Raw genomic sequence first — 40379 nt, forward strand, 5'->3', positions numbered from 1 at the left:
ATCAATTAGAGAATATTTTATATTTATCAACTGTTTGAAAAAGGGTAAGTCTTCACTTTTTATATATATCTGCTTCATCTTTTTGAATTTTATAAAACATAAAATTAGCTTTTATAAAGAATTTAGAAATTAATTTAAAGTCCAATCCATATTTATAATTTAAAGATCATTGTCCATATATCTTTCAAGTGAATTTATTAAAAAATGTAAATAACGGGTCTTTGTGCCAGCCCTATACTTCATTTGATAAAAAGCATGATGTATATCTCCTAAGTTTACTTTAAAAATATCTTCAAACATCTTAGATATATTAGTTAAGCCGGCTCTTCCATTAGAAATACTATTAGAAATATGAAGTGCATAAATTAGCTCAATAAGCGCATTTTTTGACTCAGTCCATGAAATTTCAATATCGTCATTGACTTTAAAGAAATTTTCGTCTTTGGGTTGTATTTTCGTTTTTTTTGATGATAAATATGAATGCAGCCAATTTAATGCGATTATTTTTGCAGTCTCATAGTCATAATACGTGGAGAAGTTACTATCAATTTCAAAAACGTAACTATTTACTCCTTCCAAAATGTCTATTTGACCTAATCTAAAGTATTTTTCATCAAGATCTGTGCGACCAGAACGATAATACTTGTAAAAGTTGGAGTATTGAAAATACTTTCGATTATCTTTATCAAGAATTTTTAATTGATCTTCATAAAAATTTTCAATTAAATAATCATTAATAGGACTACATGATTCAATTCTAAGAATTCTATTGTAGTATATGAGTTTTCCTAAAATTATAGGTTTAACATGCTTAAAAAAAAATATCTCATCTCGAGTATTATTAAACCCTTTCGCCAATATTTCAGACTTTAGCTTGATTAATAGTTTTTGTAGAAAGGAAATTAAATGACGCATTTCATTTATGACATTTTTTTCACTTCTAGCTATATTTTTTTCTTCATTTTCAATTGCTAACAAAGCAGTCTTGTATAGTTCTTTCATAATGGCTTATCTAGATTAATAATTAAATTTGTTTTTTTTAAATATTATATTAAATTATTATTAATACTATATTTGTATCATATAGTGGCCCGTTACCAAAAAAAGACGCTTTAAAAAGCAAGTTGAACATATTTTTAACAGCCTTAGCCACAAACGTTTAAAATATCTGATATAAGCTAATAATGATCCAATATAAAATACTTTCTAAAATGTCTTACCTATTTTCAAAATAGCAAAAAACACATACTTTCAAAATTAAAAATTCCTCATTTTTATTTTGTGTCTTTCTAGCTATGTTACTAAACAACTCGGATTGTTTCAGTTTAATCAATATTATAACATTCTAATCTATGAATATTTTATTTGATAGGGAACAGCAGGAAATTTTTGGTCCTCAAGGTCACCATCAGAATAACTACACATATTACTCTGGAAGTAATAGAGAAGAAATTATCCAAATAAGATTGCAACTGGAGAAATGGTTTGAAGCCTATCCAGATTCTGACAAAGATGATCTACGCAATAATTTTAAAAATGATTTTGATGCAGGTTTTTTTGAGCTTTTCCTTTTTACTCTATTTCAAAAGATAGGGTATTGCGTAAAGATACATCCAAAAGTACCAAATAGTACTAAGAAACCAGATTTTCTGGTTACTGGATTTGGACAAGAGTTTTACTTGGAAGCAAAAGTTTCATTTTATGATAGTCAAGAAGAAAAATCTGCAAAAAAAATGCTGGCTTCACTTTATTCTGTGTTAGACCAATCAGATATCTCAGATTTCTTTATATATATCAGGCGTATTGCGTTAAAAGGAAATCAGCAACCGAGAGCTAATATTATACGCAAAGCTATGGAAAAAACTATCAATTCCTATGATGTCAATGATTTATTTGAAAAGATGAATAATGGAAAAATTAATCAGCCTTTTATTCATATATATGAAGATGACAATATTTATATAGAATATGGACCAATTCCGAAAAGCAATAAAGGACGTGGCAAAAAAAATCATCGTGCAATTGGTGTCTATGGGATGGATGCAAAGATACTAAACAACGTAGAAAGTTTAAGGAAAGCTTTAAAGGTAAAATCTGGACGATACGGTATACTCGATAAACCGTATCTTATTGCAATAAATGCAGTGGATATGTTGGCTCTAGATAAGGATGATGTAATGGATTGTTTGATGGGTTCAACATGTATCGTACCGGAATTAATTACCAACCAAAATGCATTTCAGGAATTTCGGGAGCATGACGGATTTTTTACAGGTAGAAATGACAAAGGTCAGAATACGCGGGTAAGTGCAGCAATGATCACCAAAATACATCCGAGTAATTGGAGGGATTCAGATTATTGGATTTTTGAAAATGAAATGGCAATACTTCCTATAAATTTAAGGAATTCATCACTAATCATCAGATTTATTCAAGATGGTATAATTTATAGAACCAGCGGGAAATCCTTTGGTGATATCATTGTTTACTGAAATGGTCTTACTGACATTGAGATCGATTTGAAATGTCTTTTCAATTATTATCGAGTTATTTTTAGAATATCACTACCTTTGTAATAAATATTATTAGTTTGTGGGATTCTGTTACCCTATTGTCCCTCAGAAAGCATAAATATCTGTTTATCAGTTATTTTTACTTTTTGCATTGGTAAATAATTTATTAATTTTATTTCTTAATCCTGCTTGCTGTGCGAATTCGGTCCAATGCTTTTTGAGAATCACTATTTACCGGGTTTAAATGTAAGGATTTGACGTACATTTCCTCCGCTACCTTAGTTTGTCCGATTTGCTCTAATGCTTCGCCGTAACTGTTCCATGCGTTATCGCTGATCGGGAACAGTGTGCAGTTTAATTTAAAAACGGCAATTGCATTACTATAGAGCTTGTCTCCTAAAAAAGCATATCCGAGGTTGTTCATTTCATTCTCAGTAAGTGTGAAATTCGCGGTATCCTGTTTATTCGATTCCAACATTTCTGCAGCTATTTTTTCCCCCTTGCTAACCAGCCAGCGGCCATATAGCTTAGTCAGATTCCGTTTAGCAGGTGTTATTTGCTGCCGGTTGAGAATTCGCATTCCGTTTTGTGCATTTCTGTAAATGCCCTCACTTCCTGTATTATCCAAAATGATCACTGTTTGTTTTTTCTCTATGTCATACAGCAATATCGTCACTGCTCCGGCCATACCACCCGCATGAAATAACTGATCTTTATTTCCCGGATCCGTAAAAATAAACCATCCGAGTCCGTCTACTGTATTTCCCAGTCCGCCAATATTCATCCAAACTGCGTTTGGTTGTCCATTTTCAAGTTGCGTGCTTTTTATCGCCTTGTTCACTGTTCCTGGTTTTATCAACAATCCGTCGAAATAATGATTAGCCAGTTTCAGCAGATCTTCACAAGTACTCACAATATTGCTGTGTCCATAAGCCCGTTCCCTGTAATCAGCTGCAGTTTGGTCAATACGGATTCTGTCGGTTGCATAGATTTTGGGATAATCATAGTTCTTTGCCTGATATGTTTGCTGCACCTCTGGATAAGAAAGCAGATAGGTGTTTTTCATACCCGCCGGTTTGAAGATGTGCTGTGCGAGATATCGGTCAAATGATTCTCCGGACACTTTTTCGACCAGGCATGCCAGTAATTCATAGCCTAAATTGCTATACCACCACTTCTGACCCGGTGCAAGTTTGAAACTTACCGGATGCCCGGCAAAAAATTGTAATAACTCTGCATTGGTATGTGGATGCCCGTTTACTTTCTCAAATATCGCCAGTGCTTGCCCTAAATCCTGATCTGATACTCCTGAACTGTGTGAAAGCAGCTGACTGATGGTGATCCCTGGGTAAGGAAAATTTGGAAAATACTTTTTCAGTTCGTCTTCCGGATTTAGCTTTCTCTGATCTGCCAATTGCAAAACGGCAATCGCTGTAAAGGGTTTTGAAAGTGAGGCAAGCTGAAATGCAGTTCGGATGTTGTTGCTTTTCATTTCTTCAAAATCTGCATAGCCAAAAGATTTGTGATAAACTACACGTTCTCCTTCAGCTACCAGCACATTACCATTCAGCCTGCCTTCCTTTGCCAGGCTGGTATAAAAGCTGTCCAACTTTGACTTAACATCCTGTGCATTAGATTTAAAGGTCATTAACAGCAACAACAAACCAATTAGATGAGTCTTAATCATTCAACAAAATTAATGACATTCAGAATAAAAAAATAGAACAAGATTTGCCTTTACAATTTACGAAAAGCTTTCGGCAGTATGCCTGTCTCTGTTTTGAAGGTTCTGATAAAATGGCTTTGATCGGCAAACCCGCAAATGTAACTTATCTCAGAAATCGAAAATTTATCCCGCAACAAGGGTATCGCCCGTTCAATTTTAAGTTTTCTAAGGTATTGGCTTAGTGTACATCCGAAGTATTGGGAAAAATACTTGGAGATTGTGGTAGGATGTACATTTACTATCGTTGCAAGTGTATGCAGGCTGGGAGTTTCCTGCCAGTTGTCATTCAATAGCTGATGCAGCTCCCTTATCCATTTTGGCGGCACTTTATATTTTTTGTTTAGAGGAGAAATAAGCAACTCAGCAACATGGTCGGTCAGAGCATCTTCATTAAATTCTGCTTCTTTAAAAACGCGTAAAATAAGTGATGCATTGATATTATGAAATTTAATGGCTTCAGCAAACTGAACTTCGGTGAGTTCATATTTTGCGAAGAACTCCGGCCTGATCTCCAGGTTAATATTCCGTGAAGGGAACAGCGTGTGATCGTTTTTGTGTACCTCATCACTATGATAAAAAATAACCTGACCTGCAGTCAGCTGGTATTCAGCACCGCGCCGCTGCTCTCTGTTTCCACCATCCAGCACTAAAGTAAGGTGAGCGTGCTCATGAGAATGCCAATCGTTTGAAACAGCCTGATGATAGACTGTATCAACGAGTTGAATACCATTGCCTTCAAATCGGCTGGTGCTCTCCCCAAGGTATGTTCCACTGCTTAGTTTGATCATTTTGCTAAGGTATGATTTTAATCAAATTAAAAAAACGGACAAAAGATGTAGAAATTCCCAACATACAAGTAGTAAAATTACAAAGCGATTATCGGATCCATAAAAATTATTTCCAGGTAATTTGCATACAATAATCATTGTTTTGCATACATCCAATTTTTAATTTCTGCTGAATTTTGTACCATAAAAATCAACGATATGAAATTAAATCAGGTTAAATTAGGAAATCAGGGATTATTGGTTCCGAATATAGGTTTGGGATGTATGGGAATGACAGGTTTCGGTGATGCAGATATGTATGGAAAAACCGATGAAAAAGAAGCTATTGCTACTATTCACCGCTCTCTGGAATTGGGTGGGAATTTTCTGGACACTGCCGATTTATATGGTCCTTTTAAAAATGAGCAACTGATTGCAAAAGCCATTGAAGGTAATCGCGGTCAGTATATTATTGCAACAAAATTTGGTTGGGAGATTGATGACAACGAGCAGGTAACCTGGAAAATCAACGGAACAAAAGATTATGTGAAAAAATCTATCGAACGTTCTCTGAAAAATCTGAAAACAGATTACATCGACCTTTATTATATGCACCGGCTTGATAAGAATACCCCTGTTGAAGAAACTGTCGGAGCAATGAGTGATCTGGTAAAAGAAGGAAAAATAGGTTATATCGGTCTGTCTGAAGTATCTTCTGAAACAGTGAAAAGAGCGCATGCAGTTCATCCGATTTCTGCAGTACAAAGTGAATATTCTCTTTTTGAAAGAACGGTTGAAGAGAAAGGTGTTATCAAGACATTAAATGAATCGGGAATTGGGTTTGTGGCGTACTCACCTTTGGGAAGAGGATTTTTGTCAGGGAATATTAAAACTGTTGATGATTTGCCGGAAAATGATTTCCGAAGAGGAATCCCCCGTTTTCAGGGGCAGCATTTTCATAAAAACATTGAGCTGGTAGAAGCGATTGAAACTCTGGCCAGCGAAAAAAACATTACTTCATCCCAGTTGGCTTTAGCATGGATTATCAGCAAAGGAATTCTTCCTATCCCGGGAACGAAACGCAGAAAATATCTTGAACAGAATATTGAAGCGGCAAGCATTCAGCTGAATGAATCTGAGATCCGGAAACTGGAAAGTATTGTACCTCTGGGAACAGATACAGGAGCAACTTATGATGAATTCGGAATGGGATTGTTGGATTATTAATTTGTAATTTTAATTCTTAGAATAAATTCAACCTCATAGGTTTCAGAAACCTATGAGGTTGATCTCTGAAACACAGTATTGTTACAATCTGGTTTAACCGGAGGACAGACGCCATAAAAAATAAAAAAGTTTAAAAAATTATGAACACGATAAAATCTATTTCGGCATTTCACAGGCTGCTTTCTCTTCCCGAGCCAAAGCATCCAATGGTAAGTGTGATCAACCTTTCTGAAAGTATTTTCATTGAAGATGATATGTGGAAAGGTTTTGTGAGCAGGTATTATTGTATTGCCCTGAAACGTAATGCGAAAGGAAAAATAAAATATGGCCAGCAACATTATGATTATGACAAGGGGGTGTTGAGCTTTACGGCTCCCAACCAGGTCCAGTATCTGGATCTGAAGACGATGGATTGTCAAAATACGGGTTATCTGCTGATTTTTCATGAAGACTTCCTGCTGAAGCATCCTTTGGCGAAAACCATTTCATCTTATGGATTTTTCTCGTATGCAGTGAATGAAGCTTTGCATTTATCTGAAGACGAAGAAAATGATCTGCTTGAAATCCTGCAAAAAATAGATAAGGAATGTCAACATATCGACCACCATACCCAGGAAATTATCTTATCACAGATTGAATTACTGTTGAATTATTCTAAACGTTTCTATCAGAGGCAGTTCATTACCCGAAAAAACGGTAGCCATCAGCTTTTAACGAAATTTGAATTATTTTTAAATGATTATTTTGACAGGAAGTTTTCTAAAAAAGGCCTTTTAACCGTTCATCAAATTGCAGAAGCGATGAATTTATCTCCGAATTATTTAAGTGATCTTTTGAGAATTCATACCGGGCAAAATACACAGCAGCATATTCATGAAAAGCTTATCAGTAAAGCAAAAGAGAAACTATCCACCACAGAGCTTTCCATCAGCGAAATTGCATACGAACTGGGATTTGAGCATTCACAGTCTTTCAGCACACTGTTTAAAAAGAAAACAAATATGTCACCGTTGGAATTCAGGCACTCTTTCAATTAACATTCAATAATTCTCTCAGGTTTTAGTCTTCCGGGTGGGCCCCGAAATGATAAATGTGGGAAAGTCTTCACTAAAATAAAAATCTGTCTGTTAAATAATACGATGAATTCTATTATTTTGTTTATATGTATATATTATTAATAAATCAATAAATAAGGAAATAATTTTGGTTTATTTAATAAAATATTTATATTAGCTGTAAACTTATAACTATAGAATGAAAATCTTAGAGTATTAAAGCAAATAATTTAAGGTTTGGTAATTATTTGCATATTTAAACAAACCAATCATGATTATTAATAACCATATAAAAACAAATTAAACTTAAAAAAAATGAAAAAAGCATTTAGTATTTTAGCAATCGTATCCTTATCGCTATTTACATCTTGTTCAAATAATGATAATAATGTTGATGACAATAGTGTATCATCAAAAACCATCTTAAACAATCAATCATCAGTATTGGGTGATTTAACTGAAGAAGAATTAATAAAAGAATTATCTACAGACCAAAACTTTATCGAATATGGAAGTATAACATTTTCACTTTTTGAGAATATGCCTAATAAAAATAATTTCCGAACTAATTTTAATCAGGCTGATTTTGAACAAGGAAAAGAAGCATATTTTACACAATTGACAGGATATTCAAATGATGAAGTATCAATAGCTCTTGATAAAATGAATGAACTGTTGGCAACTCTTTATAATAAATACCCTCAATTGAAATATAACGGACAGAATCAAGAATTTATAGAAAGAGTAATCGAAAAAGCTGATTTTATTGTTGAAGAAAATCTTGCCATGGCTGCAAAAAGAAATCCTGCCTGCCAGGCTTGTGTAAACAAATGGAAACCACGAATGATTGCTGCTACTATAATTGGTGGAGTTGTTGGAGGTGCTACAGGAGGTTTCTTCGGAGCTTGGGGTGGCGCTGTGATAGGTTTTGTGGGTGCCGGATGGGGAGCTGTTGACTGTCTTGAAGCTGCAGGCTGCTAAATATATTATCTATGAAAACACTAAAATTTAAAGATATTGCCATATTAATTACATCTTTTATTGGTGTGATGTTTTTCGCCTATATTTGGTTAAGTCCAAATTATAATGATACTTTAAATTATAATTACTTAAAAAATAATTTTGGGCAATTTACTTTTTTTGGATTCCTGATGTTGTTTGTTTATAATTGTCTAAAGCTTATCGGGAAAGAAAAATTATTTTTAATATTCATTATTATATCTTTCATTGGTATTTTCATTTTATATCTCTCATCAAAGATATTTTTGTGGCCATTTACAATTGTTCTCATAATATCTTTTTTACTTTTCCTGTCAAGGAAATGGTTAAATTATAAGAAAATTTAAAATATTTTTTTAACTCTGGAATTACTTTTACTCTGTTTCAGAGACTAAAAAGTATTATTTAATCTGAATAATTTACAAAAATGATTGGCTCTACCACAATATCAAGGTAAAGCCAATCATTCTTATTTTACAGTGAAATGAAAACATTAATTATGATGAAAATGTACAATCGGCAACGGCTATCTTGACAATGGTGAATTTATCCCCGGTTTTGTCCATAAATCTTACAGTAAAAAGTTTAACACTTTATAGGTTTAATTTACTATACCACACTGTAAATAAATCAATTAGTATTTATTGAAACATATTTTTCAGGATTTTTTACTTACACTATAATCTTCCATTTTTAATATAAACAGTGATTAAACATTCTACACCTTTCTGAATTTATTTCTTAATAATAAATTGCCTTTTTAATCTAAAAAAATAAAAAATCACCCCATTTCTGGGATGATTCAAACTGCTTTTGTTTATGAAGAAATGATATGATGTCTGTTTTTGTTGATACAAAGATAACAGTCATTATTCCGGCATTCTTCAGGATAATCCCTAAAAATATATCCGTAAAAATACGGTTGTGTAATTCGGAATATGTTTTAATTAATCCTTCCTATCAGCGTCTACAGGGTTTTCCTCTGCATGAAACTTCCACAAAAACAAAGCCCTGCAAGGAACTCCTGCAGGGCTTTTGAAATTTATCTAACAATTCGAGAATGATTCTCAATATTTTTTAATCTTTGATTTAAAGCGGGCTTACCAATTGTAAGAACCATTCTTTAACTTCTCCTTCCAGGAATGGCGCAATTTTCTCTTCACAGGTTTTGTGATAAGTATTCAGCCATTCGATCTCTTCCCCGGAAAGGATTTCTTTTACAATGGTATCTTTAAAGAACGGACAGAAAGTTAAGGTCTCAAACTCATAGAAAGTCCCATGAATTGTTGTTTCTGCCTCTTTTACAGCAATCAGGTTTTCATGACGGATCCCGTAATCCCCTTCAAGATAGTATCCCGGTTCGTTTGAACAAACCATTCCCGGAAGAAGGTCTTGCGGATTCATATCTTTTCTGATATTCTGAGGGCCTTCGTGAACATTCATAAAGCTGCCTACCCCATGTCCCGTCCCGTGGTTAAAGTCTTTTCCTTCCATCCACAACGGGAGCCTGGCAATAGCATCTAAATGAACTCCTTTCGTTCCTTTTGGAAATTTAACCTTTGATAAACGGATCAATCCCTGAAGAACCAATGTAGAATTCCTCTTAAACTCGTCAGAAACTGTTCCCAGCGCCAATGTTCTTGTAATATCTGTTGTCCCTTCAAGATACTGCCCTCCTGAATCTACAAGAATGCTCGCATCATTTGTCACTTCTTTGCTCCCTTCACTTTTTGCGGAATAATGCATAATAGCACCGTTATCCTTATATCCTACAATGCTTCCGAAACTTTCGCCCACAAAATTTTCTCCCTTTTCACGGAAACTTCTTAGTTTTTCCCCGATAGAATATTCATTCATCGCTTCTTTTCCTGCATTATGGGTCAGCCAGTACAAAAATTTAACCATCGCAACGCCGTCCCGCACCATTACTTTCCTGAAACCTTCCAGCTCTGTTTCATTTTTCTGAGCTTTCATCAGATTTCCTGGAACAGCAGCTTTTACAAACTGATTATCAGATTTCAGGGTTTCAAATATCGATTGATTACTATTTGGAGAAATCAGGACCTTTTCATTTTTAAAAGTCTTCAAATGATTGAAGAATTCCCCGTAAGGCATCATTTTTACGAAAGAATCATCCATCTGCTTTCTTGCCTCCACTTCTAATTTTTCTAAATCGGTGAATAAGATCGCATCATTTTTAGTAATGATAATATATCCTAAAAATACAGGATTACTCTGTACATCACTTCCTCTAAGATTAAGGGTCCAGGCTACATCATCCAGACTTGAAATAATATGAACGGTAACTTCCTGTTCTTCCATTTTCTGGCGGATAGCTCCAAGTTTATCGGTTACCGGTTTTCCGGCTCTTTCAACAGGCTGTACAAATATCGGGTTCTTAGAAGGTGTTCCTCTTTCTTTCCAGATTTCTTTCAGGAGCGGAAGGTCGATTAAGGTTATGTTTTTAGCGCTTAATTTTTGAGAAAGCAGTTCCCAGTTGGCATTGGAAGTTGCCAGCGCATTTACAGCCACTTTTCCGCTGGACGGAATTTCAGAAATAATCCAGTCTATGTAATTGGGAGTTCCTTCCATACCGTCTTTGAAAAGATCAATACCGGAACCATCCAATTCTATGGCAGCCTGCGTAAAATACCTTCCGTCAGTCCAAAGCCCGGCTTTATCTTTAGTGATTACCACAAAACCTGCAGAGCCTAAAAACCCCGACAGCCAGGCTCTCTCCTGCCATTCTTCAGGCAAATATTCACTCATATGCGGGTCTGCAGAATATACTATAAATGCATCAACATTATTTTTCTGCATTTCTTCACGAAGCGCAGCTACTTTTTCCTTTGAAGTCATTTTTTAAATTTTAAAACCGAAAGTTACAAAAAAATTGATGGTTACCGGTCAAATCATTTACTCATTTTTCTAACATTTCCAGAAGATTTTCCTCCTGTTCACTTCTATTTTCTTTTTGAAATTTTTCAACCTTTAACTATCTCATACATAAAAAATTCATAATGAAACAGATTTACTTTCAAATTATACAAACAGAAATTGGAAAAATTAAAAAACAGAATCTCTCATTCATATCTATAAAAAACGACAATTTTTATTAAAAATATAATATTTTGGAAAGATTATTGCTATATTCCTCAGTATGAAAAGACAGGATTATAAAAACCATAAGAAATATTATCCGCCACATCATTTCATCTATCTCCCTTTGTTGCTGATATTAGGAGGAACCGGAGTTTACAAGATTTGGGATGACCCGCAGAATAAACTGATCTGGATTTTATTTTCTATCATTATTTTCCTGCTTCTCTACCTGGCTGTTATGGTAAGGCAGCATTATGCTTTGGGCAATCAAAACCGTATTGTGAGACTGGAATTCAGGCAGCGGTATTTTGAAATTTTCAATAAAAGGTCTGATGAGGTCATTGAAAAATTAAGTTTTGACCAGATTTCTGCCCTGAGATTTGCTGATAATGAGGAATTTAAGGAACTTTTATATAAAACACTCCATGAAAATATTTCCGGGGACCAGATCAAGAGATCGATTAAAAACTGGAGGCCGGATTATCATAGAGTTTAAAAGAATAATTTTAAACATCATAAATACCTGCTGCCTACCGATCCAGATGAACAGGTATTTAAACCAATTTTTAGCAGGGATGCGGTGGGAAGTTATTCGGGTTTGTACCGTTGTTGTAATTTTTCACTACTATTTTCGAAGGGTAAAAGCTCTTAACCATTTCTATGGAGAAGAATCAGACTTTGAAATTATTTCCCACCCTAGACCTCTAAAAAAACTATTATTTACCAAGAAACGTTTGTACCACCTGATATATTTTTGTCTGAATTGTTTTTCTATTCCTGTATGAGAATCGATCTAAAATATGGAAGAACAAATACCCGAAAACAAAACATTAAATTATTCACAACATTTCGGAAAGATTCTTGCTATATCTTATTCAATAAAAAACAAAAGCTACATTGTATTCAGCAAATCCATATCAAACCGGAAGTAAAACAGTGTCATTTTAAAACTCTCAAAAAGATATAACGATGTTTCTTAGAAATTAATTCTAGTCATCATTGTACAACCATTCTCTTACGATGGTGACTTTACCTCTATAAAGCATCGCAGAATTCAACTAAAACCAAAATATCAATCATATGAAAAAGTTAACCTTATACAGTATTACTATATTCAGTTTATTACTACTAACAAGCTGTGATGCAATAGAGACTATTTTTAAAGCCGGGATGTGGTGGGGGATTCTTTTAGTGGTAGCGGTTATCGCTATTTTATTTTTAATTTTTTCGAAGGGTAAAAATTCTTAACCGTTTGTATTATGGATAGTGATAATCTTGAAATTATCTCCGACCTTCTAAAATTGTCAAAATTATGAAAGATCCGGTGGCTTCTGCAAAGGCTGTAAATCTGATTTACACTTCCGATACAGAAACTGCCGGAATTATCCGTAAAAGAAAAGGAAAAAAATATCTGTATTATAAGGATGGCAGGAAAATCCTTGATAGAGAAGAGATCAGCAGAATCAACAGTCTGGTAATTCCTCCTGCCTGGGAAAATGCCTGGATCTGCGCTTTGGATAATGGCCATCTTCAGGCGACAGGATTTGATGTAAAAAAAAGAAAGCAGTACAAATATCACGCTCTCTGGAGTGCACTCAGAAACCATACCAAGTTTTATAGGATGCTTCAGTTCGGATATGCTTTACCGGGAATCCGTCTGCAAATAGAACAGGATCTGGCTTTAAGGAATTTTGAAAAAAGGAAAAATACTGGCGCTCATTATAAGCCTTATGCAGCGTACCAATATCTGTATCGGCAATAATGCCTATGAAAAGCTATACGGATCTTTCGGCTTAACGACTTTAAAAGACAAACATGTACAGATTAAGGGGCAGAAATTAACCTTCTCATTCAAAGGAAAAAAAGGAATTATGCATCATGTCGATCTAAAAAGCAAAACACTGTCAAAGCTGGTTCAGAAATGTAAAGATATTCCGGGAAAAGAGCTTTTCCAATATTATGATGAGGAAGGAAACAGGCATTCTATAGACTCAGGGATGGTGAATGATTATATTAAAGAGATCAGCGGGGAAGATTTTACAGCCAAAGATTTCAGAACCTGGTCAGGTACCGTAAATGCTTTAATAGCTTTCAGGGAAATCGGCTATGCTGAAAATAACTCAGAATATAAAAAGAATATAAAGAAGGCTCTGGACATTGTTGCCAGGCATCTTGGCAATACCAGTACGGTCTGTAAAAAATATTACATTCATCCCTTAGTGATCAATCTTTATGAAAATAATACCATCAAAAAGTATCTTGACGAGCTTGAAGATATTGAAATAAATGACGGTAAAGCCGGTCTTACCCGGAAAGAAAAACTGGTCCTGAAAATTCTTGGGAATGAAAAAATGTAAGAGGGGGAAATATTTTCTATCCTAAAGCTGTAAGAGCAAATCAGATATCACTTTAACCTCCGATCATTAGACGAAGTATTATTTACAGAAATTGTTCCTTTCAAAATGAAAGCGTAAATTTGTATGATCAGTAATTTTTAAAATTAAAAACATACATCATATGTCTAAAGCAATTTCGCAAGTACCATTTGCAGTAAACGAGCCGGTAAATTCTTATGTACCGGGTTCTCCGGAAGTAAAAAGTCTTATCGCCACTTACAAAAAAATGTGGGCTGAAAAAACAGAGATTCCGATGGTAATCAACGGAAAAGAAGTAAAAACAGACGAAAAGGTTCAGCTTCAGTCTCCACAGGATCACGCTCATGACTTCGGGTTTTACCACAAAGGTACCATGCAGCATGTGGACGACGCAATCAATGCTGCGCTGGCTGCTAAAAAAGAATGGAACAAGCTTGGCTGGGAACAGCGTGCAGCGATCTTCTTAAAAGCGGCTGATCTGTTAGCAGGACCTTACAGAGATGTAATCAACGCTGCTACCATGATCGGACAGTCTAAAAATGTACACCAGGCTGAAATTGATTCGGCTTGTGAACTCATAGATTTCTTAAGATTCAATGTAGAATTTATGACCGAAATGTATTCTGAGCAGCCGGTTTCCGACAGCGGAATCTGGAACCGTGTAGAATACAGACCATTGGAAGGATTCTGCTTTGCAGTAACTCCGTTCAACTTTACAGCGATTTCAGGAAACTTACCTACATGTATGGCAATGCTTGGGAATGTAGTGGTTTGGAAACCTTCTGACAAACAGATTTATTCTGCTAAAGTAATCATGGATGTTTTAACGGAAGCAGGCCTTCCTGCAGGGGTGATCAACATGATTTTCACAGACGGAAAAGAAACTGCCGAAAAGGTATTGGCTCACAGAGATTTTGCAGGCCTTCATTTTACAGGCTCTACAAAAGTATTCCAGGGAATGTGGAAAATGATCGGTGATAATATCCATAACTACAGAACATATCCAAGAATCGTTGGGGAAACCGGTGGTAAGGATTTTGTGATTGCCCATCCTTCTGCAAATGTAGAAGCCGTAGCTACTGCTTTGGTAAGAGGAGCATTTGAATATCAGGGTCAGAAATGTTCTGCAGCTTCAAGAGCTTATGTTCCTAAATCTCTTTGGGAAGATGTAAAAAAAGTAATGGAAACCCAGATCAATTCAATTAAGATCGGTTCTCCGGAAGATCCTTCCAATTTCATCAATGCTGTAATCGATAAAAATTCATTCGAAAAATGTAAAGGTTATATCGAGAGAGCTCAAAACTCAGGTGAAGCAAACGTTGTGATCGGTGGAACATGTGATGATTCTAAAGGATGGTTTGTAAATCCTACAGTGATTGAAGCAACCAATCCTCAATACGAAAGTATGGTGGAAGAAATTTTCGGACCTATTTTAAGCATCTATGTGTATGAAGATAAAGGCTGGAAAGAAACATTGGCACTGGTAGATTCTTCATCTCCTTATTCATTGACGGGTTCTGTTTTTGCGCAAGACCGTTATGCAATCAATGAAGCTTTCAAAGCGTTGGAAAATGCATCCGGAAACTTCTACATCAATGATAAGCCGACAGGAGCCGTAGTAGGTCAGCAGCCGTTCGGTGGCGGGAGAGCTTCGGGAACAAATGATAAGGCAGGTTCTAAAATGAATCTTCTGAGATGGACTTCCGTAAGAAGTATCAAAGAAACTTTTGTTTCTCCTAAAGATTATAAATATCCTTATCTTGGATAATTTTATCATTAATCAGCAATAAATAATATATTATGGCCTCGAATTTTATTTCGGGGCTTTTTTTATGAGTTATGAGTTATGAGTTATGAGTTATGAGTTATGAGTGGAAATTAAGTGCTTGTCTCAATCTTGGTCTGAAATATTCTTTTTTAACAAAATTTAATCATTTTTATTTATTTTTTAATAATCTGCAACCCTTGTTCGGAATGGTTATTGAACTTTTACCGGCACACCAAAGAAGAATATTATGAAAAAGTTTTTGTTATTAACCTTAGGTTTAGGAATATTTGCAGTGAGCTGCGGAACTAAGGAACCACAGATGTCATCGAGTAAAACAGATTCTACAGCAACAGCAGTAGACACAGTGAAAACTGTACCCCCTGTTGCTACAGATACAATGAATACGAAAATGACAAATCCTGATGCAGCAAAAATTCAGGATACTGTTGCAGCTCCTGTAACTAAATAAAGTGAACTTAACCAAAAATGGAAAATCCGTAGATGAAAGCTCTGCGGATTTTTTGATTTCATTTACAGTTCCTCTAATAGAAACTTTAATCGGTTTTTTATAATGACAGATAAGGTTTGAAATGAATTTTCCGTTATCCTTTCCGATTGCTTTAATGGAGTTATTTCCTAATTCCAGCTCTGCATTTTCACAAATTGATATGATACTGTAATTATTCGGGAAAGTCAGGTACTCTATATCCGGATTGGTTTCTTTTTTAGTAAGAAAATAATATCCATCCATATATTCCGCCAATACAGCATTCCTAGGTTTAAATAATTCCATTTTCATAATAAAAAACATTTGCGATTCAACAATAAGTAGTATGTTTTTCTGAATTATTACAAAATATTTTAAAATTTTACAGAAACAGAATAAGTCTTACGATATTAATAAATATGAATATTTTTCTATATTTGGTTTGTACTAAATACTAAAAGAACTATTATGAAAAAATTATGGATAGGAGCCATATTGGGCTTATCATTTTTAGGAAGCTGTGCTCAGAATAAGGAAAAAAGAGAAGAATTTAAAGATGAGCACGACAAGAGTGCCATAAGGAACAGCATGGGCGATTCTGCCGTTGCCAATTCCGAACCGGCCGCTGCTATAACAGACAGTACAAAAGCAGACAGCATGAAAACAAAATAAACAAAACCCGCGGAAATTCTGCGGGTTTTTATTGAAAAGCTGGCCCAAAATTTGGGTCAGCTTTTATTTTTTATACTTTTTTTTCCATATCGTAATTGAATTCCGGCTGAGTTTAAAATGTCTTGCCAACTGTGAATTATTAAGCTTATTCTCTTCCTGATAAACTAATATCTGTGAAATGGTGTACTCATCATACATTCTGTGTCTTTGATTGAATATTTCAGTCTGTTTATCTGTATCAAAAATGATTTCATTAAGTTTAATAATATCCAGGGCTGCCAATTTTGCTTTTTCCAAAATCGGAATACACCTGCTTTTTTTCTCAGGATATTTTTCATTGAGAATATCCCAATATATTTTTTTATAATCAGGTACAGTACTCATTATTTATATTTTGCAAGCCATTTGTGCAGAGTCGTTTTAGGAATCCTATATTCTTCCAGTACCTGTTTTTTAGTTTTTTTTCCGGTATCTAAAGTTTCTATGATAAAGTCTATCATTTCTTTGGTATAAATATTTTTCTCCTTCACCGGAAATAATCTGGAATCCTTATCAGAAGCAGAAACCGGAGGTGCATAAAGTATCAGATGCTGGGAATAGAGCCTGAAGAGATCATATTCCAACAGTTTACTCCATTTCAACATCAGCTCAGTTTCCATGCTTTTAGCTTCGTAAATGAATTGAACATCACTTTCCTGTACTTTAAATACTTTTTTTATCCGGGAAAAACTTATTCCACGGTCTGCCACACATTGCCTGATCATACTCCCGATATGGATTTCCCTGAAGTTTTCTTCCATGTTTTTCGGTATTACATGTTTAAAAAAAGGCCTCCTTTTTTTGACATCATCGGTGAATTATGAGGGAACACAACATTTCAGGAGGCCATAAAGTAATTAAAAATGCTTTCTGATCGTAATATTTGAATTGGTATTTGTAGATAAAGTACTTGAAACATCAGCCCTCATCCGGTATTGTATATTGATTACCGTTCCGGCAGTCAGTTGTCCCATCCAATACAGCGGCATATCTCCTTGAGCGCCACCTGCCCCGGTTCCATAATATGAAATAGCCAGAACTGTGGACGTTGTTGCATTAAATATTCGCGCTCCAAAAGCTTTCGTTACTCCGTTTGTAGAAGATAATCTTAAAGAAATATCTCCAAAGAAAGAGTACAAACCTGTAGCTGGTATCGTGAAAGAACCGGATGCATGTATATTTCCGGAATCCAGTCTTTCAGTTGTAAAATTCATGGTCGTCCAGGCAGAATAAGCAGAGGCAGTATACGCTGCATTTACTGTTGCCGGACTTCCGGCAAATAAAACCTGGGTAATATTTTTGTTACTGATTTCTGACCGTACGTCAGAGATCTCTCCTATTCCTTCCCATTGAGTTCCGGTCCAGATATAAAAAGTATCTTTCAATACATTATTCGGAGTAGTGCCTGCATCTGCAAGATTATAAACCAAAACTCCCTGATCTGTAGAATTCAAAGAAGAAATCACAGGAATTGTGGAAACATCATTAACCCCCGAAAGCTGTACTCTTGGAATAAGCAATCCTTTATTGGTACTGAATAAATCAAGAATAGTGCTTGCATCCGGGTTACTTAATCCTATACCCACCTGCGCCTTGTTGTTGCTAATGCCTGAAAGAATGATAAGGACATATATTATTTTAATTTGTGTTTTCATAGAATCATTATTGATATTTATAAATGTTAAGGGTGCCAGACTGTATTCTGTAATTATTGGCTGTATAGGTATACTCAAAAGTCAGCAAGTCATTTACTGTAAGATTTTGTGTACTGATGGTTGTGGTATACATCCGGTTGTTAATTACATTATCTCTTCCATAGCTGCTTGCAAAGTTTGCGGTTCCCTTCAGTATATTTTGTGTTGTAGTTCCGCCATTATTCCCTGTATTGGACATATCCGTGATAAACTCTATCATATATATTCCCGATGCAGGAATTTTGTACTGGTTGGCAGCAGTAACCCAGCCTGAATATTTATCTATGATAATTTCAGCAGCACTCAGTGTAAGTTTGGTAAAAGCCCCTCCGGCTGCACTTCCTAAAGATGTAATAGGTTTTTGTCCGATTGCTGCGCTGAATACCAACAGGGGAATCTGCGATGTAGAAATAATTTCTTCAGTGGCCGTAAACGTTGCCTGGGAATGATACCTGTTGTCACTTCCCCAATATCCGATTCCTTTTGCAATATCATTGCCGGCATCTGAACTCGTGTTGTAAAAAAACAGTCCGACAGCCGGTGAAGCAACAGGTGTTACAGTATTGGTTCTGTTGGTTATTGATAACCCGGGGATTCTTAAAGCTTTTGAATTGGAATCTAATTTCAGGATTGCTGCCTGGGAAACATTAGTAGATCCTATAACAACCTGAGCATTAAACATAGTCATCATTACCCCAAGAAGCAAAATAATCGTTTTTGTTTTCATAGTAATTTAATTTGAAATTCGTGAGATAGAAACATTCGGGTTTGTTACCTGATAGGCTGAATTAGAAGACTGTACCCTGAAGGTAATGATATCATTTACAGCAAGGTTCAGCGTACAGGTACCGGATACTCCTCCAAACTGATATACTTTAGCTGTTCCGTAAGTACAGATGTTCGTTCCATTTTTGAGTACATATACGATAGTTCCGCCAATTGTGTCTCCGGATACATTCCTAAGGTCTGCATTGTAAGAGATAACATATCCACCTGCCTGCTGGATGGCATATCCCGTATAAGCTCCGGCACTCCCCTGCGCTCCGGCGGGTGAATTCTGGTATAGTGTATTGAATGTAAGACCGGAAATAGTACCGGCAGCAATACTTGCCGAAGCCGCTAAGTTACTAGCTGCAAATACAGGAGTGATGAAAGGAACTTTTTCCACTTCTGTTTTTACATTAGCTTTGGTCCACATTTTTTCCCAAACAGTTCCATTATAAGCGTATAATCCTTTATTCACCTGTGTAGTTCCGGATCCTGCAACAGCAGTATTATAAACTACAAAACCCATTTTAGGATTTCCAACTGTAGTAATATCCGTGGCAGATGTAAGGGAAACAACGGGAAGCTGCACTCCTTTATTCGCAGCCACCACCTCTAAAATAGCCGAAGGATCAGGGTTTGTGGTACCTATCCCTACACTTCCTTGTTGTGCGTTAAGAAAACAGGTCACAAAATATAAAGGAAGTAGCAATAATTTCGTTTTTTTTGTTTTTTTCATTTTGTTATTTTTAGAATCGTCATTGCAATTGATTCAACAAAGCAAAGAAACTATTCTAAAAAACTGAAAATATCACCTATCACACATCTATCACATTTTTATAAACAGATAAAAAAACAGTGATTTATTTATCAGAAAAATAAAATTCAGCCCAATGCATTCATCCATAAATAAATATCTTCGTGGGAATGAATATTAAGTTTTTTACGGAGTCTGTTTTTCCGCATCTGAACGGCACGTGTGGTAACGAAAGTGTATTCCGAAATATCTTTTGTAGAAAAGTTCAGCTTAAGTAAGGCACAAAATTTCAGAGTCTCGTTATTGATGTCCGGATAAATTTTGATCAATTCTGAACAAAACCGGGGATAAAGATCTCTGAATCTGGTCAAAAATTCGGGATTATTTTCTTTGGCTAGTTTTACAATCTCTTCAAATCCTTCATGAATTTTAAATTTAAGCTCCTGCGCTTCTTTTTCTTTTTCTTTTATTTTTTCCTGCTTTATCTCTAATTTTTCTTCCAATAATTTTTCTTTTCTTTTATTGATTTTCGCAAAAATCAGTAATAAAAAGCCTGAAAAAAACACAATTAAACAGATGATGTAATAAAACATGAATTCCCGGTCTTTATATTCTTCTTCCCGGTCTTTCATATATTGCTGTACTGGAAGATCCGGTTCTCTATCCCTTATTTCCTTAAGCGTATCCTGTAGTATTTGGTGTGCTGTATTTTCAAATTCGAAATATTCTTTAACGAATGTTTTCAGCTCACTTTCCCATTCTTCTGATAATGATCGGCTTACTATATTCAGATCTGTAATAAGCGGGGCAGATCCATAAACTTTACAAACAAGACCAAATAAGCAAACTAAAAACAGGGTTTTAGCAATAATAGTTTTCACGGGTTTCATATATTATTTTGGAAGTCATTGGTTTAATTGTATTCTACCGACAAAATTTGCTTTTACCCGGTAAAAATTCAATCATTGTGATAGGCATGTATCACCTTAAAAATTATTCACAAAATAAGATAAGTCCCCGGTGACACTCAAAAAATCGAGTATCACACAGGTATCACATTAATGTATATGGTTTATAGTCAATATCATTATATTTAAAGATGTACAGTCCCGGCCTTTAGATGCATTCATGATTTGACTTATTGGTTTTATTTAAATTTCATTTATCCATAGATAAATATCTTCGTCAGAAGGAATATTAAATTTTTTTCTAAGCCGGTTTTTACGGATCTGAACTGCTCTTGGAGTAACAAATGTATATTCCGAGATATCTTTCGTTGAAAAATTCAATTTCAGCAGGGCACAAAACCTGAGAGTTTCATTATTAATATCAGGATACATTTTTAATAAGGAGTTACAAAATTCGGGGTAAATTTCCCTGAATCTGGTCATAAACTCAGGATTATTATCTTTTGCAAGTTCTACCATCTCTTCAAAAGCTTCATTAATCTTGACTTTTAAATTTTCAACTTCATGATGTTTTGCTTCAATCACCTTTGTATTTTTAAGATTTTCTTTTTCCAGTTTCTTTTTCCTGCGAAATACAGAAGTAAGGATTAATAAAAGCAGACCTACCGCAAGCGTTGCCCAATAGAAAATTGTATTACGGTACTTTTTCCCGTCTTGTATTTCAATATTTTTCTTTTGAACCAGATGTTTAAACGGTTCTTTTATATTTTCTTTTTCAAGCGTATTGATACTGTCTTTAAGCTTTACGAATTTTTTCAATTCTTTCTGTGCTTCAGGTAAGTTTTTTTGCTGTTCAGAAATTTTAAACCGAAGTTCATAGAGATATTTAAGACTAGTGAGATCATTCAGCTTTTCCGCATAAATAATTGCACTGTCATTTGATATTTTGGCGTTTTTATAATCCCCTTCATCAAAATAAATGTTGGCAAGATATTTAAACGGAAACACAATCGTAGAACCCGTTCTGTTTTGTGGTACAACTTTCAGGGCTTCTTTAAGATAATATTTTGCTGAATCCTTCTGATGCTGCAGGTACTTTATTTCTCCAATATTGCCATTGAGATATGATTTAAGAATTTCCGTCTTTCTGTTACTGATTTTCAATTTTGAAAGAAAGTAACGGGCTTTATTGTAATAATATAAGGTGGAATCATTATTCTGCTTTCTTCCATACATCACTGCAATATTATTGTAAGACATACTTTTGTAAAAATTTGAACTTTCAGCTTCAGGAATTTTTTCTGATACTATGAGCATTTTTCTGTATTCCTTCAAAGCCTCATCATATTCATTTACTGCAGAATAAATAAGGCCTGTAACTTTGAGAATGTTAAACTGCTGCTCAGGGTTTTGCTTTGTGTATACTTCTTTCTCAGATATTTTAATATACTCCAGGCTCTTGGTGGTTTGTTTCTGATACAGCAAAGCCATTGCAATCCTATAACTGGCAAGTGCAATTCCTTTTGAATAATGAATTTTTTGTGAAGATTCTAAAATTTCATTACTCCGAGCCATATATTCTTCCTGTTTTCCGTCAGCCAAAAGCATTTCAGAAGACCTCAGAGAATCTTCGATATCTTTAATTGAAGAGAAATTCTGTGCCTGCAGGAGCCTGGAATTCAATGGTAAGAAAAGTATAATCAATAAATATCTATTCAAATTTTCAACTGTATTAATTAGTTATCAAAATTAATTATTATAAAATAATATTATATTAAAATATTTTTAATATAACGTTGAGTACTGTAACTTATTTCTCCAAAACAAGACTCATGTATCAACATAATTATTACATTTGTAATCAATAAAAAGTTTTATGAAAAAATTAGCAATATTCTCTTCCATTTTTATTGGAGTTCTTGCTTTCAGCCAGGGAATTAAATTCGAAGACAGCAACTTCACAACCATCCTTGCTAAAGCTAAAAAAGAAAACAAACTTATTTTTATCGACGCTTATGCATCATGGTGCGGACCCTGTAAGCTGATGGTAAAAAATATCTTCCCGCTTAAGACTGTGGGAGATTATTATAACTCTAATTTCATCAATGCAAAAATTGATATGGAAAAAGGAGAAGGTATCGATCTGGCAAAAAAATACAATGTTAAAGCCTACCCTACTTACCTTTTTGTGAACGGTGACGGAGAAGAAGTGCACAGAACACTGGGCTATGTAGAAGAAAAAGATTTTATCCAGTTTGCAAAAGATGCAGGCGACCCGAATAAGAGACTGGCGGCTTTAAAACAAAAATTTGAAAACGGAGAGAAAGATCCTGAGTTTTTAAAGAATCTTGCCGGGCTTACGATGTATAATGATTCTGAATTTGCAGGAAGAGTTATGGATCGTTATTTTCAGGCGAAAACCACATTAGATAAGGAAGATGTTCAGATGTTGCTTTCCGGGGTACAAACTACTGACAGTCCTTTATACAAAACTTTCCAGACAAAAAAAGCGGATATTATCAAAATACTTCCTGCAGACCGCTATGAAATGTTTGATAAAAATATCAAACTGAACAGCATTATGAAAAAAACATATAACGCTGATACTAAAACGTGGGATGATAACTATTTCCTTACAGAATCACAAAAGTTCTTAAGCAAGGAAGAATCTGAGAAAATTTTAAAAAGAGCAAAAGCAGGCAGAGCTTTGAAGAATAAAGATATTGCTACTTATGAAAAGTTGAGTCTTGATTTATACAAAGATTATTCAGCTTTAAGTTCTGAAGAATTAAATTCTGTTGCATGGAATTTCTTTGAGAATGTAAATACCAAGTCTTCTCTTGAAACTGCTGTAAAGTGGGCCCAGGAATCTGTAAAGAAAGACGAAAACTATGCCAATACAGATACATTAGCCAATCTTTATAATAAAGTGGGAGATAAAAAGAATGCTAAATTATGGGCTGAAAAATCTATTGAGCTGGCAAAAAAGACAGGTGAAGATTCCGGTGACACAGAAAAATTACTGAAAAGCCTTTAATACAATCTATAATCAACAAAAAACGCCGCAGATCAAGATCTGCGGCGTTTTTTGCTACACATTTTTTAAACCACCCCGTCAGATCTTTCTGATCTGCCACCCCTCCAGGGGAGGGGAATTACTACCGGTTGGCAATACTTTTATTTTTTTGCCAAATTAGTATTCAAATAATACGCTTCCCCATGTAAATCCGCTTCCGAAAGCTGATAAAAGAACCAGATCTCCCCTTTTTACCTTCCCTAATTCAATGGCTTCACTTAAAGCAATCGGAATAGAGGCTGCTGTTGTATTGCCGTATTTCTGGATATTGTTGTGGATTTTTTCATCCGGCAACCCGAATTTTTGCTGTACAAACTGGGCAATTCTCAAATTGGCCTGATGTGGGATAAACATATCAAGGTCTTCAACTGTTTTTCCTGCTTTATTTAAAGCTTCCTGCATCGTTTCCGGAAATCTTGTTACGGCATGTTTAAATACAAAGTTTCCGTTCATGATCGGATATACTTCTTTATTGGTAACATTTTCAGGCTCTTTTCTCATTCTGTCACTCCAACCGAATTTAGATCCCGGGAACTGGGTACATAATTCATCTGCATATTTTCCTTCAGAATGCATGTTTACTGCTAAAATATCTCCGGCATTTTCATCTTCAGTAGCGGAGAGTAGAATTGCTCCCGCCCCGTCTCCGAAAATTACGGAAACTCCTCTTCCTTCATCGGAGAAATCCAGCCCAAAGGAATGAACTTCAGCTCCTACGACCAGAATATTTTTATACGTTCCGGACTTAATAAAAGCATTGGCCACACTCATTGCATATACAAATCCTGAGCACTGGTTTCTTACATCCAACGCTCCAATCGTATCACAACCGAGCATATCCTGAAGCAAGACTCCACATCCGGGAAAGTAATAATCTGAAGAAAGGGTAGCAAAAACAATATAATCTATATTCTTAGCCGTTAAACCTGCTTGTTTGAGAGCTTTTTCAGAAGCTTTGAAACCTAAATAAGCTGTGGTTTCTTCAGAATCATTTCTGTTTTTTCTGTGCCTTCTTTCTTTAATTCCGGTTCGTTCGGTGATCCATTCGTCATTAGTAGTCATTAATTTAGCTAGATCATCATTCGTTACAACATGATCCGGAACATAAAATCCGATCCCTCTAATTGTACTTTTAATCATATAGTTTTTTTAATTTTGGCAAAGATAGACTTATTTAACACATAGTATTTCAAAATATTAGTATTTTTACTTTATGCCAATTGACACGATATACAGAGACTCCCAATGTGAATGGGTAGACGTAGAGGCCCCGACAGCAGAGGATTTAAAATTTCTTCATGAACGGTATGAAATTAATAATCTTCTTCTGGAAGACACTTTAGATCCTAATCACCTTCCCAAATATGAAGAAGACGGAAGTGTAAAATTCTTCCTGCTTCGTGAAAGTACCGAACTGGAGAGAAAAAACCTCAATACCATCAGTGATATCAGTACTAAAATTGGGATTTTTATTTTGGGGAATACCATTATCACTATCCACAGGATGAAAACCAGAAGTATTACAGAGACCAAGAAACAGGTTTCAGCCACGCAAAATGAAACAAACCCACAGAAAATTGCTTTGATGATTGCTTTACTGATTATGAAAAGTTTTGATGATGAATCTGTAAGTTTGCTGGAAACTATGGATAATATTGAAAATGAAATTTTCCTTAAAAACACCAATCATACCACTCAGATCCGCAGATTATATAAACTGAAAAGAAAATCGGGGCTGAATTCAAGGGTATTGACAATTTCTACTGATGCTATTGATAAGTTTAAACTATTAAACCTGCAGGATTCCGAAATTGTAGATTTAAAAGATAAGCATAAAGATGTGGTTGCCGATTTTGACCACCTGAATATACAGATCACCAACCTTATTTCCATGTTCCTGGCACTTTCAGACCAGAAGGCTAACCAGGTAATGAAAGTTCTTGCAATTTATTCCGTCTATTTTTTACCGATTACATTTATCGCCGGTGTCTACGGAATGAACTTCGACAATATGCCTGAGCTGCGTCATAAAAACGGATATTTTTTTACGTTGGGGCTGATGGCTCTGATTGTTATTGTCACCTTTATTTACGCCAGAAGAAAACAGTGGTGATTTCACTTATCAATAAGGGGGAAAATACTGGGGCAGGTGATCACTAAATATTTTATTTTTATAGGAAGAAATGGTCGTTGCGGAGAATAAAATGATAAAACAATCTCAATAAATAATAGGAAAAGACTGTGCTTCACCTACGGTTTGTAATGACAGGTTAATTAAAGTTTTTTATGTCTTAAAAACAGTAATTGATAAAAACAAATTGAGTCTTTGCGATAAACCCAAACACCAAATCCACCATGAAAACCGATGCTCTTACTAAAATCCTGGAAGAAAATGTTCTTTCACCGGAATCCAAGGATAAGCTTGCTGCTTTGCATGAGAATATTTCATCCAGGGAATTTTCGGATCTTCTGGATGCTGAAGGAAATCAGTATGTAGAATTTGTGCAGGAAGGCGGCGGTGTATGGGGGAGCGCACTCGTAGGGTATCTTTATGGTCTTGAAATCTTTGGAATCCGTTTTCTGAAGGTGGCAGGAACCAGTGCCGGAGCCATCAACACCATGCTTATTGCTTCGTGTAAAACTAAGGAAGAAGCTAAGAGTGAAATCATCAGGGGAATTCTTTTCAACTGGAATTTCGCCGATTTTATGGACGGAAAACCTTATGTGAGGACGACTATTCATGCGATGCTCAACAATAAGAACTTCCTGAAGATAAATGCCATCATTGCCGCAGTCATTATGATCATCCTGGTCATTATCCCTTTTGCAACGTATTCGGAAACCACTCTTAATACCAAACTTTTATTCCTTGTTCCACTGATTCCCATTATTATTGCTTTTTTCTGTCTGAAAAAGTTTTACAATGATTTCAGGAAGCAGAACAGCGGACTTAATCCCGGAAACACTTTTTTAAACAGTATGAAAGATGTTCTGGACGGTTTCGGGATCAAAACAGTAGCCAATCTCAATGAAAAATTTGTACAAAAAGGATTAGAGCTTAACCTCAACTACCGCTATGGGAACGGTATGGAATATTATGCTATCGCTTTAAACAGCATCGAAGAAATTAAAGTGAACAACCTCGAGCATATCGATCAAACGAGATATAAAATTTTCTACGATAGTGCTGTTAACAACGATTATTACAAACAAAACCCTTTTTATCTGTTAAAATCTGAATACATCGTCATCACGACCGATATTAATGCTAAAATAAAAGTCGAGCTGCCTACTATGGCAAATTTATACTGGTCCGAAGAAGAACTGAAGCACATCAGTCCTGCCGAATTTGTGCGTGCTTCAATGTCTGTTCCCTTCTTTTTCGAGCCTTTTCAAAAAAGAATTGACAGGGGCGCCGATTCTGTAAAATACGCCTGGAAATTCTGGATGAATACCAAACCTGAAGATATTTACCCTGCCGGTGTTTTTATCGATGGCGGAAGCATCTCCAATTTCCCGATCGACCTGTTTCACTCTGCTGATGTTTTTTATCCGAGAATGCCTTTGTTTGGGGTACAGCTGACCAGCGATTCGGAAATCAGTTCCGAAAAAGGGAAAACCAGCGAGGAGATTCTGAAAACCCCATTTTCCTATGCCGGAAACATCATCGGTACGCTGAAAGGTTTTAATGACAAATCTTTCCTTACCAAACATACTTTTTATCACCTGTACAGCATCCAGACCGTGAATTGCGGAACCAGCGACTGGCTCAATTTCTTCATGAAAAGAGAGGAAAAAGAAGATCTTTTCAACAAAGGCTTTCAGTCTGCACTCGATTTTCTCAATCAGTTTGACTGGGAAAAATATAAATCCGAAAGAATGATGGTCGCCATGAAAGAGAAAAAGATTCTGAAGGAAGAAGATACGAAAACCGTGGGATAAGGAAATTTGAGTATTTTAGCTATTATTACGAAAATGAAAATTTTGAAACAGGATACTTCGGGTGGCTTTCAAATTATTTTCCCGATTACGATTTTGAAGAAAGAATTCCTACCAATGTGATTGTCAACAATAAAATAGGCAGACCATTTATTTATCCTCATGAAAATTTTGAACATCCGTTTGTAAAAGATTTTTATAATGGGATTGAGAAAAAAGAAGCAGAAAAAAGGATTAACAGGGCTTTAAATAATTCTTAGAACGTATTTCTTTAACTTACTTTTTCTGTATTTAACCCCGGGAATACAATTGGATCCAATGAATTTTAAAGCAGGTGAACTAAAAGGAAACGAAACCATACTGATTGAACTGTAACTCTGAAGAAAAAAAATTTCCTATAAAAGACAAGACTAAGCCTAATCCGGAATAAAAGTTTTATAGTTTATCAATAAACTCCAGATATATAGAAGCACTTCTTTCAATCCATTCTTCTGAAGCATTGAGCTCGATTCCGTAATAGACAAATAAGTTTTTGTACTCTGCTCTTATATACTCAAAAATCAGTTCAAAAGGCTTTGTGAGCTCTTCCATCGTGTATTTATATTTTCCGGAAGCACTGTAGCCTTCTTCATCAATTCCCGCTGTGATAGCTAAAGCCATTTTCTTTCCACCGGCTTTATAACCGCTTTTGCTTCCGTAGGCCCAACCATATGTAAGCACCTCATCAAACCATTTTTTCAGAAGCGGCGGGCTGCTGAACCAGTAAAAAGGAAACTGGAAAATAATTCTGTCATGCTGCTCTATTAGCTCCTGCTCTTTAGCAATATCAATTTTTTCATCAGGATAAGCTTTATATAACTCATGAACTGTATATTTTTCAGGATACAAAGCCAATTCATCCATCCATCTTTTATTGATCAGGGAATTTTCGATATTGGGATGAATGGCAATAATTAATGTTTTCATTTAATTTAAATTTCTATTGCAAAAATAATATTCGTAACTTCCATTTTGTACATTAGCATCCTATTGTATGGTACTATAAAAAAGATAAGTAATGACTAAAATAAAAGAAACTTCTACGAATTTTGCCAATAAAAAAGCATTATCAGATGAATGTCCGGAAGTTTATGCTTCCAATATCATCGGTGGGCAATGGTCTCTGGCCATATGCTGTTATCTGATCAACGGAAAATACAGATTCGGAGAATTAAGGAAACAGCTCCCGAATATTACCGAAAGAATGCTTACCCTTCAGCTGCGAAAACTGGAAGAAAATAAAATCATTTCCCGTACTGTTTACGCTGAGGTTCCGCCACGGGTTGAATATGAACTTACTTCTATCGGTCATCAACTGAAACCAATTATCAAAGAGCTGGAAAAATGGGGAAAAACACATCAAAAAATTGTAAATACTATAGATGATTAAACATTTTTTTGTATTTTTAGTCACAATCAAACACATCAAATAATCAATGGTATGAAAAATTTATTCCCTGTTCTATCTTTACTTTTTATCATCTGTCTCGGAAACACTGCACAGGCTCAGAAAATATCTGACGGACAAACAATTGACGTCAATGGAATGAGCGTTACTTTTAATATTTTAAATAAAGAAAGTGTACAGGCAGGCGGAAAAACTTTTGACCGTTACAAAGTAGCGGCTTCCGTAAAAAACACTTCCAATACATCATATAACATCAGATTATCTTCTTACCCTCAGATCGTCAACAACATCGGACTTGTAGAACTGGATTGCATGAATGCGACCGGAGCCAAACTGACCTCAAAAAAAATTCAACTGAAAATGAAAGCCCAGATGATCAACGTCACCTATTCTGCCTATGATAAATCCGGAAAGTTTGTTAATAATGTCATTCCTGTGACCGGTAGCTATTATTTTGATGCAGGTGATACCATCAGCGATGATGCTATTTTTATTGTTCCTCAGGGTGAAAAGCCGGATGTATCTGTGAGAAGCCTGAAATAATTATCACTTAAACCTTTCATAAGGAATAATTTGTCATTTTACAGAGATTCTGTTACAGGGGTTTCCGATACAAAATTATTCTTCATTTCAAATAATCTCACTCGAGAAGCTATCATTTTTTCCACATTGGTTCGTGCTCCAAAACCGTTATGTACACAGAACAGTTTTCGGAGTGGGCACCTTTCAGATATCCGATGCTCATTAAAAATTCATTCACGATCTCACCGCCGGTAAATTTGAATGTCTTTTTAAATAATTTCATCCATTCCGGTAATGTTTTAGGGTGATGATGTTCCAGCCATTTTTCAAAAGACCCGAATTCTTCCTGAAGCCGGAGAACTGTTTTTGCATTCTCAATAGCAGCATTTACTTTTAGCTTGTTTCTGATAATTCCGGTATCATTCAGCAGTCTTTCCCTATCCTGTTCGCCATAACCGGCTATTTTCTGAATATCAAAATTATCATAAGCCATTCTGAAGCTGTTTTCTTTCCGTAATATCGTTTCCCAGCTCAATCCGGCCTGATTGATTTCCATGATCAGCCTTCCGAATAACTCATTATCATCATGAATCGGAAATCCATAATGATAGTCGTGATAATTTTTATGAAGTGCTTTCCTGTTTTCAGGCTGCATATTTTCTATAACTGAACAATAACTCATTTGAATAGGTTTTCGGTTTTATTTTAAATTTGTTCTAAAGCGTCTTTAATTTCAATTTCGGTGCGGTCGGTCTGCCAATACAATCAGTTACCAGATATTTTCAGCAAACTTATGTTCAAGCTCAGCCGCAGAATCCGGTTTGAGCCATCTTTTCTGGTGTGACATGATATTTCTTCCGATAAGTCCGGCATCAGTAAGATAAGCAAGAGCATCTTCTTCTAATGACCATTCGCTTTTGTGATGCTTTAACTCAAGTTTATGATATTGTTCTCTGATGATTTTCAGGGAACGTTCTATCAGTTCATCAAAATTACTCTGATTCATTATTCGACAGGTTTAAAGATTGCTTAAATTCATTAGGCGTCTTTGCCGTTTTCTTTTTAAAGAGCTTACTGAACGATTGCGGATGCTCAAATCCCAGCTGATAAGCCGTTTCGGAAACTGAAATATTAGGTTCCGACAGATATTCTTTGGCTTTTTCGATTAGTTTTTCGTGAATATGTTGCTGGGCATTTTGCCCTGTATGATGACGGAGCATATCACTTAAATATCTTGGAGTCAGGTTCAGTTGAGACGCTACATATTCCACGGTGGGAAGACCTTTTATTCCTTTTTCCTGATCAAAAAAATCATCCAGGAGGTTTTCCATTTTTGTTAAAACATCAATATTTACGGATTTTCTGGTAATAAACTGCCGGTTGTAAAACCGGTTGCTGTAAGTAAGCAGCAGTTCTATCTGAGAAATGATCACATCCTGGCTGAACTGGTCAATTCTTTCATTCAGCTCATTCTGAATATTCTTAAAAATATCAGCTATCATTTTCTTTTCTTTTTCGGAAAGGTATAATGCTTCAGCCGCCGAATATGAAAAAAAACCATATTTTTTCATCTTCTGAGCCAGAGGATAAGATCTGACAAAATCAGGATGCATATGTAATGACATTCCATTGTAATCAGCTTCTTCATAATCCATTCTGAGCACCTGGCCGGGCGAAACAAAAGACAATCCTCCGTTTTCAAAATCATAATATCCTTGTCCGTACCGGACCTTCCCATTGAATTTTGTTTTAAAGGAGATCTTATAAAAATCCGATTTCGTCCCATTTCTGAAAGCTTCGGGATCAAAACGGGTGTCATCATAATCAACAATACTGATCAGCGGATGCAGCGGCTCCGGAATTCCCATTGCTTCATGCAGAACCGATAAAGAACGGAAATGGAAAGGTAGTTTTGTACTTTTCATGTTACAAATATAGGGGGTGATGGTGACAACTGTTAGTCAGTAGGAGTAAAAGTTATGAGTTATGAGTTATAAGTTATGAGTTGGGAGCTATCGTTTACTGAGATTGGTTTTCCGGGCTCTAACTTCCAGCCTCTACCCTTCTAAAATATAAAGCCTGATTTTATTTTTTGAACATGAGCTTCTGTTCCTATAGTGGTTCTTTCTTGATATAGGGCAATGGCATCTTTACCCGCTATATATCTCAGCTGGTCTTTCCCGTCTGTTGCTGCTTCGTAAATTACATTTGCAATATCTTCCGCTTTAGAATAATTGACAATCTGTTCCGGGCTGTAACCTTCCTGAACTTTAGTGATTAATTTCTGATAAGCTTCATGATAGGCACCATCGAGTGAGCGGCCAGCAAAATCGGTTTGTATTCCTCCCGGAGCAACCACTTTTACTTTAATTCCAAACTGCGCCAGCTCATAACCCATAGATTCTGAGAAACCGTCAACTGCATATTTTGTGGCACTGTACACAGAACAGGTCGGAAATCCCATAAGCCCGAAACTTGAAGTAATATTGATCAGAACACCTTCCCGCTTTTCTCTGAAATAAGGGGTGAAGGCTTTTGTAATCCGGATCACACCCATCAGGTTGGTTTCGATCTGTTTTTTGATCTGCTCATCGGTAAATGCTTCCAGAGGGCCAACCAATCCGTATCCCGCATTGTTCAGAACAACATTGATATCATAACGGCTAAGAACATCAGTAATAATTTCATCAAGCTGATCTTTATCGGTAACATCCATTTTCAGGACGGTTACGTTTTCAAGTGCTGTAAGCTCTCTTTCATTGTCTGTTTTCCGCATGGTAGCGATAACGTTCCAGCCTTTGCTTTGAAATAATTGAGCAGCAGACTTTCCTAACCCGGATGAAGCTCCGGTAATGAAAATTGTTTTTTGCATTTTTATTTATTTAATGGTGATGGAGCAAAGGTCTTCAGAAACTGTAAATTAAAAGTAGCCGTATTGAGTTTGGTTGTAGCTGTTTTGACGAATTGAAAAATATTTGAACATCAAATAAAAATAAGTATTTTAGCTTTTTAACCGGAAAATCAATTATGAAACAACTCTCTTTTTTATTGCTTATCTTACTTTTAAGCTGTAGCCAGGCTGACAACAAAGCCGGAAAAAAAGAAATCCCACAACAAAACATTGCACTTTTAGTTGATAACTCAATAACCATGCTCGCCAAAGATTTTAAGCCTAACAGGATCAGTATTCTTAAAAACGCTTTGCAAAAAATAATCAACCATAAAAAAGAAAACCAGGCGTTTTCTATCATTGTATATGCCGGGAATTCATATCTTCTCTGTGCCTTAACAAAGGATAAAAATCAGTTATTATCAGCAGCTGATAAGATAGACACCGGTATTCTTAAGCTAAGGCCCGGAACCAATTTTTCCAATCCACTGTTAAATGGTATACTTTCTTTGAGCAGTGGATTCAGTAATAAATCAATGCTTTTATTCACAGATGGAAAAGAAAACGTTTCATCCTATCCGCTTGATATTCCTCTTCAGGAGCTTATCCGGAATAACATTAAGGTAAATACAGTGATTGTTACACCAAAAGATTTTAAAATAGAACCTACACAAATAGATTATGAAGGTAATTTTATTTTTGAAAAAACGAAAGTTGAACCTTTCGATTACTCGCAACCTAAAAAAATCTCATCAATAACCGGTGGAGTTTTAAACACCTTACATACTAAAGAAGAACTTCTTAAATTTGATTTCAATAAACTTATCTCAGAAAGCCAAAATCAGAAAAAAGTGAATCGTAAAACATTGTCTCAACCCGAAAATGAAAAACTGAGCGCTGTTTATCATGAAATTGAATTGGTTAATGACAGCCTGGCTATCCGGTTTAATCAGCCAAAACCTTCACATTAAATTGATTTTAAAAGGATTATCCGGATAAAAACCTTAGTTTTGCAGGGAATGTCAAATTTAAAGATCAATCTGAAAACCTCTAAAGCAGTTTTAATTCTGCTGATATTGGTATTTTCATTATCTCCATGCTCTGTAAAAAGAGATCTTTTTGATATTTTTGACATTCAGTACATCAGTTCTTTAAATAAGGTAAGAACGACATCCGGTCAGAATCTTACCTGTGACAATTCTACGGAGACCTCATCCGGCAGGACACTGGCTTCCAAAGCTGATTTTAAATTCAAAAAAAATGAATTTCCATTTGAACCGGACCTGATGTTTTTGGTTTTAAAGGAAAATCAGAAAATCAAAAACAACTATTCCGGGTATGCCACCGGAAACAGTCCTCCTAAATATATCTTGTTTAAACGATTGAAATTAGACCTGATTCAGATTTAATCCGGACCATTTTCATATTCAATTATTTAATACAATATACTTTAATGAACAACAATAATTTCAATCGGCAGACTGATATCGCCGGTTTATTTACGTTATCCATCCGGCTTGTAATCGGCTGGACTTATTTCTCAGCTTTCTGGCGCAGACTTATTCTTGAAAACAAACTCATCCCGGATGAAGCCGGATATATCGGGGAAAAATTCAATCATTTTCTGCCCAACGCCCTGGGCATAAAACCCATTATCGAATATCTGGTTACTCATCCTGACTCATTGCAAACTGCAATGGTTTCTTTTACTATTATTGAAGCTGCTGTAGGGCTGTTTATCATATTGGGGTTGTTTACACGATTCATGAGCATCGGAATCCTCGGACTGGCTTTGGGAATTTTACTGGGTTCCGGATGGCTGGGTACCACCTGTCTCGATGAATGGCAGATCGGTGTGTTGGGAATTGCCTGCGGGTTTACCCTGTTTCTTACCGGAAGCAGTTTTTATTCATTAGATCATTATTTTTTAAAGAAAAATTATAACTTCACCCATCAGAAATGGTTTCAATGGGCAGGTTCCGGTAATTTCGCCATTCAAAACCCTAAACGTTTCGTTTTGATTATTTCAGCTGTTATTTTCGGGATAACCCTTTATACCAATCAATACTTTCATGGCGGTGTGTTGGGGAATCTGCATAATAAATCTGTAAAACCCAGGGTTGAAGTCTCCAATATTTCACTCAGGGATTCCGGATTGAAGTTTGAGGTGTACAGAACCGAAGGTGCCGATGTTTACGGATCATTTCTTATCGGAATTCATATCCTGGATGAAAACGGAGTTATTTTAAAGACTTTAAATCATAATGACCTGTCGGAATTCAATCCAGAACATATCAGCAATCATTATGTAGCCAAAGTAAAACCCGGGAAGCACAGTTTAATTATTCCATTGGGAGCTAAAGCTGACTTATTAATTCCCGATATATCAGGTTTTAAAAGTAAAATCCACAGCATAAAGCTTATTGATGTAAGCGGAATTGAATGGGTGGCTATGGTTAAATAATAAAAGAATTTAAACTTTTAAACCATTAAAAAAATAAATTAAAAGGATAGTAAAAAATCCCGTTCGCTTCTGATTGACTTAAAAACAAAAAAACCTCTGAACTTTCAGAGGTTTTTATTTTAAAATTAGTGCATGGTTTCACTCAAATCTATTTTTTCTTTACTTTTTCTTTCTTTTACAAATAAGATAAACGGTATACAGATTAAGAAAGCAACTCCCAGATAAAGGAAAACATCCATATAAGATAATACCGTTGCCTGCTTGGTTACTGACAGGTCGAGCATTTTATAGGCAGCATTCATCGCACCATCCGGAGTCATTCCTTTTGCTATAAAGTTAGCTTTTAAAGCTGCCAGTCTTTGCTGTACTTCGAAACTGTCACCATCAAGGTGGGTGATAAGATTCACCCTGTATTTCTGGCTCGCATTAGCAATAAAGGTAGTAATGGCAGCGATCCCGAAAGATCCGCCCAGCTGCCTCATCATCCCCGTAAATGCGGCTCCCTGGCCAATTTCCTGACCTTTCAAGGTACTTAGGGATAAAGAAGTAATCGGTATGAACAATAGTCCTAATCCGGCTCCCCTTACGATCAGCATCCAGAAAAATGCATCTTTACTGGTATCCGGCGTAAGAATCTTGTAGCCCCAGAAACTGTAGATAAAGAATATCAATAGTCCCAGAGAAACCAGGATTTGTTGTTTTGCCCCTTTTGAAAGCAGTCTTCCGATAATAGGCATCATGAAAGCTGTCGTTAAGGCAGCAGGGATCATTAATGCTCCCGACTGTAAAGCCGTCCATCCTAAAATACTCTGTGTATATAACGGAACAATAAAAGTAGAACCATATAATCCGAATCCCAGTACGAAGGACATGGCCGTTCCGATCCTCAAATTACTGTTCTTTAAAACCCTGAGTTCTACAATCGGATATTTGAAGGTAAGCTCCCGCCAGAGGAACAGGATAAATCCTAATACTGCTGTTATGGTGAAAGTGACAATCATTCCACTGGCAAACCAGTCTTCTTCATGGCCCCTTTCCAAGATAAACTGTAATGATCCTACCGTTACAGCCAACAGGGCAATTCCCAGCCAGTCGACATCGGAGGCTTTCCGCTTCTCTGCATATTTCGGACTTTTTACAAACTGTAAAGTCATTAATGTTGCAGCAATACCAATCGGAATATTGATATAGAAAATATAAGGCCAGCTGAAATTATCAACGATATATCCACCGAGTGGCGGACCTAATGTAGGGCCTATAATTACTCCCAGACCATAAATTGCCTGTGCCATACTTCTTTTTTCAATCGGATAGGATTCGGTAATAATTGTCTGTGAAGTTACCAGTAATGCACCACCACCAATTCCCTGACATAATCTGAAGAATACCAGTTCCCAGATATTGGTGGCATTTCCGCATAAAAATGAAAATATGGTAAATATGATAACCGATGCTGCAAAATAATTTCTACGTCCGAACTGCTGTGAAAGCCAGCTCGTCATCGGCACAATAATTACATTCCCGATGGCATAAGCCGTAATAACCCAGCCTACTTCGGAAAGTGTAGCTCCGAGGTTCCCTTTCATCTCGTTCAGGGCAACGTTCACAATCGTGGAGTCCACAATTTCCAGCAGAGCACAAAGAATCGCCGTAATCGTAATGATTACTCTCCGGGCTCCATATTCTACTAATGAATCTTGCATAGTTTTTTCTTATGTAAAAAAGTGAATTGTCAATAATGAATTAACCTCACTGTCAATTATCTTCTGCATTTTAAAATCCATCAATGACTTGCTTTTGCAAACTGACAATTCACTTATTCACAACTTTAATATTATTTTAGAGAAACTTCAGCTTTCACATTCATTCCTGTTCTTAATCTTTTAGCAATACCCTGATCCAGTTTTACAAAGTCGATTTTTATCGGAAGTCTCTGTACCACTTTCACGAAGTTACCACTTGCGTTATCCGGAGGAAGGATTGAGAATGTAGCACCGGTTGCAGGAGAGAATGAGCTTATCACCCCTTCAAAATCCTGATCAGGAAAAGCATCAATTTTAATTTTTACTTTTTGCCCTTCCACCATTTTATCTACCTGAGTTTCTTTGAAATTAGCCACTACCCATTTCTGATCATTTTTAACAACGCTGAACAGCTGGGCACCTGCCTGCAGATATTGCCCTACCTGAATTGGCACTTTTCCTACAAATCCGTCTTCAGAAGCAACGATAACGGTATACGAAAGATTAAGTCTGGCATTTTCCACATCTACTTCCCTCTGTTTAGCTACAGAATTTGCTACACTGATCTGTTGGGAGCTTGCTGCTGTTTGCGAAGAAGCAATACCTGTTTGCTGGGCAATCTGGTTTCTCTGGTCTACAAAAACCTGTAATTGCTTATCTGCAGTTTGTTTTGCTGCTAAAGCCTGCTCATATTGCTGCTCTGTAATGGAGTGGTCTTTTACAAGGTTGGCGTATCTTTTTAAATCCTGGGAAGTCTTCCAAACGTTTACTTTTGCCGCTTCTATCTGAGCATTTGCTGTTGCTACCGCTGCTTCTGAGCTTCCGATATTTTTGGAAGTTGCCGTAGTAGTAGCCTGTGCAGTAGAAATATTGCTTTTTGCCGTAGATAAAGCTGCCTCAGCCTGTTCCAAAGCCATTTTCTGATCTCTGTTATCTAAAATAACCAGGGTATCTCCTTTTTTTACAAACTGGTTATCTTTTACTTTTACCTGTGCAACATATCCTGAAACTTTAGAAATAACAGGGCTCATGTTTGAAGCAATCTGAGCATCGTCAGTTTCTTCGTGAGTCTGCCCGTAAGAATACGTTCTGTATCCGTAGATTCCGCCTCCTATCAGGACAACGGCTAAAATGATAGGGAAAACTAAACTTTTTTTCTTTTTTGGTTCCAGGTTTTCTGATTGCTGTGTTTTATTATTTTCCATTATGGTAGTATTCTTATTTAATTGTTAAAGTTCCTGTAGTTTGTAATAGTTTTCTGTAAGCCAATGCTGCATCTGCTTTTGCATTAATCACTCCTACATTTGCTGAAATCTGAGCGGCATCTGCATCCAGAAGCTCCGTCATGGTTGCCAAACCGTTATCAAATTTATTTTTGGTTATTCTATAGTTTTCATTAGCCTGAGTAGCTGATTTTTCAAAAACGGCAATTCTCTGCTTTGAATAATCTGTGTTTTGATATTCCCTGTTTACATCAAGCTTGATATTATCATTCAAGAGTTCATTGGTTGCTTCAAGCTGTTTTTCTCTTGCCTGAGACTGTCTCAGAGATGAGTTTTGTTTCCAGAGATTAGCCAGGTTATACTGTATTCCTACTCCAACGTTTACCGCATTGTAGATCGTTAAAAATTTCGGGGCATCCGCTGCGATATAGCCGCCGGTTAAAGCTACTGTAGGATAATTTTCAGCTTTTGCCGCCTTGCTTCCCAGTTGGGCAGCTTTTCTCTGCTGGCTTAAAGCCTGTAAATCTTTGCGGTTCTGCTGTGCCTCATTCAGATAATAGTCTACAGGTTTGGTATCCTGGATTTCATCAATATAATTAGGATCAACTTCCAGTTCCGTTGTTTCAGGAATTCCCAATAAAAGATCCATATTGATATTGGCAATATTATAGTTGTTTTTAGCTTCCAATAGCTGCAGTTCTATATCTGAAGTCTGAAGATTGGCTTTCAAACGGTCATTCCTTGCAATCAGGCCATTGTTTTCCATTTTAAGGAAAGTTTCGTCCCTCTTTTCGGAAGCAACAAGGTTTTCCTGTAAGACTTTTATCGCCTGGTTGGCTTTGAATAAGTTGTTATAGGCCTGTGCCACATTATAAGCTATGGCAATTTTATCATTTTCCGTGCTTAGTTTTGAGGCTTCTACAAGGTATTTTGCAGATTCAATCCCATAGCGTATTCTTCCGCCTGAGTACAAAGGCATAGAAAGGTTGGCCTGTCCAAGAAATACAGATTTTGGCGCTGCCATTTCACCGCCTCCTCCTGATCCTGATTCTCCAAGAAATTTCAGGTCTACTTTTGCATTCGTTAAACGCATGTATTGCCCTGAAAGCTTAAAATCAGGGAGCTGTTTATTTTTTGCTTCCAGAAGATCTGCTGTAGCCTCTTCTATTTTGGCAGCATCAATCTTAAGGTTTTTGCTGTTCCGGATTCCCAACTGTACCGCTTCATCGAGGCTGAGTTGTTTTTTCTCCTGAGCATTTGCACTTATAATTCCTGTAAACAGGGAAAGTGCAATCACTGAATTATTTATTCTCTTCATAACCCAAAAGGTCTTTTAGTAAATACTTTATATGTTTATTAAGTTCTGTGTAGTATTTTTCGTCAAAAACGTCATCATCTTCAGTATCATTTAAGAATTCCTTATACATTTCCCTTGCATTGGACGCATAAAATAATGTTCCGCTTACTGTGGCATGAAGCAGGTAAATAGGAGGATTCTTTGTGAAAATTCCTTTTTTCAGGCCGCTTTCCAGTATCTGTGAATACATAGAGATAAAGCCCATTTTCGTTTGTTTAAGAAATTCCAGCATTTGTGGATTTTCCGAGTGAAGCTGCTCACGCTGCATGATCCTGTAAAAACATTTATGGTTTCTAACCCTTCCTGCAAACTGATCTACTATTTTTTCTATTTTTTCCCATTCATTGATATCGGTTCTCTCTATAGTGTCTTTTGAAAAAAACTGCCCTTCATTCATTCTGTATTCCACCAGTTTTTCATACAGCTTTTCTTTTGAACCGAAATAATAAGAGATCATAGAAATATTTACATTCGCCGCTTTGGAAATTTCCCGGGTGGAAGTTCCGTCAAAACCTTTCTCTGCAAAAAGTTTTTCTGCGGCAAAAAGTATATTTTCTTCTTTTGAAATCATATCACTTCTATTTTTCAGGGTGCAAATTTACACAAGATTTCGAATAAATCAAACGATTGATTGATTATTTAATATATTTTTAATTTTGGTTAATGTAACTTTCTAAGATTCAATCTATTTATATTAATAAAAAAATAAGATTCTGATCAACTATTCAATAATTTAAACAATAACCAGCCGATTTAATTTACATTTTTCGTAAGCGAAAGCTGGTTTCTGCTGTAAGAAAAAAAATTTAAAAACAAGAGGCTGTCTCAAAAGTGAGACAGTCTTTTTTTTATGCTCAAAAAGAAA

At 35.9% G+C, this 40379-nt stretch carries 40 protein-coding genes; 19 read left to right on the forward strand and 21 right to left on the reverse strand.

Annotated features, from left to right (window positions below):
* Nucleotides 1–159 precede the first annotated feature (159 nt).
* Nucleotides 160–1002 (reverse strand): RteC domain-containing protein, encoded by an 843-nt coding sequence (locus PMI13_RS05955; protein ID WP_007841661.1) that lies wholly within the window; start codon nt 1000–1002, stop codon nt 160–162.
* A gap of 350 nt (nt 1003–1352) precedes the next feature.
* Here PMI13_RS05955 and PMI13_RS05960 point away from each other — a divergent pair, with 350 nt between their 5' ends.
* A complete protein-coding gene (locus PMI13_RS05960) occupies nt 1353–2492 on the forward strand; it encodes a hypothetical protein (RefSeq protein WP_007841665.1) in 1140 nt (379 codons plus the stop codon).
* Between the two features lie 193 nt (nt 2493–2685).
* Here PMI13_RS05960 and PMI13_RS05965 read toward each other — a convergent pair whose 3' ends face one another.
* Together PMI13_RS05965 and PMI13_RS20580 are read right to left on the reverse strand one after the other, a co-directional pair.
* The gene (locus tag PMI13_RS05965) at nt 2686–4200 is read right to left on the reverse strand and encodes a serine hydrolase domain-containing protein (protein ID WP_007841666.1); all 1515 of its coding nucleotides are present in this window, start codon (nt 4198–4200) and stop codon (nt 2686–2688) included.
* Nucleotides 4201–4250: 50 nt separating this feature from the next.
* Entirely contained in the window at nt 4251–5027 is a 777-nt protein-coding gene (locus PMI13_RS20580) for a helix-turn-helix domain-containing protein (protein ID WP_007841668.1), read from the reverse strand.
* Nucleotides 5028–5225: 198 nt separating this feature from the next.
* Between PMI13_RS20580 and PMI13_RS05975 the strand changes: the two genes are divergently transcribed.
* The 3 genes from PMI13_RS05975 to PMI13_RS05985 all read left to right on the forward strand — a co-directional run bounded on the left by PMI13_RS05975 (nt 5226) and on the right by PMI13_RS05985 (nt 8269).
* Nucleotides 5226–6233, forward strand: coding sequence for an aldo/keto reductase (locus tag PMI13_RS05975; RefSeq protein ID WP_007841670.1), 1008 nt, complete (start codon nt 5226–5228; stop codon nt 6231–6233).
* A gap of 140 nt (nt 6234–6373) precedes the next feature.
* Nucleotides 6374–7270 carry a helix-turn-helix domain-containing protein gene (locus PMI13_RS05980; RefSeq protein WP_007841671.1) on the forward strand — a complete coding sequence of 299 codons (897 nt, stop codon included), beginning with the start codon at nt 6374–6376 and terminating at the stop codon, nt 7268–7270.
* A 333-nt stretch (nt 7271–7603) separates the two neighbouring features.
* Nucleotides 7604–8269 (forward strand): hypothetical protein, encoded by a 666-nt coding sequence (locus tag PMI13_RS05985; RefSeq protein WP_007841674.1) that lies wholly within the window; start codon nt 7604–7606, stop codon nt 8267–8269.
* Between the two features lie 1107 nt (nt 8270–9376).
* Here PMI13_RS05985 and PMI13_RS06000 read toward each other — a convergent pair.
* Nucleotides 9377–11146, reverse strand: coding sequence for an aminopeptidase P family protein (locus PMI13_RS06000; RefSeq protein WP_007841679.1), 1770 nt, complete (start codon nt 11144–11146; stop codon nt 9377–9379).
* A gap of 301 nt (nt 11147–11447) precedes the next feature.
* Between PMI13_RS06000 and PMI13_RS06005 the strand changes: the two genes are divergently transcribed.
* The 6 genes from PMI13_RS06005 to PMI13_RS06025 all read left to right on the forward strand — a co-directional run bounded on the left by PMI13_RS06005 (nt 11448) and on the right by PMI13_RS06025 (nt 16691).
* The gene (locus PMI13_RS06005) at nt 11448–11885 is read left to right on the forward strand and encodes a DUF6526 family protein (RefSeq protein WP_007841682.1); all 438 of its coding nucleotides are present in this window, start codon (nt 11448–11450) and stop codon (nt 11883–11885) included.
* A gap of 816 nt (nt 11886–12701) precedes the next feature.
* Nucleotides 12702–13151, forward strand: a complete 450-nt coding sequence (locus tag PMI13_RS21515; protein ID WP_007841684.1) for a DNA topoisomerase IB — start codon at nt 12702–12704, stop codon at nt 13149–13151.
* A complete protein-coding gene (locus PMI13_RS21520; RefSeq protein ID WP_007841685.1) occupies nt 13120–13746 on the forward strand; it encodes a DNA topoisomerase IB in 627 nt (208 codons plus the stop codon). The genes PMI13_RS21515 and PMI13_RS21520 overlap by 32 nt, the downstream gene beginning before the upstream one ends.
* A gap of 160 nt (nt 13747–13906) precedes the next feature.
* Nucleotides 13907–15532 (forward strand): L-glutamate gamma-semialdehyde dehydrogenase, encoded by a 1626-nt coding sequence (gene pruA / locus PMI13_RS06015; RefSeq protein WP_007841687.1) that lies wholly within the window; start codon nt 13907–13909, stop codon nt 15530–15532.
* A gap of 247 nt (nt 15533–15779) precedes the next feature.
* Nucleotides 15780–16001 (forward strand): hypothetical protein, encoded by a 222-nt coding sequence (locus PMI13_RS06020; protein WP_007841689.1) that lies wholly within the window; start codon nt 15780–15782, stop codon nt 15999–16001.
* A 486-nt stretch (nt 16002–16487) separates the two neighbouring features.
* Nucleotides 16488–16691, forward strand: a complete 204-nt coding sequence (locus PMI13_RS06025; protein ID WP_007841691.1) for a hypothetical protein — start codon at nt 16488–16490, stop codon at nt 16689–16691.
* Between the two features lie 63 nt (nt 16692–16754).
* Here PMI13_RS06025 and PMI13_RS06030 read toward each other — a convergent pair whose 3' ends face one another.
* The 7 genes from PMI13_RS06030 to PMI13_RS20590 form a co-directional block, all read right to left on the reverse strand.
* The gene (locus tag PMI13_RS06030) at nt 16755–17075 is read right to left on the reverse strand and encodes a hypothetical protein (protein WP_007841698.1); all 321 of its coding nucleotides are present in this window, start codon (nt 17073–17075) and stop codon (nt 16755–16757) included.
* Nucleotides 17075–17491 (reverse strand): hypothetical protein, encoded by a 417-nt coding sequence (locus PMI13_RS06035; RefSeq protein WP_007841699.1) that lies wholly within the window; start codon nt 17489–17491, stop codon nt 17075–17077. The genes PMI13_RS06030 and PMI13_RS06035 overlap by 1 nt, the downstream gene beginning before the upstream one ends.
* A gap of 96 nt (nt 17492–17587) precedes the next feature.
* Nucleotides 17588–18385 carry a hypothetical protein gene (locus tag PMI13_RS06040; RefSeq protein ID WP_007841700.1) on the reverse strand — a complete coding sequence of 266 codons (798 nt, stop codon included), beginning with the start codon at nt 18383–18385 and terminating at the stop codon, nt 17588–17590.
* A gap of 7 nt (nt 18386–18392) precedes the next feature.
* Complete coding sequence (locus tag PMI13_RS06045) at nt 18393–19151, reverse strand: hypothetical protein (protein WP_007841701.1); 759 nt, start codon at nt 19149–19151, stop codon at nt 18393–18395.
* Between the two features lie 6 nt (nt 19152–19157).
* Nucleotides 19158–19928, reverse strand: a complete 771-nt coding sequence (locus PMI13_RS06050; protein WP_007841702.1) for a hypothetical protein — start codon at nt 19926–19928, stop codon at nt 19158–19160.
* Between the two features lie 146 nt (nt 19929–20074).
* Nucleotides 20075–20836, reverse strand: coding sequence for a helix-turn-helix transcriptional regulator (locus tag PMI13_RS20585; RefSeq protein WP_007841703.1), 762 nt, complete (start codon nt 20834–20836; stop codon nt 20075–20077).
* Nucleotides 20837–21097: 261 nt separating this feature from the next.
* A complete protein-coding gene (locus tag PMI13_RS20590) occupies nt 21098–22573 on the reverse strand; it encodes a tetratricopeptide repeat protein (RefSeq protein WP_007841704.1) in 1476 nt (491 codons plus the stop codon).
* A gap of 157 nt (nt 22574–22730) precedes the next feature.
* On the opposite strand from PMI13_RS20590, the gene PMI13_RS06065 reads away from it, so the two are divergent.
* On the forward strand, nt 22731–23891 hold the full coding sequence (locus tag PMI13_RS06065; RefSeq protein ID WP_007841706.1) for a thioredoxin family protein: 1161 nt from the start codon (nt 22731–22733) through the stop codon (nt 23889–23891).
* Nucleotides 23892–24047: 156 nt separating this feature from the next.
* Here PMI13_RS06065 and PMI13_RS06070 read toward each other — a convergent pair whose 3' ends face one another.
* The gene (locus PMI13_RS06070; protein ID WP_007841707.1) at nt 24048–25070 is read right to left on the reverse strand and encodes a 3-oxoacyl-ACP synthase III family protein; all 1023 of its coding nucleotides are present in this window, start codon (nt 25068–25070) and stop codon (nt 24048–24050) included.
* Nucleotides 25071–25143: 73 nt separating this feature from the next.
* Between PMI13_RS06070 and PMI13_RS06075 the strand changes: the two genes are divergently transcribed.
* The 3 genes from PMI13_RS06075 to PMI13_RS20860 all read left to right on the forward strand — a co-directional run bounded on the left by PMI13_RS06075 (nt 25144) and on the right by PMI13_RS20860 (nt 28129).
* A complete protein-coding gene (locus tag PMI13_RS06075) occupies nt 25144–26043 on the forward strand; it encodes a magnesium transporter CorA family protein (protein ID WP_007841708.1) in 900 nt (299 codons plus the stop codon).
* A 242-nt stretch (nt 26044–26285) separates the two neighbouring features.
* A complete protein-coding gene (locus PMI13_RS06080) occupies nt 26286–27872 on the forward strand; it encodes a patatin-like phospholipase family protein (protein ID WP_007841709.1) in 1587 nt (528 codons plus the stop codon).
* Entirely contained in the window at nt 27869–28129 is a 261-nt protein-coding gene (locus tag PMI13_RS20860) for a DUF2199 domain-containing protein (protein ID WP_238536285.1), read from the forward strand. Before PMI13_RS06080 ends, PMI13_RS20860 begins: the two co-directional genes overlap by 4 nt.
* 175 nt (nt 28130–28304) lie before the next feature.
* Here PMI13_RS20860 and PMI13_RS06090 read toward each other — a convergent pair whose 3' ends face one another.
* Entirely contained in the window at nt 28305–28835 is a 531-nt protein-coding gene (locus PMI13_RS06090) for an NAD(P)H-dependent oxidoreductase (protein ID WP_007841710.1), read from the reverse strand.
* Between the two features lie 91 nt (nt 28836–28926).
* On the opposite strand from PMI13_RS06090, the gene PMI13_RS06095 reads away from it, so the two are divergent.
* Together PMI13_RS06095 and PMI13_RS06100 are read left to right on the forward strand one after the other, a co-directional pair.
* Complete coding sequence (locus PMI13_RS06095; RefSeq protein ID WP_007841711.1) at nt 28927–29298, forward strand: winged helix-turn-helix transcriptional regulator; 372 nt, start codon at nt 28927–28929, stop codon at nt 29296–29298.
* 51 nt (nt 29299–29349) lie between these two features.
* Nucleotides 29350–29859 (forward strand): hypothetical protein, encoded by a 510-nt coding sequence (locus tag PMI13_RS06100; protein ID WP_007841713.1) that lies wholly within the window; start codon nt 29350–29352, stop codon nt 29857–29859.
* A 112-nt stretch (nt 29860–29971) separates the two neighbouring features.
* Here PMI13_RS06100 and PMI13_RS06105 read toward each other — a convergent pair whose 3' ends face one another.
* From PMI13_RS06105 to PMI13_RS06120, 4 genes are all read right to left on the reverse strand, one after another.
* Complete coding sequence (locus tag PMI13_RS06105; RefSeq protein ID WP_007841714.1) at nt 29972–30520, reverse strand: DNA-3-methyladenine glycosylase I; 549 nt, start codon at nt 30518–30520, stop codon at nt 29972–29974.
* An 87-nt stretch (nt 30521–30607) separates the two neighbouring features.
* Nucleotides 30608–30844, reverse strand: coding sequence for a nucleoside triphosphate pyrophosphohydrolase family protein (locus tag PMI13_RS06110; protein WP_007841715.1), 237 nt, complete (start codon nt 30842–30844; stop codon nt 30608–30610).
* A complete protein-coding gene (locus PMI13_RS06115) occupies nt 30831–31763 on the reverse strand; it encodes a helix-turn-helix domain-containing protein (protein ID WP_007841718.1) in 933 nt (310 codons plus the stop codon). Before PMI13_RS06115 ends, PMI13_RS06110 begins: the two co-directional genes overlap by 14 nt.
* Before the next feature lie 140 nt (nt 31764–31903).
* On the reverse strand, nt 31904–32710 hold the full coding sequence (locus tag PMI13_RS06120; RefSeq protein WP_007841720.1) for an SDR family oxidoreductase: 807 nt from the start codon (nt 32708–32710) through the stop codon (nt 31904–31906).
* A 155-nt stretch (nt 32711–32865) separates the two neighbouring features.
* Between PMI13_RS06120 and PMI13_RS06125 the strand changes: the two genes are divergently transcribed.
* Genes PMI13_RS06125 through PMI13_RS06135 form a run of 3 tightly spaced genes read left to right on the forward strand, consistent with a single transcriptional unit; the run spans nt 32866 to nt 35192 of the window.
* Entirely contained in the window at nt 32866–33699 is an 834-nt protein-coding gene (locus PMI13_RS06125) for a vWA domain-containing protein (protein WP_007841721.1), read from the forward strand.
* Between the two features lie 48 nt (nt 33700–33747).
* Nucleotides 33748–34137 (forward strand): hypothetical protein, encoded by a 390-nt coding sequence (locus PMI13_RS06130; protein WP_034670424.1) that lies wholly within the window; start codon nt 33748–33750, stop codon nt 34135–34137.
* 44 nt (nt 34138–34181) lie between these two features.
* Nucleotides 34182–35192, forward strand: a complete 1011-nt coding sequence (locus PMI13_RS06135; RefSeq protein WP_007841725.1) for a TQO small subunit DoxD — start codon at nt 34182–34184, stop codon at nt 35190–35192.
* A gap of 125 nt (nt 35193–35317) precedes the next feature.
* Here the strand turns inward: PMI13_RS06135 and PMI13_RS06140 are convergent, their stop codons facing one another.
* The 4 genes from PMI13_RS06140 to PMI13_RS06155 form a co-directional block, all read right to left on the reverse strand.
* Nucleotides 35318–36895 (reverse strand): DHA2 family efflux MFS transporter permease subunit, encoded by a 1578-nt coding sequence (locus PMI13_RS06140; RefSeq protein WP_007841727.1) that lies wholly within the window; start codon nt 36893–36895, stop codon nt 35318–35320.
* A gap of 131 nt (nt 36896–37026) precedes the next feature.
* Nucleotides 37027–38139 carry an HlyD family secretion protein gene (locus PMI13_RS06145; protein ID WP_007841728.1) on the reverse strand — a complete coding sequence of 371 codons (1113 nt, stop codon included), beginning with the start codon at nt 38137–38139 and terminating at the stop codon, nt 37027–37029.
* A gap of 13 nt (nt 38140–38152) precedes the next feature.
* A complete protein-coding gene (locus PMI13_RS06150; RefSeq protein WP_007841729.1) occupies nt 38153–39475 on the reverse strand; it encodes a TolC family protein in 1323 nt (440 codons plus the stop codon).
* Nucleotides 39459–40085 carry a TetR/AcrR family transcriptional regulator gene (locus tag PMI13_RS06155; RefSeq protein WP_007841731.1) on the reverse strand — a complete coding sequence of 209 codons (627 nt, stop codon included), beginning with the start codon at nt 40083–40085 and terminating at the stop codon, nt 39459–39461. The genes PMI13_RS06150 and PMI13_RS06155 overlap by 17 nt, the downstream gene beginning before the upstream one ends.
* Nucleotides 40086–40379 lie beyond the last annotated feature (294 nt).

The sequence above is a fragment of the Chryseobacterium populi genome (genome assembly GCF_000282115.1).
Classification (GTDB): Bacteria; Bacteroidota; Bacteroidia; order Flavobacteriales; family Weeksellaceae; genus Chryseobacterium; species Chryseobacterium populi.

What these genes read in the sequence shown, in the direction of transcription:
- PMI13_RS06155 (WP_007841731.1), bottom strand. Translation starts at nt 40,085, where the DNA reads ATGATTTCAAAAGAAGAAAATATACTTTTTGCCGCAGAAAAACTTTTT.
- PMI13_RS05985 (WP_007841674.1), top strand. Translation starts at nt 7,604, where the DNA reads ATGAAAAAAGCATTTAGTATTTTAGCAATCGTATCCTTATCGCTATTT.
- PMI13_RS06070 (WP_007841707.1), bottom strand. Translation starts at nt 25,070, where the DNA reads ATGATTAAAAGTACAATTAGAGGGATCGGATTTTATGTTCCGGATCAT.
- PMI13_RS05960 (WP_007841665.1), top strand. Translation starts at nt 1,353, where the DNA reads ATGAATATTTTATTTGATAGGGAACAGCAGGAAATTTTTGGTCCTCAA.
- PMI13_RS06145 (WP_007841728.1), bottom strand. Translation starts at nt 38,139, where the DNA reads ATGGAAAATAATAAAACACAGCAATCAGAAAACCTGGAACCAAAAAAG.
- PMI13_RS06020 (WP_007841689.1), top strand. Translation starts at nt 15,780, where the DNA reads ATGAAAAAGTTTTTGTTATTAACCTTAGGTTTAGGAATATTTGCAGTG.
- PMI13_RS05980 (WP_007841671.1), top strand. Translation starts at nt 6,374, where the DNA reads ATGAACACGATAAAATCTATTTCGGCATTTCACAGGCTGCTTTCTCTT.
- PMI13_RS06035 (WP_007841699.1), bottom strand. Translation starts at nt 17,491, where the DNA reads ATGGAAGAAAACTTCAGGGAAATCCATATCGGGAGTATGATCAGGCAA.
- PMI13_RS06080 (WP_007841709.1), top strand. Translation starts at nt 26,286, where the DNA reads ATGAAAACCGATGCTCTTACTAAAATCCTGGAAGAAAATGTTCTTTCA.
- PMI13_RS06040 (WP_007841700.1), bottom strand. Translation starts at nt 18,385, where the DNA reads ATGAAAACACAAATTAAAATAATATATGTCCTTATCATTCTTTCAGGC.
- PMI13_RS06090 (WP_007841710.1), bottom strand. Translation starts at nt 28,835, where the DNA reads ATGAAAACATTAATTATTGCCATTCATCCCAATATCGAAAATTCCCTG.
- PMI13_RS06125 (WP_007841721.1), top strand. Translation starts at nt 32,866, where the DNA reads ATGAAACAACTCTCTTTTTTATTGCTTATCTTACTTTTAAGCTGTAGC.
- PMI13_RS05955 (WP_007841661.1), bottom strand. Translation starts at nt 1,002, where the DNA reads ATGAAAGAACTATACAAGACTGCTTTGTTAGCAATTGAAAATGAAGAA.
- PMI13_RS05975 (WP_007841670.1), top strand. Translation starts at nt 5,226, where the DNA reads ATGAAATTAAATCAGGTTAAATTAGGAAATCAGGGATTATTGGTTCCG.
- PMI13_RS21515 (WP_007841684.1), top strand. Translation starts at nt 12,702, where the DNA reads ATGAAAGATCCGGTGGCTTCTGCAAAGGCTGTAAATCTGATTTACACT.
- PMI13_RS05965 (WP_007841666.1), bottom strand. Translation starts at nt 4,200, where the DNA reads ATGATTAAGACTCATCTAATTGGTTTGTTGTTGCTGTTAATGACCTTT.
- PMI13_RS06120 (WP_007841720.1), bottom strand. Translation starts at nt 32,710, where the DNA reads ATGCAAAAAACAATTTTCATTACCGGAGCTTCATCCGGGTTAGGAAAG.
- PMI13_RS06095 (WP_007841711.1), top strand. Translation starts at nt 28,927, where the DNA reads ATGACTAAAATAAAAGAAACTTCTACGAATTTTGCCAATAAAAAAGCA.
- PMI13_RS06030 (WP_007841698.1), bottom strand. Translation starts at nt 17,075, where the DNA reads ATGAGTACTGTACCTGATTATAAAAAAATATATTGGGATATTCTCAAT.
- PMI13_RS06065 (WP_007841706.1), top strand. Translation starts at nt 22,731, where the DNA reads ATGAAAAAATTAGCAATATTCTCTTCCATTTTTATTGGAGTTCTTGCT.
- PMI13_RS06005 (WP_007841682.1), top strand. Translation starts at nt 11,448, where the DNA reads ATGAAAAGACAGGATTATAAAAACCATAAGAAATATTATCCGCCACAT.
- PMI13_RS06100 (WP_007841713.1), top strand. Translation starts at nt 29,350, where the DNA reads ATGAAAAATTTATTCCCTGTTCTATCTTTACTTTTTATCATCTGTCTC.
- PMI13_RS06130 (WP_034670424.1), top strand. Translation starts at nt 33,748, where the DNA reads ATGTCAAATTTAAAGATCAATCTGAAAACCTCTAAAGCAGTTTTAATT.
- PMI13_RS06105 (WP_007841714.1), bottom strand. Translation starts at nt 30,520, where the DNA reads ATGAGTTATTGTTCAGTTATAGAAAATATGCAGCCTGAAAACAGGAAA.
- PMI13_RS20585 (WP_007841703.1), bottom strand. Translation starts at nt 20,836, where the DNA reads ATGAAACCCGTGAAAACTATTATTGCTAAAACCCTGTTTTTAGTTTGC.
- PMI13_RS06115 (WP_007841718.1), bottom strand. Translation starts at nt 31,763, where the DNA reads ATGAAAAGTACAAAACTACCTTTCCATTTCCGTTCTTTATCGGTTCTG.
- PMI13_RS06045 (WP_007841701.1), bottom strand. Translation starts at nt 19,151, where the DNA reads ATGAAAACAAAAACGATTATTTTGCTTCTTGGGGTAATGATGACTATG.
- PMI13_RS06050 (WP_007841702.1), bottom strand. Translation starts at nt 19,928, where the DNA reads ATGAAAAAAACAAAAAAAACGAAATTATTGCTACTTCCTTTATATTTT.
- PMI13_RS20580 (WP_007841668.1), bottom strand. Translation starts at nt 5,027, where the DNA reads ATGATCAAACTAAGCAGTGGAACATACCTTGGGGAGAGCACCAGCCGA.
- PMI13_RS06025 (WP_007841691.1), top strand. Translation starts at nt 16,488, where the DNA reads ATGAAAAAATTATGGATAGGAGCCATATTGGGCTTATCATTTTTAGGA.
- PMI13_RS21520 (WP_007841685.1), top strand. Translation starts at nt 13,120, where the DNA reads ATGCAGCGTACCAATATCTGTATCGGCAATAATGCCTATGAAAAGCTA.
- PMI13_RS06075 (WP_007841708.1), top strand. Translation starts at nt 25,144, where the DNA reads ATGCCAATTGACACGATATACAGAGACTCCCAATGTGAATGGGTAGAC.
- PMI13_RS06135 (WP_007841725.1), top strand. Translation starts at nt 34,182, where the DNA reads ATGAACAACAATAATTTCAATCGGCAGACTGATATCGCCGGTTTATTT.
- PMI13_RS06140 (WP_007841727.1), bottom strand. Translation starts at nt 36,895, where the DNA reads ATGCAAGATTCATTAGTAGAATATGGAGCCCGGAGAGTAATCATTACG.
- PMI13_RS06150 (WP_007841729.1), bottom strand. Translation starts at nt 39,475, where the DNA reads ATGAAGAGAATAAATAATTCAGTGATTGCACTTTCCCTGTTTACAGGA.
- pruA (WP_007841687.1), top strand. Translation starts at nt 13,907, where the DNA reads ATGTCTAAAGCAATTTCGCAAGTACCATTTGCAGTAAACGAGCCGGTA.
- PMI13_RS06110 (WP_007841715.1), bottom strand. Translation starts at nt 30,844, where the DNA reads ATGAATCAGAGTAATTTTGATGAACTGATAGAACGTTCCCTGAAAATC.
- PMI13_RS06000 (WP_007841679.1), bottom strand. Translation starts at nt 11,146, where the DNA reads ATGACTTCAAAGGAAAAAGTAGCTGCGCTTCGTGAAGAAATGCAGAAA.